The organism is Acinetobacter sp. WCHA39 (genome assembly GCF_002165385.1).
Taxonomy (GTDB): domain Bacteria; phylum Pseudomonadota; class Gammaproteobacteria; order Pseudomonadales; family Moraxellaceae; genus Acinetobacter.
The window spans coordinates 1-57,671 of the sequence record NZ_NHRP01000005.1; the positions used below are offsets into that span (position 1 = coordinate 1).

Sequence of the window (57,671 nt, forward strand, 5' to 3'; positions counted from 1 at the left end):
CTTGAACTGTGTTTCAGAAAGCTTCTTTGAATCGATGTATTTCATCCGCAGATTATGCATGAATGCCAAGAAATCTGAAGTGCAAATATCAACCAAAAAGAAGATCATTTTTTGATTTATGAAAGAGATCTATTAAGTTATCCTTTATATTAAGTACATCATTACACTTCTTGCAAAAATTGGGTTTCACAAGAAGCCTAATATTTACATCTCATTCATCAAACATCCAGCGCTCTCTTAAGGTCCGAATTTTTGCAGATGGATGAATAATAGAACGATCAGGATTAACCAATCGAACAGACCCTTGTGGTAAACCGTAATAAAGTTCTATTTTTCGTTGAATTGTTCTTACACGAGCATCGCTTCGGGTTGCACGTTGACGATTTGCACCAACTCGTAAATAACTTGCTTGTCCGCTTTCTTCATTATTTAAGTTTGAATCTTCACTATTTTCAACCAAAGTTTGCTCATTATGAATTTCTTCATCCACAATAATAGATTCATCATTTGGCAACTCAGTCGCTAAACTAGACAAATCTCTTTCTTCCAACTCCAACAAAATATCAAACTGATAATTATGCCCCTCTTCTCTCCAACTTCCAGAGAACATTTCATAGGAGTCGTCCTCAAAATTTCCTTCTAAAACATAATTTAAATCAAAATCTCCATGTTCATCATGATATTCTACAACCCCATGCACAACCTGAAATTCAGTTGTCATCTTTAAGACGATTCGTCCTGATTGAACTCGACCATATCCATTGATCTTGCCTTCAAATAAGACAAAAATTTCATTATCTTTTTTGCCAATCCGAGTTACCTTTGCTGGAAGAGCATTCCAATAAATTTCACCTAACATTATTTTCTCCTTCCATCATTTAAGATTTAAATGGCATACAAAATAAAAACCTCTTCTGGGAAAATATCGCCACAGTCTTTTACTCCAAATAAGGTATCACCCCAATGTTCATCAACTAACTTTTCCCCAACAATATTCATTACCTCAGTCATTTTCTCAAACTTTAAAGACTTTAAATTCATGTGAATAATAAATGAAGTATTATATTGAGAACGATCAAATTCTATTTCATCTAGAACTTCCATTTTTATAGAACTATATTCAATATTTAAATATTTCCCTTGCTTAAAAGATAAAGCTTTTTTTAGTTCCAAAAAATCTAAACTATAATCTCGATCAAATATAAATGAGATCAGACTAACCAATATTTCTTCAATCGAAATCTGATGTGATTCATTTTCCGTATATCTATAAACAATAGCATTATATAAATGAGCATTTATAGGCATCATAATTTTTTCTGGAACAATAAATATCAAAAAATTAAAATGATCCGCATTAATTTTGTCTAAAAAAACCTGATTTTCCGTCACAATAATTGTAACCGTATCTTTAGACTGAGTTGGCAATACATCAATCAATGAAACGGTAATACGCAAATTTCTATAATATAATCTGGTATGATCTAAACAGATCATCTTGTCGGCATCAGTATAGATAGAAATATCTTCACTCATGATCTGGCTCAACTAAATCCTGATCTATATCCTCGATTTCAGCATCCGACTCATCAGAAAATGAATCAAGATCACTTTCTTCTTTTTCATCATCTCGATATTCTGCTAAATCATCATAGTCCACGTCATAATAATTGCGTGCAGCCAAGACATGTACTTTAACTTTTTCAAATAACTCTTGTGGTTCAATCACTTGTATGGAATGTGATTTTTCAACTAACCAATTTAAAACACTGGTCGTAATAATAATTTTTACCTCAAGGATAAAATAATCTTCATCCTGATCAATAATATCCTGATATTCATCAATTGGATAAGATTCCAACTCATCTCTCAAATAACTTTCACAACGGAGCTTGATTGAAAGTTCTTCCCTCTCAAAATGAGCATTTTCATATTCTTTTTCTTCAACCAAATCATCTAAATCAAATGAATCAACATCCACACTAATACGCTGTTTAGCAAATTTGACATTATCAAAACGCTGCATATTAAATGTACGCAACTCACTATATTGATCAATAATCTTACTTGCCATAAGATATTGCTTATTTCCATATTGGATAATACCATGTGGTTTAAGCGTATATTCTGTTTGCTCAAATGAACCTTCTTTTCGATACAAACATTTGACCCATTCTTCATTATTTAATAAGGCAGTATAAATATTTTTAACTTTTTCCATATGAAAATCATCAACATTCGTATTATGGTAACCTGTGGGTACAAAACGAATCCTTTCTTGCCAATCTTGTAATTGAGTATTTTTTTCTAATTGTTTGGTAGCAGATTCAAAATGACCTTTAACATTATTATAAATCGTTTCAGGTAAGCATTGATGTAAATAACTATTTGCCATAACAAGCACTAGAGCCAATTCAGCATCCATTTCTTCGATTGCAGCATCTTCACTTAGATAATATTCACTCGGTTGATTGCCCTTTTTAGGAATACAATTTACTGTACCTGTCACTAAAATACTTTTAAGCTTATCCAAGTCCCGTTTAATGGCTTTACGCATGGATTGATCATCAATTTCATCGTTATACCAAGACCGTACTTTTAGCTGTAATTGATCCATTGGACAAGGTTGTTTAGGTAGACGTGGTAACTGATAATATAAATTCAATACTCTATTCAATTTATTGATTTCAATGTTTTGATGATACTGACGACGATTTAAATTTTTTGGAAAACCTTTTGGTTTTGTCATTTTCATGGCTTATTCCGACTTTAACTCTTGCTGTTAAAGTCATCATAGCAGCCTTGCCAGACATATAATGTCCGATAGAAAAATTTTTATTATTTATTCTAAGATATTGATTTTAATTATTTTTAATCCTTAGTTCAGCCAAATATTTGCCAAACTTGCGTGCAGTTTCTAAATCCCCTTCGGGCGGTGTAATTTCAACGCTAGCGTTATCGGACTGCGTCATTAAACCCAGAAAACTCGACATTCGGTTAATATCCAATGGACTTCTTCCTGTTGGCATAAATGGCAAACCAGCCCATAACATGCCATGTTGCATCGCAAATAAATTAATTTGCTGTAATACCGCCAATTTGTCTCCGCTGAGACCACCACCGTTAGTAAAACCAGCAGCCAATTTCCCCTGCCATGTACGTGCCAACCAACGTTTAGAGGAGTCCTCCATAAACTGTTTCAAAGCAGAAGTTAAGCTTCCCATATAGGTTGGACAACCCATCACGATCACATCGGCCTGATCCAATAAATCCCATTGCGGTGCAGCCACTGAAAGTAGATGCACTTCGGCTCCCGCTTGTTCAGCGCCTTGTGCGATATATTGTGCAACCTTAGCTGTGTGCCCATAAGGACTATGGTAAATCACACAAACTTTGATTTGGGGAGTAATTTGCTCAATAACAGACATGGAGAATTTAAAAACCAATGAATTGAATCAAGTTTAACATTTTTAACGAATACAAGGCGAATCAATAGTGCAAAGGATAGATTTATTGCATAAATACAAAGGTTGCCATTCGTCCAGTTTTTGCATCACGACGATAGGAAAAATAATCCTGTGACTGTAGATAGGAACATTGATCACCACCAAGCACGGTTTCCACACCTAAACGGTTTAAGATAAAGCGTGCAATCGCATAGAGATCCGCCTGATATTTACCTTCAGCCTGACCTGCCATAAAAGCACTTTCCAGTTCAGGATATTTTTCGCAGAAAGCCTTTGTTACTTCCACCCCGACCTCAAAACAAGGCTGGCTAATGGCAGCACCCAGCCATGCCCAAGTGGGTTGGGATTTCATTTCAGCAACCGTATTTTCGACAATTCCATTAGCCAAGCCACGCCAACCTGCGTGTAGATTGGCGACTTCTGTACCTTCGTTATTACCCAAAACAATAGGCAAACAATCAGCAGTCATCATCATTAAAACATGACCTGTGCGCTGTGTGACTAAGCCATCACCTTCAAGCGCAATAAATGGAATTTGCTCGTTAATTGTATGACAAATGCTGCTATGCGTTTGTGTCATCCAAGTGATTTTATCTACACCAAATGCAGACAACTCATTCAACAAGAGCATTCGATGTTGCTGAACACGTTGTGCATCATCATTCACGTGCAAAGCCAGATTAAATCCTGATAGATTTTCATTTTGAGTTGCAATCGTTTGAGGATGCTGAATACCTGTTTGCCCAACATATACCCCTTTGGGCAAACCTTGTACAAATTCCATAAAATCCGTCCTCTTACCAGGATATATCCCTTAGCTTTTGAACGGGAGAAGCTGAACACATCCCCCTTTATTTAAAGAGAATTTTTTAATACGCTTCATTCTCTTGGCGAAGTACTTCCACCAGTTGAGTGAAATCCTCTGGCCATGGTGCTTCAAACATCATTTCTTCGCCAGTACGTGGATGCACTAAACCTAATTTTGCTGCATGTAACGCTTGACGTTTAAAACTACGTAGCATGTCAATTAAGACTTCTGATGCGCCAGCAGGGAAACGTACACGATTGACATAAACAGGATCACCTACCAAACCATGTCCAAGATAACTAAAATGCACACGAATTTGATGGGTACGTCCTGTTTCAAGTTGCGCCTGAATACGCGTGAAGTCGCGGAAACGCTCTTTCACATTGTAATGTGTTACTGCATCACGCCCACCAGGTAAGATTGCCATTTTGACACGATCGACTGGGTGACGTTTAATTGGCTCATCAATCGTGCCACCCGCAATAATATTTCCATATGCAACTAAATCATAAACACGATAAACGGTTTTTTTCGCAAGTTGTTTACTGAGAGAAAACTGGGCTTCCAATGTTTTTGCAACAACCAATAGACCGCTGGTATCTTTATCAATACGATGTACTAAACCTGCACGTGAAAGCTCAGCCAGTTTCGGTGCATGATAAAGCAAGGCATTAACCAAAGTACCTGTAGGATTGCCAGCACCAGGATGAACCACCATCCCAACCTCTTTATTAATCACAATAATATCGTCGTCTTCATAGACAATATTGAGGGGAATATTTTCAGGTTGACTCGAGGTTTGGGCTTCTAATTCAACATTCAGCGTAAGCAATTCATTGCCTTCGCAACGATATTTAGGTTTTACAATGTTACCATTTACCAACAGATGCCCATCTTTCATCCATTGCTTGAGCTTTTCACGAGAAAACTCGCTCCAAACCAATGCAGCAACCTGATCAATACGCTGACCTAGATACTCTTCATCGAGTTGAATTTGCAACGATAAACGTGTTGCAGTTGTATCAGAATTATGATTATCTGCATCGACAGAATCTTCAAGTAAGAAATCTGTCTCAGAAAGGTTTGAATTGGAAGATTGTGTTGAAGTCATTTTGATGATCGATACAAAAATGGTTTAATAGCACCATTGTAGCTTATTGTCCCAAAAGCAGAGGAATTTTTATGTCGCTACCCCATTATAAAATTACCGTATTGGCTTTATCTTTAGGCGTAGCGTCTGTATTTGTTGGTTGTAGCAGTAATCCAAGCAAAAAAGAAGTGGTTGATAAAGGCCCACAGTCAAGTGAACAAGTCTATTTTGAAAAAGCACAAAAATCACTTGAACGTAATCAATATACGGATGCTGTTAAATCACTTGAAGCGATAGATACGTATTATCCAACTGGACAATACACTCAACAAGCACAACTTGAACTCCTCTACGCCAAATTTAAACAAAAAGATTATGAAGGTACGATTGCACTGGCAGATCGTTTCATTCGTTTAAATCCACAACATCCAAATGTTGATTACGCCTACTATGTTCGGGGTGTAGCCAACATGGAAATGAATTACGACAGTTTGATTCGTTATACGTCATTACAACAATCACATCGTGATGTGAGCTACGTTAAAGTCGCTTATCAAAACTTTGTAGACTTGATTCGTCGTTTCCCAAGTAGCCAATATTCAGTAGATGCTGCACAGCGTATGAAATTTATCGGTCAAGAATTAGCCGAAAGTGAAATGAATGCGGCACGGTTCAATATTCAACGTAAAGCATGGTTAGCTGCTGCTGAACGCGCACAATGGGTGATTGAACACTATCCTCAAACACCACAAACACCTGAAGCACTTGCAACATTAGCTTATAGCTACCAAAAATTAGGCGATCAGGCGACGTCTCAACAATATATTGATCTCTTAAAACTGAACTATCCAAATTTAGTTAAGGCAAATGGTGAAGTAAATCTTCGTGCTGCTCGTAAAGAAGGTAGTTGGGTCAATCGTGCCACTTTAGGCTTGCTTGGCCGTGAATCTAAAACGGTACAAGTCAAAGAACAAACCAATGGTGAAACTGAGCAACGCAGCTTAACAAATCGTTTGAGCCTTGGTTTATTAGATAAACCGACAACTGAAGAAATCGATTCTGCTCCTATTGAAGAACCAACTGATAAACCAAGTTGGATGAACCGTTTAAGCTTCGGGCTATTAGATAAGCCTGAGACCAAAGAAACTTCGGGGGCTGATGCTGCAAATTAATTTGCACTCATCAAAACCACAAAACAGGCAAGTCTACCCTTGCCTGTTTTTCATTTTATGCAACAATGAATTCTGACACACTGACTTCAACGAAGATGTTATCTCTCAGTCCCAAATGGTTAAATGTACATGGCAATTCCACAACATACGATTGATCAAATCTTAGATCGAACTGATATCGTCGATTTAATCGGTCAACGTGTGAAGTTAAAAAAGACTGGGCGTACTTACTCGGGCTGTTGTCCATTCCATCAGGAAAAATCTCCATCATTCCATGTGTATAGAGATAAGCAGTATTACCACTGCTTTGGGTGTCAAGCCAATGGAAATGCGATTCGCTTCCTCATGGACATTGATAGTCGTAACTTTGTCGATGTGATGAAAGACTTGTCTAATCAGACAGGCATCGAATTACCGAAAGATAATCACGACAATAAAAAACTTTCTTATAAACGTAGTCCTCAACAAATTGCAGCGGCTCAACCAACAAACACGTCAGTCGCTGAAAATCCAGCACCTATTTCTGTAGCAGACGAATTTATAGATGGGCATTTTGTCAATAGAGATCGTGTTATGGATGATCCTTTTGCTCAATTTGATCCATCCTTCTATATGGATGAACAAGTTCAAGAAGGTAATCTCTATGACTTATTGGAAAACGTTGCTCAGTTTTATGAACGTCAACTCCCATCAAGTCAAAAAGCACAAAATTATTTCAAACAGCGTGGCTTATCGGCACAAACGATTCAATTTTGGCGTTTAGGTTATGCACCAGAGGATTGGCAGCATTTAGAAAAAGCCTTTCCACAAGATATTGAAGGTTTGAAACAGCTGGGTCTGATTCGCTCTAGTGATAGTGGTCGAGATTTTGATTTATTACGTGAGCGGGTGATTTTTCCGATCCGTGATCATAAAGGCCGCGTGGTTGGTTTTGGTGGTCGTGCGCTCAATGATGAAATTAAACCTAAATATATTAACTCACCAGATTCAGAGGTATTCCACAAGAATCAATTGCTTTATGGTTTGTATGAGGGTCGTAAACTCAAAGCCAATGATTGGTTAATGGTCGAAGGCTATATGGACGTGATTGCATTGCAGCAATATGGTATCAATGGTGCTGTCGCAACCCTGGGAACAGCCAGTAATGCGGATCATTTAACCACTCTATTTAAACAAAATTCTCGTATTACCATTGCCTTTGATGGGGATGCTGCTGGACAGAAAGCAGCACGACGCACCTTAGAAATTGCGCTACCCTTACTTAATGATGGTCGTGAATTAAAATTCTTTGTGCTTCCGAATGAACATGATCCAGACTCATTAATTCGTCGTGAAGGCTTAGAAAACTTCCAAAAATTATTACAACAGGCACCGCTTTTATCTGACTTTGTGTTTGCCTATTTAACAGGGCAGCATGACGTTAGCACGCCAGAAGGTAAAAGTTTAGTCATGGGAGAACTACGTGAATTAACAGAGTTATTACCTAAACATGGCTCATTCCGTTATCTGCTGAGTCAGTCTTTCCGTGAGAAACTCGGTCTAGGCAAACGTTTTACCCCTCAAATCAGCCACGATGCCTCTTTATCTTTTAATATTCAAACCAAAGATGAAGATTTTGCAATCGCAATTTTAATGCATCACCCATTCCTCTATATTCATTTTGAAGAATTACTGGCAGTGATTGACCAAACTGAGCTGCTGGCTAAAGTTTTAGCAGTGCTCAATATTGTATTTGATGATTTACCTGATGATCAGGAATTAGCAACGTATTACGTACTCGGTGCATGTAGTCGTTATAGTCATGAGATTGCCGATGTTATGCAGAGAACCAATATTGAGTCATTAACTCAAGCACCTGAGATTGCTGATAAATTGGCTAAGGACTTTTCATTAAATCTACAAGAAAAATATTTAAAATTAAAACTGAGATCACCTATCTCACTCATTGAATCACGCAATTTACGTCAACAATTAAATGAATTAACAAAACAGATTAGCTTGAAGTTATTGTCCTAAGCTAAGTTACTGTCTCGGTTTACGCTCATGCTCAAACACATCCTGTAGATGTTGCTGTAACCATTCAAAATAATCTGGATTTTCAGCTTTAGCAGCTTCTCTTAATAAAATAGAAGTTGGGTGCATAAGTTTCTGTGATAGGCGATGAGCAAACTCCCGCATCACCTGTTCTGCGGCATGACCATGTTGCAATAACTCTAATGCATGTGCCAACTCTTTTTGGCTGACTTCTTCACTGTGCTGACGATAAGCTTGAATGGTGCTACTCGCCTCTTTCACTTTTTGTTGGGTCATCAATTGAGTAGCCAATTGATTCACCATAATTTCAGCCTCAACAGCCGCCTGACGACGTTGCGCTAAATTTTCATCAATCACACTTTGTAGATCATCCACACCATATAAATATACGTTATCTAATGATTCAACTTTCGGATCAATATCACGTGGAACAGCCAAATCGACCATCAACATTTGCTGATAGCGACGCTTTTTAAGTGCGGCTTTAACATCTGAATATTGAATAACTTGATGTAAACTTCCTGTACAGCTCGAGACAACATCTGCTCTATATAAATTCTGGGCAAGTTCAGCAAAAGGAATAATTTCAACCTCAACTTGGTGAGCAATTTCTTGTGCCAGTAAATCAGCACGCTCACGGCTACGGTTACAAATTAGAATTTTTGCCACACCCATTTCCGCTAAATGCTTAGCAACCAAACTATTCATTTCACCTGCGGCAACTACCATAACCGTTAACTTTTCAGGGCGGCTAAAGACTTGCAATGCTAACTGAGCAACTGCATAACCCATTGAAACAGCATGGCTACCTACAGAGGTTTCTGAACGAACACGTTTCGCTGCATAAAAAGCATATTCAAAAACACTATTTAGTTCAGGCGACACAGTTTGTGCGTCTTTAGATAAAGCCAAAGCACTTTTGACTTGCCCTAAAATTTGTGGCTCACCCAACATCAAAGAGTCTAAACCACTTGCAACACGCATTAAATGTGTAACAGCTTGGGCATTTTCGTAACGATAAACATGATGAATTAACTGTTTTACATCAATATTATTCACTTGGGCTAACCAAGTCAGAACACTATCAGCATCTTCTGTCATGGCATAAACTTCAGTGCGATTACAAGTTGATACAACAACTAAATCATTCAAAGGTGAATGTTTATTTTGTTCAAGCAATAGCGCAGCTAATCGCTCTGCGTTGAAAGCGATTTGTTCACGAAGTTCAACAGAAGCTGTTTGATGGTTGACACCCAATGCAAAGAAAGACATATCAGATCATCATTTCGCTAAATTTATGTTATTGTGCAACATCGGTGTCATAAAAAGCATTACTTTGGATCAATAAAAATTGCGTCAGCTATATCGCCGTACCCTTTTTAGCGGCAAGACGATTCGACGGTATTCTACCACAATCTTGTTGTTAGGTAGCATGAGCTCGTATGTCTCTGCACAAGCAATACACGACATGTATGCAGATAAAGGCTTTGACAACGCATTACAACAAAGTATGGTTGCTGAATTTTCTCTTGCTTATGATGATATTGCAACTGCATTACACAATTATACAGTGCTGGCAATTCGAAGTAATTCAACAACTATCAAACAGCGTGCCTTAGATGTCGCCTTAGAATATAACGATTTTCAATCTGCATTAGATATTGCAACACATTGGGTAGAACAAGAACCCAAAGATGTTCCTGCTTTATTTTACTTATCACATATTGCCCTGAAAACTCATGAATATGAATTGGCAGCTAAAACCTTAGATAAGATCTTAAATATTGACCCAACTGCTGATCTCGAACAAATTTTGGCAGGGATTGCACCCGAACAAGCACAAGATCGTGAAATTTTATTAAATGCTTTACGTACCAGTAAAGAACGTGAAAACCCATCTATCTTGGCTTTAATCGCTGGATTAGAAGCGCAAGATGGCTTATATGAGCAAGCATTAAATAATATCAATAAAGCCTTACGTAAACGTTCAAAATCGACCAGTTTCATTCTGATGAAAGCCAATCTATTAATGGCTTTACGCGACGATGCTGAAACACAAAAGTGGTTTGCACAAGCCAGTCGAAAAAATAAAAGCAATATTGATATACGATTAGCTGAAGCTCGCTATTACATTCAAATCAATCAACAACAGCAAGCATTAGATAAGCTTGAAAGTATTATCAAAGATTATCCAAAAACTGAAGAAGCCTTATTTATTGCCGGCTTAACCAGTATTGATTTAAAACAATACGAAAAAGCTGAACAATATTTAGTTGAATTGCGTTCTTCAGCAAAATATCAGAATGAAGCTTATTACTATCTTGCAATCAATGCACAGCGCAAACAACATTATGAAACCGCAAAAGCATATTATCGGCTCGTGGATGGCAGCTTATATATTGTGTCTCGACGCAATATGGTCACTATTTTCGAAAAGCAAGGGCAATTAAATGATGCTTTACGCTTTCTGACACAAGAACGGGTGAATTATCCACAACATGCAAGTTTCCTCTATCAAGCTCAAGCTGATATTTTAAAAAAGATGGATAATAAAAAAGCAGCTTTAGTATTGCTAGATGAAGCGATTAAGAGCTTACCCGATGATCCTGAACTGATTTATGCAGAAGTATTATTGCTGGATCCTTATACCGATCGGGATAAATTAGATAAAACTTTGAAGCAACTTTTAATTATTGAACCCAATAGCCCGACCTATTTAAACGCTTATGCCTATACCTTAGCATTGCAAAATCGTCGCCTAAAAGAAGCGCGCAAATATGCAGAACTAGCGCTCAACTTTGCACCTGAACAAGCCTCTATTCTTGATACATTGGGCTATATCGCTTTTCTACAAAATGATTTTGATACCGCAACCAAAGTCTTGGGACAAGCCTATTCAATTAGCCAAAATATCAATATTGGAGTTCGCTATGCTAAAGCGCTGTATATGCAAGGCGCACTCACACAATTTAGTGAGGTGTTACAGCAATTGAAACAAAAACATGCAAATGCCCCACAATTACAACAACTTGATAGCTTAATCTTACCTATCACTGTAAAAAAGAGTTAAATACATGCGCTTGTTTTCAAAATTATGTGTCGCGATATGTAGCAGTAGTGTCCTAGTATTAACAGGCTGCCAACATCTAAGCCAACCAAATAAGATAATTGCTTCACCACAAGTGCAAGATGAAAATAACTTTAGCTTACAAGGTAAAATAGGTGTACGTACACCACAACAGTCTGGCAGTGCTTTTTTTACATGGGTTCAACAACAAGATCAATTTGATATTGAACTGACTGGAATTTTAGGTGTTGGGAAAACCCAAATTGAAGGCAAATCAGGTCAAGTCACCTTAAATAGCGCCAAAACAGGTCTGATTACGGCAGCTACACCTGAAGAGTTATTAGAAAAAGCAACAGGTTGGCAGGCACCGATTATGCACCTTGCCTACTGGGTACAAGCGAAGCCTGCGACACAAAATGCTCAAGCGAGCAAAGACGAACAAAATCGCTTGAAACAGCTCATTGAAGATGGCTGGACTGTTGATTTCAGCTATAACGATAAGCAAATCCTTCCAAATAAACTTTTGTTGAAGCAAGCACTTGCTGACGATAAAGAAAACCGTATTACAATGGTGATTCAAAACCGATAGATTAGATTCTTTTATGATTAGAGTACCTTCCCCTGCTAAATTGAATTTATTTCTGCACATCACTGGTCGTAGAGACAATGGTTATCATGAATTACAAACTATTTTTCAACTGATTGATTTATATGATTGGATGACTTTTGAGCCAATTGCGGATGGAATGATTCATATTGAAGGCTTAAACGAGGTTGCTCTTGAAAAAAACTTAATCTATCGTGCAGCACAATTACTCAAACCCCATGCAAAAGAACCATGTGGGTTAAATATTCAAATCGAGAAAAATATTCCGATGGGTGCTGGTCTTGGCGGCGGTTCATCTAATGCAGCCACTACACTCATTGTACTCAATCAACTGTGGCAATGCGGTTTAAATGAACAGCAATTAGCTGATTATGGTGTGCAACTGGGTGCCGATGTGCCTATCTTTATTTTTGGTCGAAATGCATGGGCAGAAGGCATAGGTGAACATTTATCATTCATAGACTTAGCTCAAAAACAATTCATAATTTTAAAACCTGATTGTTTTATCAGCACTCAAGCACTTTTTTCACAAAAAATGTTGACAAGAGATTCTAAGATCACTACATTTTGCGCCTATCAGTTAGAACCTTCTAGCTTTGGAAATAACTTCGAACCTCTGGCTCGACAGTTATACCCTGAAGTTGAAGAAGCGATGCAATATTTAGATCAATTTGGTCTAGCAAAGCTTACAGGTACAGGTGCTTGTGTTTTTATTGAAGTAACAAGTGAAATGGATATAAAGAAAATTTTGCAAAACGCGCCTTGTAAAGCTTACTTGGTCAATAGTTTAGCAGAATCACCTTTAAGACATTTCAAAGTTACACGTTAGGGGCGTCGCCAAGTGGTAAGGCAGCGGGTTTTGATCTCGCCATCCGTTGGTTCGAATCCAGCCGCCCCTGCCAATTTTCACCTGTAGATGTATGTAATAGGGGCGTCGCCAAGTGGTAAGGCAGCGGGTTTTGATCTCGCCATCCGTTGGTTCGAATCCAGCCGCCCCTGCCATATCTTTAGACAGACTTGTTTTATATTGATACCTGTTCAATCATATTGACATTATCATGCAAAACGATTAAAGTTCTGCCGCATTAGGGGCGTCGCCAAGTGGTAAGGCAGCGGGTTTTGATCTCGCCATCCGTTGGTTCGAATCCAGCCGCCCCTGCCATCCAAATTCATTATAAGCCAACCGCCAAGGGTGCTTCATGCCCAATCTTGTCGTTTTTAGTGGAAGTGCTCATCCACATTTCGCCCAAAAAGTCGTAAGCCATTTACATATCCCTCTCGGTGCTGCTTCTGTAAGTAAGTTTTCTGATGGTGAAATTTCAGTTGAAATTACTGAAAATGTTCGTGGTAAAGACGTTTTTATCGTTCAATCTACTTGTGCGCCTACCAACGATAACCTGATGGAAATCTTGGTCATGGCTGATGCTTTGCGTCGTGCAAGTGCTGGTCGTATCACTGCAGTCATTCCGTATTTCGGTTATGCACGTCAAGATCGTCGTCCACGTTCTGCTCGTGTTCCAATTACTGCAAAAGTTGTTGCAGACATGCTGACAACTGTAGGTATTGACCGTGTGGTAATGATCGACTTACACGCAGACCAAATTCAAGGTTTCTTTGATATTCCTGTTGACAACATCTACGGAACGCCTGCGTTATTGGCAGACCTACGTCAACAACAACATGACAACCTTATGGTGGTTTCACCTGACGTTGGTGGTGTTGTTCGTGCACGTGCTGTTGCAAAACAGTTAGGTGATATCGATTTAGCTATCATTGATAAACGTCGCCAAAAAGCAAATGAGTCACAAGTGATGCATTTGATTGGTGATGTAAAAGATCGTGACTGTGTCATTGTTGATGACATGGTCGACACAGCAGGTACGCTTTGCAAAGCTGCGGATGCACTGAAACAATTTGGTGCTCGTCGAGTGATTGCTTATGCGACTCACCCTGTTTTATCAGGCAAAGCGATTGATAACCTTCGTAACTCTGTTATTGATGAACTCGTTGTTACTGACACGATTCCTCTTTCAGATGAAGCAGCAAACTTAGGTAAAATTCGCCAAGTTTCTGTTGCAAGCATGGTTGCTGAAACAATTCGTCGTATCAATAACGAAGAATCTATTAGCGCTATGTTCGATAGTTATCTATAATAGCCCAGCTTTTTTTCTTAAACCCTAGCTCGCTAGGGTTTTTCTATCACTAAACTGGTCGCAAGTTTAGTTACTCAAACTCAATGAGGATATGCCCATGGCAAACTTCGTATTAAACGCTCAAGTACGTGAAGTAGCACAACAAGGGAAAGGTTCGAGCCGCCGCCTTCGCCACGCTGCTCAAATCCCAGCAATCATCTATGGTGGTAGCGCTGAGCCTGTAGCTGTTACTTTAGAGCTTCGTGAAATCGTTAAAGCTTTAGAAAACAATGCTTTCTTCGAAGAAGTTATCGAAATCAAAATCGGTGATAAAGTTGAAAACGTTAAAATCCAAGCGTTACAACGTCACCCAGCTAAAAACACACCTATGCACGCTGACTTTAAACGCGCATAAGTGTTAAAGGCGTAAATTAGTGTCAAATATTTCGCTAATTGTTGGTTTGGGTAATCCTGGTAAGGAATATGCCCAAACCCGCCATAATGCAGGTTTCTGGTTCGTAGAACAGCTTGCAGATCGTTATGGTATTTCTTTAAAGGCTGATCCAAAATTTCATGGATACAGCGGTCGTGGTCAAATTGATGGTCATGACGTACGTTTACTCTTACCTACCACTTTCATGAACCGTTCTGGTCAAAGTGTCGTACCATTTGCCAAATTTTATCAAGTTGCACCTGAAGCAATTCTTGTTGCTCATGATGAACTCGATATGGATCCTGGTATTATTCGTTTAAAATCAGGTGGTGGACATGGCGGACATAATGGTCTTCGCGACATCGTTCCACATATTGGTGCTAATTTCAATCGCTTACGTATAGGAATTGGACATCCTGGTTCTAAAGAACGTGTTTCTGGTCATGTGCTTGGCAAAGCTCCTAGCAGTGAACAAGCTTTAATGGATGCTGCGATTGATCATGCTTTATCAAAAGTGAAAATGCTTGTCGATGGACAAGTTTCACAGGCAATGAATCAAATTAATGCATACAAACCCGCTTAAATTTAAACTGAATTGTTGATCAATCACGCTTGCCATATTGCATTTTTAAGCGCAAAATGCGCATCAAACCGCCTATCGCCAGCGGGAAACGTGACAAGTCAACCAATAAGATATTCATCTTAGGTCTTACTCAGGAGACGCTAGCCATGCTATCTCGTTTATTAAAATGTAAAATTCACCGTGCAGTTGTCACTCATGCAGAACTTCATTATGAAGGTTCTTGTGCAATTGATGGTGTATTAATGGACTTAGCAGGGATTCGTGAATACGAAGAAATCCACGTATGGAACGTAACCAACGGCAAACGCTTCACAACTTATGCAATTCGTGGTGAAGATGACTCAGGTATTATTTCAGTGAATGGTGGCGCAGCACACCAAGCTGATGTCGGTGATTTAGTCATTATTGCAACTTTTGGTGATTTCACTGAAGTAGAAGCCAACCTTCACAAACCACGTTTGGTTTATGCAAATCCGGACAATACAGTCAATCACACGGCAAACTGTATTCCTGTACAAATTGCATAAATATTTAAAAAATTTCTAAAAAGCCAGTCAATGTGAACTGGCTTTTTTTATGGCTAGGTCGATACTAAGTGCTGAATAGAACTCATCAAAACAATTCAAAAACAATGACTTCTCCACGACAAAACCGAAACTTCATTTGCTTAAATTCATATTTCAATAGAACGATCCATTTCATAAATAGTTCCCTTTCCTCTCAAAAAACTAGCTATAATCAAAGCACATCGCTTCAGGGCGGGGTGTAATTCCCCACCGGTGGTAAGTTGGGCCTTGCAATCAAGTGACCTAATCAGCCCACGAGCCTGTATATATTTATATACTCGCAGATTTGGTGAGAGACCAAAGCCGACGGTATAGTCCGGATGAAAGAAGACGAAACCACTGAAATACGCTTTTCGCGTTGTTTTGGTGTACGCTTATTTTTTACATCAGTCCTGAAATGTTCAACCGTATCCTATTTACGAGAGCGTTTCATTATGTCGAGTTTAATTCAACCCGAACTTTTCTTTTCAGCCCTTTCCCCTGCTGAACAACGTATTCAACAAGCTTTAGAAGATATCCGCCAAGGCAAACCAGTATTGGTAATGGATGATTTCGATCGTGAAAATGAAGCCGATCTTATTATTGCTGCTGAAACACTCACTGTCGAAACCATGGCACGAATGATTCGTGATGGTTCTGGTATTGTGTGCTTATGTCTGACAGAAGAGTTGGCCGATCATCTAGCACTCCCACCAATGGTGGTCGACAATTCTAGCCAATTTAAAACAGCATTCACGGTAACGATCGAAGCTGCACAAGGTGTGACCACTGGTGTTTCTGCTAAAGATCGCGTAACAACAATTTTAGCTGCCACTAAAGATGGTGCTATTGCAAGTGACCTCAGTCGACCAGGTCATGTGTTCCCATTACGTGCACGTAATGGTGGCGTATTAACTCGTAGAGGACATACTGAAGGAACAATAGATTTAGCCCGTTTGGCTGGTTTAAAACCATCTGGCGTATTATGTGAACTGACTAATCCTGATGGCTCTATGGCATCAGGTATTCAAGTTCTAGCTTATGCTCAAACACATGGCCTTACCGTGATTAGTATCGAAGAATTGGTTCAATATCGCTTAAAACATAATATTTAATGAAACAAAAAAGCCTCGATCATTCGAGGCTTTTTATTGCGTTCATGATTATGATACTTTTCGTTCTAAATTCAGTTGATTCACCGTATTAAGCAATTGGCTAAATTGTGAAATTTGAGCAATCGGTTGTACTTGAGCAAGTTCTTCTGCTGTGCCATAACCATAATTTACAGCAATGGTTTCAATACCATGGGCACGTGCACCAATCACATCATATTGTCGGTCTCCCACCATAATGCATTGCTGCGCATCCAATTGCTCTTTTTCAAGAATATAAGCTATTAGATCTACTTTATTGGTACGTTCACCTGTTAATTCACTGCCATACATTTCAGTAAAAAATTGATCCAAACCAAAATGGGCAAGGATACGTTTCGCATAAACTGTTGGCTTCGCCGTCGCTAAAAATAATCGATAACCTTGTAGTTGTAACTGTTGCAACGTTTGTACCACTGTTGCATAAACTTCATTTTCAAATAAACCAGTCACTGAAAAACGCTCACGATAAGCAAGTAACGCTTGTTCAGCAAAATCATCATCCTGAGTATTTAATAACTTTGCCAAAGAAGCTTTCAACGGAGGTCCAATCGTCCAATCTAAATCAACTCCATCCGCTAAAGGGTGGCCCAGTTTTTCTAAAGCATAACGAATTGAGCGATGAATACCCGCTTTAGGGTCAGTTAAAGTCCCATCTAAATCAATCAGAATATTTTTGATCGTCATTCGTTCAATCTCTTAAAGCCTTACATAACATAGTCGAGAGTTTCTCGAAACTCCCATATACTAGCTCAAATGAGAGAATAAAAGGAAATGGCTGTGCGTCCTACCGTACTATGTTTTTCAGGTTTAGATCCATCAGGTGGTGCTGGCTTACAAGCAGATATTGAGGCAATTGGGCAAAGTGGCGCACATGCAGCCATTGCCTGCACAGCATTGACCATTCAAAACTCGCAACAAGTGTTTGGTTTTGAAGCCACGTCAAAAGAGTTACTACTTGCTCAAGCAAATGCAGTAGTGGCTGATTTACCGATTAAATGTGTAAAATCAGGCATGCTGGGTACAACCGATAATATTGCTGCATTGGCTGAGTTTTTACGTCAACACCCAGATTATCAATATGTACTCGATCCAGTATTAGTCGCGAATAGTGGGGGTTCACTCGGTGATCAAGCAACATTAGTTAAAGCATTTGTTGAGTTAATCCCTTTAGCTACAGTCATTACCCCAAATACAGTTGAATTAAGAGCATTAACAGGTATTGATGATATTGAGCAAGCCACTCAAAAATTATTTGAGATGGGCGCAAAAGCTGTACTAGTGAAAGGTGGACATGAGGATACACCTGATCATATTCGCAATGTACTTTATGCTGACGGCAAAATGATTGCTGAAAGCCATTGCCCTCGTTTAGACGGACAATATCATGGTTCTGGCTGTTCTTTGGCAAGTTTCATTGCAGGGCGTTTAGCCTTAGGTGACTCACTCAAAACTGCTGTCCAACATGCTGAAACATGGTTATTTGGTGTTTTGAAAAATGCGGAATCGCCTGTGGTGAATGGGCAGAAGATTCCGAAACGGTTTTAAGTTGTTTTCAAATTGATAAATCTTCCAGAATTTATTAACAAAAAAGGCGCCGATGCGCCTTTTTTACAATCCATAAATTACTGGGGAATACGCAAAACTTGTCCAGGAAAAATATCATCCGCATTTTTGAGTAATGGTCTATTCGCTTCAAAAATTTTATTGTATTGGTTTGGATCACCATAATATTCTTTTGAAATCTTAGATAAATTATCACCTGATTTTACAGCATAGAATTTACTTTCTGGTTCAGGCACTTCAACCGTCATCTGATCATCGACTTGAGCAACATGATCAATATTACCAACGGCAAGAACTATCTTTTCTTTATCTGCTTGGCTTTTGACTCGCCCTTTAATAATGGCTGTATCGGTATTTCCATTATAGGTTACTGATAAACCATCAACACCAAGACCTAAACTTTTAATCAAACCTAATAATTTATTGGCAATTTCTTGAGCTGAAGGCTCAACAGGTGTGGCTGGAGCAGGCTGAGGTTCTGCTGGTGCTGTATTTTTTTTACCAATGCCTTTAACAAAATCAAAAATACCCATTTTTTATTTCCTCTGTAATTATTGATTAAGCATAGTCAAAACAGACTTACAATTAGTTATACCGAAAAAATAAAGCATGCGAGTTTCAATTTAACGAGGTCTTGTAAATATATGTATATGCAGTAAAACTGATTTTAAGATTTCACATTTATATATTTTTTAAATATAAAAAGCCACCTTACGGCGGCTTTCAATTCGTTCAAAACTTGAAGCAATTTAAGCATTTTCTCCCACAATATTGGTCATATAATCAATTGTAGATTGAACGGTAATAATTTTCTCAGCCTCTTCATAAGGAATTTGAGTACCAAACTCCCCCTCAAAAGCCATAATGAGCTCAACTACAGCCAATGAATCAGCGCCTAAATCATCTGTAAAGGATGCATTTGGTAAAACATCTTCTTCATTTACACGAAGTTGTTCAATAATGATCTCTTTAATACGGTTTGCTATATTCATAAAATTCCCTTTTGTTGTTATGGTTTAATACATTATTTTAAATAGCATAAACTTTATACACTTAAATAAATTATTTTCATATTTATAGTTTATTTTTTTTGTAAGATATTTTTACATTTATTCATATAAAAAGTTGAATATATAAAAAAGCCACCGAAAAAGGTGGCTTTTAATCATGCGATATGATTAACCAAGTTTCTTAGTTACATAATCAATTGCAGATTGAACAGTCGTGATTTCATTAGAATCTTCGTCTGGAATCGTGATATCAAAATCATTTTCGAAAGACATTACAAGTTCAACCAAATCTAAAGAGTCAGCACCTAAGTCATCCATGAAAGATGCTTCGTTTTTAATCTCTTCAGCACGCATACCTAATTGTTCAGCTACAGCTTGTTTGATGCGTTGTTCGATATCGCTCACAGGAATTCTCCTCATTGCTTGTGGCGTTTTAATTTGCCACTAGTTTAATTGAATATAAAAACTTTTAAAAGTTTATACATCGCCAGTTAGGCCATGTATAGACCACCATTTACGTGTAAAACTGTACCAGTAATGTAACTAGCCTTATCGCTAGCCAGGAAACTCACTGCATTAGCAATATCTTGAGGTTCACCTAGACGACTTAAAGCTACTTGATCAGTCATTTTTTTACGAATATCTTCGCTTAACTGATCAGTCATTTCAGTGGCAATGAAACCAGGTGCAACACTGTTCACTGTAATCTGACGGCTCCCCATCTCTTTGGCTAAGCTACGACTGAATGCTTCAATCCCTGCTTTTGCTGCTGAGTAGTTCGCTTGTCCAGGATTCGCAAAATGTGCAACCACTGAACTAATGTTAATAATGCGGCCAAAACGTGCTTTGGTCATACCTTTCAATACGCGCTTAGACAAGCGGTATACGGCTTTCAGATGTATATTGAGAATATCGTCCCAATCATCTTCCGACATACGAAGCAACAAGTTATCTTTGGTAATGCCTGCGTTGTTCACCAAGATCAGTACTGAACCATATTTTTGTTCAATATCTGATACAAGTGCATCAATCGCTGCACCATCACGAACATCGAGTACAGCACCTGCTCCATGTTCAGCAAAGCTTTCTGTCAGTTTTTGTGCACCTGATTCAGAAGTTGCGGTGCCTACCACAAAATAACCGTCTTGAATGAGTTGCTGTGCAATTGCTGCGCCAATACCACGGCTTGCTCCTGTCACTAACGCAACTTTTCGTTGTTGTGTCATGCAATTTTTCCTTCTGCCACTAACACTGCGTTTAGGGCATCTTCCATACGTGCTTTGCTATCAATCGCAAATGCTTTTTCTATGTTGGGTAATCGCTTGGCAAGATTGCTGAGTACTGTACCTGGTCCACATTCAACCACATACTGCACACCTTCATCTTGAAGATATTGCATGGTACGTGTCCATTGAACTGACTGATATAACTGAGCCGTTAATGCCTGACGTAATTGAGCAACATCTGTCGCGATTTCCGCGTTGACATTTTGTATTACAGGAAGGTGGGGTAGCTCAATGGCAGTTTGTTCCAAAGCTTCAGCAAACTTTTCTGCTGCTGGTTTCATCAAGGTACAATGTGACGGAACAGAAACAGGCAATGCAATCGCTTTACCAGATTGCTCTTTTGCTTCAGCCATGACTTGCTGAACCAAAGCTGTACTGCCTGCAATCACCACCTGACCTTGTGCATTATAATTCGCCGCTTCAACCGAACCTTGGCCTGCCGCAGATGCATTCACTTTTTGGCAAAGCTCGATCACTTTCTCATCAGCTAAACCAAGAATTGCAGCCATTGCGCCTGTACCTTGAGGAACAGCACTCTGCATCAATTTTCCCCGTAAATGGACTAATTTAACCGCATCAGCTAGAGTCATTGCCTCTGCTGCAACAAGCGCACTATATTCTCCCAAAGAATGTCCAGCCAAGTATTTCGGTGCTATACCACCTAACTCTAACCATACACGCCATAAAGCAATACTTGCTGTTAGCAACACTGGTTGAGTATTTTCAGTTTGATCTAAGCCCTCACCACTTTGGGCAATCTGCCAAAGATCAAAACCAAGTGCTGCTGATGCTTCTGCAAAGGTATCTCGAACGACACTAAACTGCTCTGCAAGCTCAGCTAGCATCCCTACTTTTTGTGAACCTTGACCAGGAAAAACAAATGCTGTTTTTGTTGCTTGAGCAGCCTGCTCAAGTCGCTTAGTCGACATATAAAAATCCTTAAAATGGTCTATCGCCAGTTTTATCAACACTCATGATTCTACATGAGAATGACAACAGACTCTTTTCCGATGCGGCAATTTACCATTGATTAAATCGTTTTTTAATTGCGAAAAACAACAAAAAAGGGAGCTTTCGCTCCCATTTTTTTATACTTTAAGCTAACGCTTAATGCATATAACTCAATTATTCAGCATCAGCTGCTTTAGCGAATAATTGACGACCACGGTAAATACCGTCTTTAGTCACGTGGTGACGACGATGAGTTTCACCAGTAGTTTGGTCTACAGATAATGCATTCTCGGTTAAAGCGTCATGTGAACGGCGCATGTCACGGCGAGAGCGACTTTTACGGTTTTGCTGAACGGCCATGATGGCTCCTTACAAAGATCGAAAAATGGATCAGAACAAATTCAGTTGTCTTAACTCAACATGATAACACAAATTGTGTTATGAGTTAAGTTTGCCTTTCAAACTTGCCAAAACATCAAACGGGTTATCCCGCTTTTCTTCGACAACATCCTGAACGACAGGTTGATGTTTATGCTCACAAACATCATGTTTGGGAGACAAAGGCATCAACAATAACAATTCATCTTCTAGTAATGCGAGTAAATCAATCGAAGCAGGTGTATCAATACTCCCTTTTTTCGACGATTCACTTTCACCTAAAACGATGAAATCAGCATCCTCATCCAATCGCTCTATCAGTGACTCATCATCAATTAAAGCTAAATGAAATTCTGAGACTAATTCAATTTCAACAGATCCCAAACAACGTTGGCATTCCATTGGAACTTTAGTATCAATATGTCCATCTAACCATACAATGCGATGATAGGCATCCATTGATAGCTTACAGTCTATGTTGATCAATTGATCATCAATTGAACCAACAGCTTCTCGAGCAATACGAGCAAAGCGAGACAATGGCAGTGTTCCTGACCATGTATAGCCCTGTTCAGCCCATTTAAATGGCTCGATTTGGCTTGGAAAAGTATTTGCTGACATAATTAAGGCGGCAATTCTACAAATTCATCGGTACTCTGTCAAAGATTAAGATACAATTTTGCACTTCTTTAGACAGAACTCGTGGTAACACAGCAATGCATCTGTTGCAGCCGCAACTTGAAGTAACAACTTCATCACTTGTTAGCCCCCATTCAATCACTGCTCCTATGTTAACACCAGATCAAGTGCAACGCTCATCTTGGAAAACGTTAACAACAGAACCAGAACAGGTTGATTGGCTTATTTTACACTTTAATCACTGGTTTTCCCACCATAATGTCACGCTTGTTAAAGGTGATTTTGAACCAGAATATTTCCCAGCCATAAATCAACAGCCTGCAAAAATCCAATTTGCACATGGTTTCTTTAACAGTGCCTTGCATGAAATTAGTCATTGGAGTATTTCAGGTGAAAAACGTCGCCTTTTACCTGATTTAGGTTATTGGTATGCACCCGATGGTCGTACTGCAGAACAGCAAGCTTTATTTGAACAAGTTGAAATTAAGCCTCAAGCCATTGAATGGTTATTTGCAACAGCCTTTGGTCGAAAGTTTCGTGTCTCTTTAGATAATCTAACGGGTGATAGCGGCAATGGAACACAATTTAAAGATAATGTTTTTGCTCAAGTACAACGTTATTTTTCAGGTGAAGCCACTTTGCCACGAGATGCTGCACTTTTTATTCACTATATCTGTGTTTGTACCCGTAATGGCTTACCATTACAACTAAATGAATTTAAACGTGAATTACTTGATTGAATGACAAAATTAACACATCTAAGACTTGCATCTTTACTAGAACAAGTTTCATACTTAATTCAGCCATAAAGATCAGGGAGTTACAATAATAATGTTACATTTACATATTCATCCTGAAAATCCACAGGCTCGCTTAATCACTCAGGCGGTTGAACGTATTCGTGCGGGTGATGTGGTGGTTTATCCAACTGATGCAGCCTATGCGATTGGTTGTCAGATTGGGAATAAAAGTGCGATGGAGCGAATAGCTCAGATTCGTGGCTTAGGTCCTAAACATCAATATGCAATTATGTGTTGTGATTTATCTGATATTGCAACTTATGCAAAAGTCGATAATGCGATGTACAGACTGTTAAAAGCCAATACCCCTGCTATTACCACATTTATTTTACCTGCTACCAGTGAAGTGCCAAAACGCTTAATGCACCCAAAGAAAAAAACAATTGGTCTGCGTATTCCAAGTAATCCTGTTGCACAAGCTCTATTACAAGAACTTGGCGAACCGTTACTCACCAGTACATTGATCTTGCCTGATCAAAAAGATCCGCTTGATGATCCTTATGATATTGAAAATCAGCTCGGTAAACGCATTGATGTGTTTATTGACAGCGGCTTCGGTACCTTGTCCACCACCAGTATCGTGGATTTATCTGGAGAAAATCCTGTGATTGTTCGCCGTGGCGTTGGCGATGTCAGTGCATTTGAATAAGCACTGATCCTTATTCAATCAAAAAAATCAGACAACTTCTGTTTCTGAATACCCTGCCAATCAAAATTGTCTGGGTTTAACCATTGCTGATAAGCATTTTTTAATTCCGACCACTCATCATCAACAATCGAAAACCATGCAGTATTTCGATTGTGCCCTTTTATGATCCGATCTTGGCGAAACAATCCCTGGTATTGAAACACCACCAAATTTTTTAATGAATCTTTTAGGCTTTGCTGGCTCTGTGGGGCAGAATATGGCAGATAGGTCCAGCATCGTTCATCAGGTTCTGTCGATACCGCTTCCCATAACTACCCTGGCGCCTGATCTGTTATGCCATCAGCTCCATCGACCAGCTTGACATATCGTCCCAATATATCGCCCTGAACAGTAAAAGCAGTCACATTTTCATCAAGTGAAGAACCAGTCATTTGCCCAAACTGATTCTGTTGTGTTTTTAAATAATTTCTCATTGGCTGTTATCGTTTAATTAAAGCCTTTTTGGAAACCCATTTAAACATAGCTTTAGTTCTGTTCAATGTGAAATTGCATCACAATAAAAAATACCCTGAGAACTTTAAGGTTTTTGTAAGTGAGTAATTTATTAAATTTGCTATTTCGATTAGAATAGCCAAGCTCTTGGTAGCATTGTGTCGTCCTTGCACACAAAATTATATCTTTCATGCTTTTGAAAATTCGCGTGGCTTATAACGGTAATGAATCAAACTCTCCCCTCAGTTCTGGAGCCTACTCCATCCATTCGCGTGCTTGACGAGTGGCAGGAGACTATACCCGAAGATTTGTACATTCCACCTGCGGCATTTGAAATTTTACTGGAGCAGTTTGAAGGGCCATTAGACTTTCTGATTTATTTGATTCAGAAAAATGGCTTTGATCTTTTACAGTTAGATATTTCACCAATTGCAACCCAGTATTTATCCTATATGGATAGTATGAAGTCTTTGAATATCGAATTAACTGCTGATTATATGGTGATGGCAGCATTACTCGCTGATTTGAAATCACGATTATTGCTTCCAAAACCAACTCTAGTTGATCAATTTGAAAAAGATCCTAAACAAGAATTGATTGATCGTTTAGAAACATACCTCCGTATTAAGCAAGCAGCTGAACGATTGGGACAAATGCCAATCTTTGAAAGAGATACTTTTAGTGCCAATGTAAGTCTTGGACATATTGCTCCAATTTATGAAGGTTATGATGTCGATGCCTTACGTGATGCACTATTTTGTGTGTTTAATCGTCCAGAACCGATCACACATATTGTTGCGCAGGAACCAGTGCTGCTCGAAGAACGTATAGCATTTATTGAAGGTCAACTTGCATCAGGTGAAGCATTAAGTTTTATGGAATTATTAAATCCTATGCAAGGTCGTATGGGCATGGTGGTGACTTTTATGGCAGTGCTTGAACTCACGCGCCAGCAAAAAATTCAAATCATCCATACAGGTATTGAAGCTCCTTTAACAGTTCAAGGCATTGCAGCATGAGTTTAGATCCATTTGACACCAATGAAGGAATGTCACTTGAAGATATTCATCACGATGTCTTATTACAGATTGAAGCAATTTTGTTCGCTAGTGACTCACCAGTTTCACTTGCTCGACTAAAAGAAGCATTTCAAAACCAATATAATAAACAACAATTACGTCATTTTTTACAGCAACTTGCGATGTTGCAACATGGCCGTTCAATTGAGTTAATTGAGACAGCTCAAGGGTTCCGCTTTCAGGTACGAGCAAAGTATCGCAATATTATTGCGCAGGTTTGGCCAGAACGCCCAACCAAATTATCGCCCTCGCTACTCGAAACAGTCGCAGTGATTGCATACCATCAGCCTGTTACACGTGCTGATATTGAACAGATTCGTGGTGTATCGAATAATAGTCAGATCTTGAGAAACTTATTTGACTGGAACTGGATCAAAGAATCTGGTTTTAGAGATTTACCTGGAAGACCTGCGTTGTTAGTCACAACGCCCCAATTTTTAAATGCATTTGGTTTAGCCTCGCTAGGTCAATTGCCTCCCCTGCAGAACGCCAAGGAAGCATTCATGACACTCGATGCACATGCACCGAAGTCTTGAGAGGTGAACTGTTGATCATTATGTCTAAGGTTGTGCTGTCATGAGTGAAAAATTACAAAAGGTGTTAGCGAGAGTCGGGTTAGGCTCACGTCGCTATATGGAGGAAGTCATTGCTGCTGGTCGCGTCAGTATCAATGGAAAAATTGCTCAAGTGGGTGAACGTATTGAACCTACAGATGAACTCCGTATCGATGGTCGTAAAGTTCAGTTTCAGGTAGAAGATGAAATTCGCCGCCGTGTTCTCATTTATTATAAACCAGAGGGTGAAATTTGCTCACGCAATGATCCTGAGAAACGTCCAACTGTATTTGATCATTTGCCACAAATCGCAAATGACCGTTGGGTAATGGTAGGGCGTCTGGATATTAACAGTACTGGTTTATTGTTATTCACGAATGATGGTGAACTTGCGAATCGTTTGATGCATCCTTCAAACGAAGTTGAGCGTGAATATGCGGTACGTGTGATGGGTGAAGTCACGCCACAAATTCGCAATAACATGCTGAAAGGTGTTGAACTTGAAGATGGTCCAGCCAAATTCGAATCATTCTCTGAAATTGGCGGTGAAGGTATCAACCGTTGGTATCAAGTTGTGGTGAAAGAAGGTCGTAATCGCGAAGTACGTCGTATCTTTGAATCACAAAGCTTAAAAGTAAGTCGCTTGTTACGTACCCGTTATGGCACTGTCATTTTGCCACGTGAATTACGTACAGGTCGTTGGATGGAATTAGATAAAACTGATATCGACAACTTAGCGAAATCAGTGGAATTAAAACCACGTCAAGGTACTGGCTTATTCGGTATGGCGAAACGTCGTACTGAAAAAATGGCAGAAAAACCATTGGCTGCACGTCGTGGTGGTTATTTACGTCAACAGCGCCGTGATGATGAACAACAGGACCAGCAACGTTCTAGTAATAACGGTAATAATAGCAACAATGGTCGTAAAACCATTGGTTTTAATAAAGGCTTTAAGAAGTTCTAATTCTTGGCTTTAAAATGAAAAAACGCTCTGATTAGAGCGTTTTTTATGCTTGAATTTTAATGATGATGGTTTACCCCCTGCGGAATGGCATTCAGCAGTTTCTTGGTATATTCATGTTGTGGATGTAAATACAACTCATCCGAATTGGCAATTTCAACCAACTCACCATGATTCATCACCATTACTTGGTCTGAAATATATTTCACTACAGATAAATCATGCGAAATAAAGATATAACTCAAACCAAATTCATCCTGTAGGTCCTGCAATAAATTCAATACTTGCGCCTGCACTGAAACATCTAAAGCAGAAACAGATTCATCACAGATCAAAATCTCAGGTTTTAAAGTCAGACAGCGTGCGATGGCAATCCGTTGCCGCTGCCCACCTGAAAACTCATGCGGATAACGATCATAGGCTTGCGCAGGCAAACTGACTCGTTCTAACAGTTCCAATGCCATCTTTTTACGTTCGGCATCATTCTGACCTATGCCATGAATCCGCATCGGTTCTAATAAAATCTGCCCGATGGTAAAGCGTGGATTGAGTGAAGCATAAGGGTTCTGGAAAATAATTTGAATCTTACGTTGATACCGTGAAAATTCTTTCTCAGTCATGGCAAAAATATCTTTTCCGCCAATCATAACCTGCCCACCTGTCGCCTCATGCAAACGCATTAACAATAGACCAATGGTGGTTTTCCCAGAACCAGACTCTCCAACCAAACCTAAAGTCTTGCCTTTAGCCAGTTGGAAGGACACGCCTTTTACGGCCTGAAATTCCTCTCGCCCCCATAAACCTTTACGGCTATAAAACGACTTTTTCAGATCTTTAACATCAAGCACAATCGGTTCATCACCAGACAAACCACGGACACGCTGTTTCAGATTTAATTCGGACAAATTGGTTGCTTCAATCAATTGTCCATTTTCGTCCTGCTTCATAAAATCACTGGTCACAGGTAAACGGTATGGTCGGGTTGAAAGTTGTGGTCGGCAGTGCAACAAAGCACGGGTGTATACATCTTTCGGTTGTTCTAACACTTGCTCAACAGCGCCACATTCACGGATTTCACCGTGGCGCATTACGATCACTTCATCAGCAATTTCGCCAACCAGTGCTAAATCATGTGTGATGAAAAGCATCGACATTTGATGGCGTTGTCGTAATGATTCCAACAAATCAATGATTTGCTTTTGAATAGTGACATCTAAAGCCGTGGTTGGTTCATCCGCAATCAATAATTTTGGTTCACAGGCGATTGCCATCGCAATCATCACCCGTTGCTGCTGACCACCAGAAAGCTGACTTGGATACGCATCTATTTTTGTTTCAGGTGCAGGGATACCGACTTCTCGAAGTAACTCAAGCACTCGTACTCTGGCCTGCTTGCGTCCCATGCCTAAATGAATGCATAGCACTTCGGCAATCTGATCACCCACGGTAAATACAGGATTCAATGAAGACATCGGCTCTTGGAAAATCATGGCAATTTCCTTACCACAGATTTTCCGAATTTCTTTTGCAGATAAATTCAGTAAATCCTTACCCTCAAAAGTAATACGACTTTGCGCTGCAATTTGACTTTGTCCTTTCGGTAATAGACCCATCACCGCTAGGGAAGTAACCGATTTACCACTGCCCGACTCTCCGACCAAAGCCACGGTTTTATTTTTAGGAATTGAAAATGAAATTCCTTTAACCGTTTCGATCCATTGTTTATTTTCACCTTTAAAGCTGACCCGAAGATCGTCTACCTGTAATAGCGGTGTTTCATTTTGAGGTTGCATATTTTTTCTCCGCTATTTCAACTTAGGATCTAAAGCATCACGCAATGCATCGGTAAACATGGAGAATGCAGTAACCAACACCGCCATTGCGATAGATGCCGCTGCCAATTGCCACCATTTCCCCAAGATCAATTCACTTTGTGCTTCATTGAGCATACTGCCCCATGACACCACCCCCACAGGCACCCCAAAACCAAGGAAGCTCAGAATCACTTCAGATTTAATGAATGACACCACCAGAATCGAAATTTGAACCAACGCGATATGACTGACATTCGGGAAAATATGCACAAACATACGGCGTAAATGACTCACTCCAATGGCTTTGGCGGCAAGCACATATTCACGCGATTTGTGCTTCATATATTCAGCACGAACCAAACGAAATACCCCAGTCCAACCCGTTAGACCTAAAATCAAAACAATTGACAAAATTCCTTTTTGTTGGAGTACCGCAGCGATCGCGAGCACTAATAGCAGATAAGGAATCGAAGTGAAAATGTTATAGAACCAGTTCAGTACATCATCAATCCAACCGCCAAAATAACCTGCAATCGCGCCAAGAAAAGTACCAATCACCACCGCCAATAAAGCAGATAACAAACCGACCAGAATTGAGGTTTCAGCACCTTTAATAGTTTTGAGCAGCACATCTTGCCCCCACTTATCTGCCCCAAAAGGCAACGTGGTTTTTAACTCTTGTTTTTGATCAAGTAGACGCCCACCAAGCTGTTGATCAATTTGCAGCATATCCTCTGCTAAAGGATCAACCACACCATAATTATCAATGACTGAGCTACCTTGTTGTTCAGCCTGAATTTCGGCATTGAGCTGTTGAATCACATCTTTCAATGGATCAACTGGATTTTCAGGTAATGCCTCTATCTTCTGGCTACTGTCTTTCATTTGATCTGACTCAGTATCCGCCCCTAAAAATGTCGGTGGCGCGTAGCTGACGGCGACTTCTTTATTCCAATTGGAAGCAATCACGCCTGTCATGGATAAGCCTAACAAGATGAAATAAAACAGCACCACCAAGAAAGAAACCACGGCGATCCGATCTGATTTCAGCCGATTCAATGCCAACTGCCAGAGCCCCGTTGAAGCCGATGATTCATTTGAGGAGGTTTTGCCTTTAAAAATTGTACTTAGCATCATCGTTCCCCTACTTCAACTGTACGCGAGGATCGAGGAGCTTATAAATCAGATCGGCGATCAAGTTAAAAATCATGGTCACAACAGCGATATATACGGTAATCGCTTTAATTACAGGGAAATCACTACGCTCAACCGCAATAATAATTTCACGCCCGATGCCCGGAATACCAAAGAATCGCTCAATCAGGAAAGCACCAATCAGTAAGGCAGGCAGACTAGCCATCACTTCAGTGACAATTGGAATCGATGCATTACGCAAAACATGTACACTCAGTACCCGAGACTCCCCCACACCTTTGGCACGCGCAGTCCGCACATAATCTTGGTTAATTTCATCTAGGACGAAGCTTCGATATAAACGTAGTGTTGGGGCAATGCTCACCACCAACATGATTAAGATAGGTAGCAAAGAATATTGGAATAAGTTTTGACTAAACTGATCACTCCAGCCTTGTACGGGGAACCAACTGAGTTGATATGCCAAGACATACTGGAACACGATGATATAAACCAAAATACTAATCGACATGCCAATAGTACAGAGCATCATCACCATACGATCTGTGAGCGATCCACGAACTGAAGCAACCGCTAAAGCCAGAATAATTGAGATTACCGTTTGTAAAATCGTGAGCGGAATCAATAAAGTTAGTGATGGTCCTAAGCGCGTCAGAATAATTTGTGATACAGATTCTCCCGTACTCCAACTCGCACCATAATCGAAAGTCAGAATCTGTTTAATAAAAATCCACAGCTGCACATAATAGGGCTGATCAACGCCCAATTGTTTACGGATGTTTTCGATTTGCTCTGGGCTAGACATTTTGCCTGCCAAAATATATGCAGGGTCTCCCCCTACCCAGTTAAAAAGAAAGAAAATGAGCAAAATGACACCCAACAAGGTTGGGATCATTTGCCATAGTCTGCGTACGACATAAGCAAGCATAATGGCAAATCCTTATTTGACCCGTTGACCTGTAATTTCACTAAAAAAGGCTTTGTTATCTGGCTCTCTGCCTAAGAAGTCTTTAACCAGTTGTGCAGCATTCTTTTGGCTGCCTTGTGACAAAATGGTTTGACGGTAGCGTTGTCCCACCTCTAGATTGTTTAAATTATCACCAAAAGCAGACAACATATCGAGTGCCAAGACTTCTGACCACATATAGCCATAATAGCCTGCTTGATACCCCATCAAATGCCCAAACTGACCAGGGAATTCAGTATTCGGCACATAGCCCAGAGCGGTTGCCGATTCCATTTTTTTCCACACATCCATTGGCTGTACACTTAGTGCATCAGCGACATGCAATGCCATATCATATTGTGCATAAAGCGTTTGGCGTGCATACCCCAATCCACGCCCATAATTATGCACAGCTTTTAAACGTGCAATCAGTGCATCATCCACTCTCGGACAAGCAGGATCACAATAGTCAGCGACTTTAGATAAAGTTTCTTTACGGCGCGCCCACTCTTCATACATTTGCGATGGTGCTTCAACAAAATCACGCTCTACAGATGTTCCTGACTGACCCGAATAGCGGGTTTTTGACAAAATGCCATGTAAAGCATGCCCAAACTCATGCACAAAAGTTTCAAGCTCATTGCTGTTTAAACCTTTACGATTAAAGTTAGTGACCAAGACTGAAATTGGCTTGCGCTTGCTTAAAGTACTGCCCCCATATACGCCCCATACTGCTGCATGACCATATTTACCTTCACGTGGGAACTTATCCATATATAAGCTACCCAATATCTCACCTGTTTTTTGGTCTACAACATCGTAATATTCGACTTCTTGTTGCCACGTATCCACTTTAGCGGCTTTAAACTGAATACCATACAAATTTTCGGAAATTGCAAATAACCATTTCTGTGCGGCGAGTGTTGGGAAATAATCACGCAGTTTTTCTTGGTCAATCTGATATTTGTCCTTGCGTAGTTTTTCGCTCCAATACCCCACATTCCAACGGTTAATTTCAGCTTTTTCCAAAGAAGTATTTAGGGTTTTAGCTTTAAATGCACGTAACTCCTGCACCTCTTTTTGCTCTAAAGGTGCCACGACTTTATGAACATCTGCTAAGAAGTTATTCACTGTTTTTGGTGTTTCCGCCATGCGATTCTTTAATGCCCAGTCTGCATAACTTGGCTGACCAAATAGCTGTGCTAATTCATAACGTAAGTCGACAATCTGTTTAAGCAGGACTAAATTCTTTTCTGTACCACGACGTGTAAATGCCGTTTGATAACGTTTTCTTGCATCATCACTGTCTGAAAGTTCCATAAATGGTTGATATTCAGGATATTCAAAACCCAATAAATAATTGCCTTTATCATTTTTCTTTAAGCCTGAAATATAACTTTCAGGTAGTCCCTTTAATTCGGCTGGCGTGAATTCTAATTTCTCTGGATTATCACGGACATTACGAGAGAACTCTTGCGAAAGTTTGGTGAGTTCATCCAATATATGTTTTAAACGTGCTCGTTTTTCAGGTGCAAGCTGCACGCCTGTATCTTCAAATTGATCAAGAATATCTTGACGATATTTACGATCAATTGGATCTGTTGTTTTGGTATTTTTAATTCGTTGATACAATTTTGGGTTCTGATAAATTTCAGTCTGCAACTGATTGATTTTTACTTCACAATCATCAGCAGCCTTACGAAATTTCGCATCGGGATGCACATTGCTATATAAGCTAATTGGCCCAGAAAAATCCTCAAAGCTTGCCATCAATTGATCCCATTCAGCTAGAACAGGTGCAGCTGTCGATTGCGGTTGAATGGATTGTTGTTCTAGTTGAGAAATACGCTGTTGTAACTTGTGTAAATTCGCATCGCACCATTCTGCACTGTCATTCAGTTTAAAAATAGGTAAAACAGCAGATGTGCTTTCTGCCCACACGCCTTGACTCATCCCTGTCATCGCCATAGATAACAGACATAGTGTCAATCGTTTCAACATTTTTTTCGCCATTATTCTCTCCAATTTAATTCATCAATCATTTGGGTTTCTTGCGAACCCTTTTATAGGACTAAGGTTGCTTATCTTGCATATCAATGTACATCCATTCTGCGGGCAGAATCGGATGCTTTTTATAGCCAATCACTCGAGGTTGAGCCACGACAGTACGGTAACGGGTCGACATGAATTGTACAGGCGCATAAAACTCTAACAACCGTGACATTTTGCGATATAACAAATTCCGTTCAGGACCATCAGCAAGTTTCAATGACTGTTCATATAAACGATCATATTCTGGCAATTTAAAACAAGTATGGTTGGTGGCATGAATATTATTGCCATAAAACAACTGCACAAAGTTGTCTGCATCAGGATAGTCTGCAATCCAAGCGGAAGCTTTAAACATGGTTTTACATTGTTTTTCAGCCTTTAAACCTTCTGCAAAAGGCACAGGTTTAGAAACCATATTGACTTTAATATTGGCTAATTCTTTCTTTAGGAGTTCTGCCATCTGCATACTGCGTGCACTGCTACTGGATGGCATAAACTCAATCACCAGTGGCTTGCCATTCGGCGACATCCGCCAACCATCTTTGCCCACTTTGTAGTTATAACGATCTAGTAATAAATTTGCTGCTTTGACGGAATACGGAATGCTGCTTCTATAATTGGGATCATGCCCCGCGATACCATAAGGAATCGGCGATTCTAAATTTTTGGCGTTCCCTTTGGCTAAAATGTTGATAAATTTCTCTTTAGAGGTTGCCATCGCCATTGCACGGCGTAAAGCAATTTTCTCTTTACTCACTCCACCGACCACAGGGTTTTGTATATTCCAATACAAATAATCAATCGAAGGGTCAGCAATACGTGAAAGTTGAATCCCTTTTTTTGCCAACTCTGGCTTTAACTGACCATCTTTTAAAGCTTGTGCAGGTAATTCACCATCTAAAGTAAATATATCTAGCCCATCTTTTTGGAAAGATAACCATCCTGACTGTGATTCTTCAATCACTTGAATATCGACCACACCAATCTGCGGCATTTTTTTGCCTTGCATTTGCTGTACGATTTTCTGATCTTCAGGATGGGTCGCTTTAAAATTCCATGTGTAACCGCGATAATCAGGATTGGCTTTCAAAATAATACGCGAGCCTGGTGTCCATTGTGCGAGAACATAAGGCCCTGTCCCTACAGGATGTCCCATCGCATAGCCTGCTTTATCACGATAATGTTCAATCACTTCACGCGCGACTGCACCCGTTGGTTGATGTGCAAGTAACATTGGAAAATTATAATTTGGCTCTTTTAATCGAATCACCAAAGTATAACGATCTGGTGTTTGTAGCCCTGCAATCGGCTGATCGTAATTAAATTTTCCATTTTTCGCTGCTTGCTGGATAGCACTATCTATTCCTGAGATACGTCCATCAAACAACCAACTGTTGGGTGAATGTAGATTTGGATCGAGCAAACGTTTAAAAGAATAGGCATAGTCTGCTGCAGTTAATTCTCTCGCTTTGCCTTTAAATACAGGATCAGGGGTGAAATAAATTCCTTTTTTTATTCGAATGGTATAGGTCAAACCATCGGTACTCACTTCTGGCAAAGCCACCGCCGTATTTGGAACGAGTTTTGCGGGTAAAGCTAAATAATCATAGGTATATAATGTTTCAAACACTGAATACAAAATATGTGCTGAATATAAATCTTGTACAGCAACAGGATCAAATCCAGTCTCAGCCACGGGAAAAGCATAACGTAACACTTTATTTGGATCGGCAGGGCTTTTCGCTTCTGTAATCGTTACCCCTAGACTTAATGTTGTCCCCAATAACAGCAACAGACTAGTCCGTTGCATCGAAAGTTTAAAATTTTGCTTCATCATAAACACATCACTTATTTTTGATTGGGTGAAACAATATCTAAGTATTGCCAGTTGGTATTCATAATTGGATGAGCTTTAAATCCCTGCACATCAGGTTGAATCAACCAGTTCCGAATCCGTGTATCTTGTAAAATCCACGTTCCATCTGCTTCAATTTGGCGACTCATTTTTTCATAGAATGGCATACGTTTTTCAGGGGCTTGCTGCATCGCCTGTTTATATAAATTGTCATAAGCAGCTGACTGATAACAGGATTGATTACCACGACCAACATTCGGACCATAAAGCAATTGCGTGAAATTTTCACCCTCTGGATAATCCGCATGCCATGCTCCACTCCACATCATGTATTGACACTGGGTTGCGGCTTTTAAGTTATCGGCAAAATTACTGACTTTAAAGTCTGCCCGAATCCCGATTGCATCTAAATTTTTCTTCCACAATTCAGAATACATCACGGAAGCTGTACCACTCTCGGTATTTATTTTTAAGGTTAAAGGCTTCCCATTGGGCAAATTACGATAGCCATCTGGGCCTTTTTTATAGCCAAAATGATCAAGTAATTTATTGGCTAAAACAGGGTTATAACCAATACTACTGCGATAATTCGGGTTATGACCATTAATGCCTGCAGGTACCAGCATTTCAGCCTTAACCGCCTGACCTTTTCTTAAGATACGAATATATTCATTGACATTAAAAGACATGGCGATGGCACGTCTTAACGCAATTTTATCTAGGCTATTCCCTCCAACAACAGGATCACGCATATTCAACATTGAATAGGTGATCTCTGCCTCTTTATTGGCATACAAACGTATACCCTGCTTTTGCATTTCTGCTTTTAACTGATTATTTTGATCAAGCACTTTAGGAATTGCACTTGAAGTGACCTTATCAAAATCCAGTTGTTTGGACTGAAAAGCCAGCCAACGTGATTGTTCTTCTTCGATAATGCTGATATTGACTTTGCCAATTTGTGGCATACGCTTGCCACTCATTTGCTTGACGAGTTGATTATCCCACGCTGTTCCCGTGGACTTAAAATTCCAAACAAAGCCGCGATAATCTGGATTGGCAATCAGTTCAATCTTGCTACGTGGGACATATCGACTCAACATATAAGGCCCTGTTCCCACAGGATGCATGCCTAATTGATCTTTATAATATTCAACCACTTCTCTAGCCGTCGCTCCAAATGTGCTATAGGCAAGAATATAAGGAAAATTATAATCAGGTTGCGTCAAGGTAAATTGAATCGTATATTTATCCAGTGCTTTAACGCCGTCAATCTTGGCATCATAGTTAAATGTGCCCGTTTTTTTTGCTTGGTCCACCAGTGCATTTGCACCAACTAATTTGTTATCAATAAAAGAAAAAGAAGGCGCATGATTTTTAGGGTCTAAAATGCGTTTAATCGAGTAAACATAATCTTCTGCAACCAACTCTCTGCGTTTACTTTTAAATGCAGGATCATCGGTAAAATAAATCCCTGGCTTTATTTTAAATATATAAACCTGACCATTTTTTTCAATCACAGGTAGGCTTTCTGCTGTAGATGGAACCAATTTTACTGGGTTAGCGAGATAATCGTATTGAAGCAATCTTTCAAAAATTACATCGGCGACATTTCCGCTGTAAAAATTAAAAGTTTTAACCATATCAAAACCATCATCTGGGGCTTCAAAAGCAACACGGAGTACTTTATCTGCCTGAGCAGGTGTTTTTGCATACCCCATCGGCATAAATACAATAACGGTTGATAATACAGTGACCGTAAAAAAAGTTGACTTCAAATCAGTGCTCACATCATCGTTTTTTAATAAATACTAAACTTTTAGATTGTATTCAACTTTATAAATAAACTTACTTTAACTATTTAATAATTCAGTATTTTTATCAAATCATTATCTCTTATAAAAAATTTAACAAGCAATCAAAACATACTCTTGTTTATCTATTTTATTTCATTAATCACAATTGGAATCAATTTACTACTCACCTTATAGCCTTGTGGTTTGTTATTACAAGCATTTCCTGTCACCGTTGTTTTCACAACGTAAGGTGAATAAGGCATCACATTTAAATAACCCGAATTGTCTCGGCCAGTACGGCAATCTTCTGCGCCCAGTTTTTCATCGTAGCGACCGTCATAAGAAGATTCCTCCACTGCGTGAAATAAACTAAGCTTTTACTCGACTCGACTGTGCCCTGCCCTGAACCAGCACTTTCAATTTCGATCAGTTGAATCGGTTTGCCTTTATAAACGGTTGAATGCACTTTAAAGCTATTTGATTGGCCACCAAACTCTTTTAAGATTCGAGCCTGTTTTAATTTTGGACGGGTTAATACATAACCAGCCCAAAAATTACGTCCTGCATTGTCAAAACTCACACCTGATAAATAGGCCTCTTCCCCTGAAACCAGTTTCACTTTTTCAGTATGGTCAATCAGAATCGCTTGCGGTGGATTGGCATTTGAATCTTGTAAGTTGGTGATCCAACTGATGATGGTTTTATCTGTGGGTACAGCAGCATGAGTTGTCGAGATTAAACCTGACAGGCAGAGGGTTATATAAATAAAATTCTTTTTATTCATTATGATTTCCTTAGAAACTAAACCTGAAAATAATCTTAGCTGAGTCTTCTCGATCTATCATCTAATTACAGGAATATCATCTTACTTTTCAAAGATAAAAAGTAACAAAAATCTTTTGTTAGACTGACAGTACGTCCTGAGCAATTTCAAAGCAAGGCTTTGAAAGCAGCGCAAAGCACTCTAACTTGGCGGCATCCTTGCCGCCCTCCACGATCACAGATATTTACTAGACAATAAATATCTAAAGTTAGTTAAATTTTTCCAACTCAATCCATTCTGCTTCTGGAAAATGCTTTGTCAAATAAGCTTTTAAATAATCTGCGGTATCTTTTGAAATAAGTGGATCTTTTGACTCATCCTTTAAGTTATACACCAAAGCATGCAAATTCAAATCACGCTGCTTTAATGCCTCTAAACTCAATAAAGTATGATTGATACTGCCCAAACGTCCTGAAGTCACTAAAATCACAGGAAATTGATGTTGAGCAATATAATCAATGGTCAACAACTCTGTGGTTAAAGGCACCATCAATCCACCAGCACCTTCTAATAGCACCACATCAAAACGCTGAGCAAGCTCTTTAGTTGCAGCTTCGATCTTTGCAAAATCTAAATCACGCCCATCCAAACGCGTGGCTAAATGTGGCGAAGCTGGATAAGTAAAAATTTCAGGCATAGTCAATTTTTCATGATCTTCCTGAAACCAACCACTGCCCATAATTTCACGATGTTTTTCAATGTCTTCAGACACATCGACATTACCAGTTTGCACCAACTTCTGGGTGATAACACGCTGCCCTTGTTCGGTCCAAAGTTTGGCAAGATAACCTGTGGCATAAGTTTTACCAATTTCAGTATCAATACCGCTGACAAAATAAATTGCTGCACTCATGCTATTCTCCGCGCAATCACATAGATCGGGTGATAAGTCAGGCTAAAACCCTGCTCACCATAAAACTGTTGATAATCTAAATAAAACTGCTGCAAGGATTGCTTAGTCCAACGATGCGATTTTGCTGTTGCGGTCACGCCTGTCGCTTTTAAATGCTGCAATACCGATTTTGGATGATCAAAATAAATCTGCTTCACTTCTTGCTCAATGAACAGCACTTCAAAGTTTTGCTGTTCAAGCTGTCGTTTTAAAAACTCTAAGCTAATATAATTTAAGCCTTGCCCTGTCAAGTGCTTAATTTCAGTGAGATTATCTGACCCAAAAGTGGAAAAACCGAAATATGCATTGGGTTTTAAAGCATCATGAATTCGGTGCAATAACGTAGGTAGATCAGTCATCCATTGCAAAGCTGAACTTGAAATCATCGCATCCAATTCTGATGGTAATTCAAGCTGCTCAATATCTCCGATCAACCAAGCTATATTTTCAATCGTTGAAAAATGCTGATCTACATCCTCATAAAGATCATTTAAAAATAGTTGATCAGCTTGAAAATAAGAATGAAATAAGTGAGTTAAATTACCCGAACCGCAGCCAATCTCAAGCACAGAGGCTAAGTTCTGCGGACAATACACTTTAAGGTATTTAAATAATTGTGCACTAATCTGTTTCTGTACCACAGCATGCTCGACATAGCTTTGCCCTGCTTTGGCAAAACGTTGGGCAACCAGTGCTTTATTAATACTCACAAACACTCCACTAGTTGTTGCAATTCATTTTTTTGCACCAAAGAGGTTAATGAAATTCGCAGGCGTGAACTATTTTGTGGCACTGTTGGTGGGCGTACTGGCATAGCATAAAAACCTTGTTGTTGTACATAGCGTGCTTTTTCAATGGCCGCTTGGCTTTCACCTACGATAACTGGAATGATATGACTGCTCGATGGGCTTGAAAAACCTTTTGCAATTACCGCTTGCTGTAAATACTGACTGATCTCGGCCAAGTGCTGACGCTGTTGCTGCATGCTCAATACTTTATTAAAAATAAAATCTGACCATGCCATTGAGATCGGTGGCAATGCGGTACTAAAAATCAATGGACGCATTTTATTGATCAGATAATCACGGATAATCGAATCACAAATGATATAACCGCCCACTGAGGCAATTGCTTTGCCAAAGGTTCCCACCAAGAAATCAATCTGATCCAATACGTCATATTGTTCAGCACAACCCAAACCTTGCTCTCCCCTAACCCCAATCGCATGTGCTTCATCGACATACAACATGGTTTTGGCAAAGCGCTGCTTTAACTGCGCCAATGCAGCTAAATCCGTTTCGTCGCCATCCATACTAAAAATACTTTCAGTCACCACAATAATGCGTTCAACTTGTTCATCTTGATGATACTTTTGCAATAACTGTTCCAGATGCTGCAAATCATTATGGCGATAACGCACATATTGAGCATTCGATAGACGAATACCATCAATCATACTGGCATGTACCAGTTTATCGGCTAGAATCACGGTTTTGCTATCACATAAGGCTGGCAAAATACCGATATTCATGTGGTAGCCGCTATTGAAAAGTAAAGCTGCACGACCAAAGGCTATGCTTAGGCTATTTTCAAATAGTTCATATTCTGCAAAATTACCCGTCAGTAAGCGTGAAGAAGATGAACTAAAGAGCGCTCGTTCAATTTTCAGCGTACCAAGAAATTCTTCTCTTAAATTTAAGTCAGCGGCCAAGCCTAAATAATCATTGGATGCCAGATTCAACATGGTTCGATCTTGAATCGTGATCCATTTTCCCTGCTGTTGATTTACAGTAAATTGACGGAAATTACCTTGCTGTTTAAGGTTGTCAAGCTGCTCAGCATAATGATCAAGCAAGGACATTGGCATTTGCTCCTTGCATATTTTTGACCACTTCACTCATCTGTGCTAATAAATAATGGAGTTCGTCATCTGTGATCACATACGGCGGCATTACATAGACCAATTTTCCAAATGGTCGTACCCAAATACCCCGTTCAACAAACTGTTGCTGCAAGGTTTTCATATCGAGATTGCTGGTTAATTCAACCACACCAATCGCCCCTAAAACCCGTACATCCGCAACATGATCGAGCTGAGCTAAATCCGTTAATTGTTCAGCAAGAATCTTTTCAATTCGTTGAATATTGGCTTGCCAATCTTGCTCAACCAATAGTTGGGTACTTCTTAATGCTACTGCACAGGCCAGCGGATTCGCCATAAAGGTTGGGCCGTGCATAAACACACCCGCTTCACCACGACTAATGCTTTCAGCCACTTGCTTGCTGGTCAAGGTCGCAGACAGCGTCATATAACCGCCCGTTAAACCTTTGCCAATACACATAATATCTGGTTCCACTTGGGCATGTTCCCAAGCAAACATTTTGCCTGTGCGCCCAAAACCCGTGGCAATCTCATCGAAAATTAACAATAAATTGTATTGTTCACATAAAGCCTTGGCTTGGCGTAAATACTCAGGATGATAAAAACGCATGCCACCTGCACCTTGTACAATCGGCTCGATAATCAGTGCTGCAATAGTGTGATGATGCTGTTCAATCTGCTGTTTGAGTTGCTGAATATCGTGTGGATTCCATTCACCATCAAAGCGACTTTGTGGTGCGGGTACAAAAATTCGATTCGGTAAACTTGTACCAAAAATCTGATGCATCCCCGTGACTGGATCACATACCGACATCGCATTCCATGTATCGCCATGATAGCCAGAACGGGTGGTAATAAAATTGGTTTTCGCGGGTTGATTCAACGCAGCCCAATATTGCACGGCCATTTTTAAGGCCACTTCTACAGCAACTGAACCTGAATCTGCATAGAAAATTTTATCTAAACTCGGCGGCGTAATTTTTAATAAGAGTTTACCCAATTCAATTGCAGGTTCATGGGTCAAACCACCAAACATGATATGCGCCATGTTTTGCAATTGGTCAGCAACTGCCTTGTTTAGTTCTGGATGGTTATAGCCATGAATCGCACACCACCATGACGACATGCCATCAACCAAAGTTCGCCCATCTTCTAGTTCGATGGTCGCACCATAGGCACGTTTCACTTTAAAAGTTGGCAGTGGATTTAACATCGAAGTATAGGGATGCCATATATGCTCTAAATCAAATGGGTCTGTCATCCTTTACCTCTGTAAATTCAATATTTAACGATGTGCTGTACAGTGTCATTCCGAGTACTCACCCAATTTCAGGCTAAGCCTTCAGCTGTACTTACTTTTCAAAGATGAAAAGTAAGCAAAAATCTTTTGTTAGGCTGATGGCACATCCTTGATGCCACAGCCTAACGGCGACATCCATGTCGCCTCCACGATAGCGAATATTAAAAGTAAATTTCAATAATGATTAGAACGTTCAATAAATCTCAACAGCTTTTTATCTTAAACTTGTCAAAATCTAAAATAAATTGCGAGAACTCTCAATTCAAGCAAGATTAAACCGTCTATTGAATAAAATCTTCAATTATTTGCACAGTCTGCTCTACCATAAAGCATGGAAAGCCATGTGAAACACCTTCAACAGAAACGATAGATGAATTATTTGCAGCTAAATCTTTAGTTTTTTGCATAACTTGGTAAGGAACTAAAGCATCATACTCGGCAAAGACATGCAACTGCCTACCTTGATAATTTTCATACAACTTAACCAAGTTTAATTGCTCTAGCAACTGTAACCCGTCCCTAAGCAATGCAATCGGTTGTGGACGAATCAATTTCTGCATAGCTATGAAATCTTTCTTTGCAGAACTTGCACCCTGACACACCAATAAACCAAACCGTTTTAGCGTGGTAATGGCATCCTGTTCAAATGATTGTTTAAATTGCATAAAGCTTTCAACAGGCATGGCAGTCATCCAATCTGCTTGAGCAACAAAACATGGATTCGACGCTAAAGTGATTAAAACTTTCTGTTCAGCATATTGTTGTTGTATTTGATTGACCAAGATTGTTGCCAGTTGTCCGCCAAGCGACCATCCAATAATCACATCAAACTTCACGGCAAGTTCGACATGCTGTTGTAAAACGTCATCATTCAAGAGATTAAAAATATTAATCCGCTCAACACTATATCCCTTTTGTTCTAAAGCCTCATGTAATGGCTTTAATAATTCTGCTCCACCGCCCCATCCTGTGATGAGTAGAATCCTATAAGTCACGCACTTGCTCAATTCCAAAAAGTTGAATGCAGTATACTCTCCGATTTATACGAGTCATTATTTTCCTAATCAATTCCTTTCATAATGCTTTGCTCAAAAGACACCATAAAACGGATCAAAATTCTTTAAAGAATTTTCTAACCCATATGATTTCGAAATTTGCTAAAGTAGAGTCTATTACACTTTGAGATCAACATGATGAATACGATAAAGTCCAAAGTTATTATTTTATGCAGTTTGTTTTTTTTACTTGGTATCCCTAGCCTTAGTACAGCGCAAACTTCTATTTTTTCTAAGCAAAATACAGCTCAAAAAGAATGGGTTGGACAGTCTGCACCAGATTTTAAACTACAAGATCAAAGTGGCAAATGGCACACTTTAAACCAATATAAAGGCAAGTGGATTGTACTTTATTTCTACCCTAAAGATGACACTGCGGGATGTACTCAAGAAGCGAATCAATTTAAATCACTTTATCCCCAATTCTTAAAGTCGAATGCAGTAGTTTTGGGTGTTAGCTTAGACGATGTTGCATCACATCAAAAGTTTTCACAAAAGCTCGGTTTACCTTTCCCAATTTTGGCAGATGAAAAAGGCGAACTTGCTGGAAAATTTGGTATTGTCAGAAACCTCGGGATTACAAAAATTGCCAAACGTGAGAGTTTCTTGATTAATCCTCAAAGTGCAATTATGTATCACTACACAAGTGTGAATACGCAAACGCATGCTGATCAAGTATTAAAAGATTTAAAAGAAGCCCAAACTAAAAAATAATTCATAAATAAAAAACTCAGCTTGGTTAGCTGAGTTTTTTATGACAAATAAAGTTTAAATTTGCGATTGAATATAATTTTGCAAACCAATTAATTCAATTAAACGCAATTGTTTTTCTAACCAATACGTATGATCTTCTTCTGTGTCAGAAAGCTGCTGACGCAACATATCACGACTAATGTAATCACCTTTATCTTCACAAAGCTTAATGCCTGTCGCTAGTTTTTCACGCACATGATATTCAAGTGCTAAATCAGCTTTTAAACAACTTACGACATCTGTACCCACATTGATGTCTTCACGATTCATATTCGGTTGAGCACCCAAAAATAAGACACGGCGAATGATTGCATCAGCATGTGAAGCTTCTTCTTGCATTTCATGATCAATACGCTCGTAAATTTTACTTAAGCCCCAATCTTCATACATTCTTGAATGAATTAAATATTGATCACGAGCAGCCAATTCACCGCCAATGAGCATATTTAAATAGTCGATGACTTCTGGATTGCCACGCATAATATTTACTCCTATCGAATAATAATATTATGGTGAACTTAAATCATATTTGCAAAATTAAATTGTGTAAGTTTATGATTTTTATCAAATTAAAATGAGAAACATACGCATTTACAGTTTTAATTCGCCTAATTTATCTAAATAAAAGAAGCATTTGCATATCATTTTAACCTTTTAAAATAGATAATTTTATTGAAAATCATTTGTTTGATTTTTTGTAACGATTCGCAATGCTTCTTATTCCACTGCAATTTTGATCAAGAAAGATTAAAAAATGACTGCTCGGCTGTTGTTTGTTTATACAAAATTCGGTAAATAACATCAATCACAAAAACACAATGCGGAAATAAAATGGATAAAAGTAAGCCAATTCTGGTCACGGGTGCAACGGGTTATATTGCGAGCTGGATTATCGAACGCCTGTTGAATCAGGGTTATAGCGTTCATGCCACGGTTCGAGATCCATCTAAGAAAAATAAAATTCAGCACCTGTATGATCTAGCAGATAAATCATCAGGACAAATCCAGTTTTACCAAGCAGATTTACTCGAACCAAATTCCTTTGATGAAGCTATGCAAGGTTGTGAAGTTGTTATTCATACTGCATCACCTTTTGTAGTCACTAACTATAAAGATGCCGTCAAAGACATTATTGAACCTGCAGTTAAAGGCACAGAAAATGTCTTAGATAGTGTAAATCGTACAGAATCAGTCAAACGTGTGGTTCTCACTTCAAGCATTGCCTCAACCTATGGCGATGCGATTGAGATTCAAAATACCGCGAATAATGAGTTTGATGAAAGCCACTGGAACAATACGAGTAGTGAAACGCACCAACCCTATCCATATTCAAAAGTCGCGGCTGAACGCAAAGCTTGGGAAATGGCCGAGCAACAAAATCGTTGGAGTCTAGTCTGTATTAACCCTGCACTGGTGATGGGGCCATCACTCACTGATGCTAGTCAATCAGGCAGTATCGAAGTATTACAACAATTCGGGAATGGTACGACCTTATTTGGTGTGCCGCCAATGTGGAATGGAATCGTAGATGTTCGTGACGTTGCCGATGCACATGTGGCTGCGGCACTCAATCCAGCAGCAAAAGGGCGCTATATCGTGTGTGGTGGAACTTTAAGCTTACTCGAAATGGGTAAGGCATTAACGCAAAAATTTGGCTACAGATACCCTTTCCCACATTTTACCGTGCCTAAAGCAGCTTTTTCCTTGATCGCACCAGTATTTGGTCATTCACGCCAATTTGTAAAACTCAATATGGGATATCCAATCTACTTTAATTCAAAGCGTAGTGTGAATGAGCTTGGTATTCAATATCGTGATATTCGGGAAAGTGTCTGTGAGCATTTCCAGCAGTTACTTGATGATGGCATTGTTAAAAAATATATTTAACACATTAAAAGGCGGCATCAATATGCCGCCTTTTTCTTCTCAAGGATCAACTTTAAATTAACTTGAGAAGAAAGAAATTAATTTTCATACTGCGCTAAAAATGCCAAAAATTCTTGTTCATTCATCACCCGAATGTCCAGTTTCTGTGCTTTATCTAGCTTACTTCCTGCTTTCTCGCCAGCAACGACACATTTGGTTTTACTGGAAACACTACCACTGACACGTGCACCCAAAGCTTGTAACTTTTGTGTCGCCTCATCACGTCCCATGGTTTCCAGTGTACCCGTCACCACCCAACTCTCACCATTCAATGGTTGACGTGTTGGTGCAGTTGGTGCATCCCAATGAATACCTGCTGCCAATAAACGATCGAGTACTTCAATGTTATGTGGTGCTTGGAAAAAGTCTGCAATCCACTCTGCTGTAATATCACCGACATCTGGCGTTTTCTTAAGTGCTTCAACATCGGCTACTTTCAAAGCATCCAAAGTTTGGAAAGTATTGGCTAACATGCGTGCTGTAGTTTCACCGACACCACGAATACCTAAGCCATAAATAAAACGTGCCAAGGTAGTTTTCTTACTTGCTTCGATTGCATCAATCAGATTTTGAACGGATTTTTCACCCATTTTCTCGATGGTCAATAAGGTGTCACGATGTTCATGCAAATGATAAATATCAGCGACATCTTTGAGTAAATCGAGATGTAATAACGACTCTACCCAACGATCCCCCAAGCCCTCGATATCCAGCGCTTTACGGGATACAAAGTGACGAATGGCTTCAATCCGTTGTGCTGCACAATACAGGCCACCTGAACAACGTGCCAATGCCTCACCTTCTGGCATCACTACAGGTGAATCACAGACTGGACAATTGGTCGGAAGATGAACCATCTCTGCATCGGCAGGTCGAAACTCAGCCCAAACTTTTTCAACTTTTGGAATCACATCGCCAGTACGATAGACGCTGACAGTATCGCCTACACGTACATCTAAACGATGGATTTCACCAATATTGTGTAAAGTCACATTGGATACGGTAACGCCTCCCACAAATACAGGGGCTAAACGCGCAACTGGGGTAAGTGTTCCAGTACGTCCCACTTGCCAGTCAATATTCTCAACTTTGGTTAAAGCGGCTTGTGCTGGGAATTTATAAGCTGTTGCCCAACGAGGTTCACGACTCAGGAAGCCGAGTTGTTGTTGTTGTTTAAGGCTGTCCACCTTAATCACCATACCATCAATTTCGACTTTAAGATCTGGGCGCTCTTGTTGGATTTGTTCATAACGCTGTTGAACTTCTTCAATCGAAGCACACAAGAATTGACGTTCAGCAATTTCAAAACCAAATTTGGTCAGCCAATGCAAACTATCGTGCATCGTAGCCAAACCATGATTTGGGACACACTGCGCAATCCCATAAGCATAGAACGCCAATGGACGTGAGGCTGCGATATTTGGATCAAGCTGCCTTAGACTTCCTGCTGCGGCATTCCGTGGATTCGCAAAAGTCTTCTCGCCTTTCGCTTCTTGATCGGCATTGAGTTTTTCAAAGCCTTGCTTTGGCATCAGCACTTCACCACGCACCTCAAGAAACTCTGGAATGGTTTGATGCTGACTGGATAATACTTTGGGCAGGTTACGAATGGTTTTAACATTTTGAGTAATGTCTTCACCTGTCTCACCATCGCCACGAGTGACCCCACGAACCAATACACCATTTTCATACCACAAGGAAATCGCCAAACCGTCAAGCTTGAGTTCAACTTCATATTGAACTTTTTGATTAGGTAAACGCTCATCAATACGGCGAGCAAAAGCAAACAAGTCTTCCTGATTAAAGACATTACCTAAAGACAGCATCGGCACTGCATGAGTCACGCTTTCAAATTTTGACAACGCTTGACCACCGACTTTATTGGTCGGGGTATCTGCCTGAATACATTCTGGATGTTGTTGTTCTAAGGCTTTCAGTTGATGAAATAAATGGTCATATTCACTATCAGAAATGGAAGGTTGATCCATCACATAATAAGCATGATTATGTTTTGCAATCAGTTGAATTAACTGACGCATTTGCTCAATAACCGAGTTGTGTTCCATTTAAATTTCACCATATAAAAGGGCGGAAAAACCGCCCTATAATTTTTACTAAATTTATTATAAAAGATTCATTAGACGGTTGCTTGATTTGGACGATAATCAATCACATGATGACGCCAATGTTCTTTCAACTGCGGCGTGAATTCAAGATTGTTTTCATCGTAAACTTTACCATCAATCTCACGCGCAATTAAGCCTGCGATACTGGTCATCATGTCATAGCCTGTCACGGCCTTGCTATTTGGCAAGGCAAGGAAGAAAGCTAATCCCTGTACTTGTTCTCCCGACAAACTTTCCAAATCAAAACCAGCAGGTCCATGATCCGTCACACGCAATACCGAAAACATGAGGGCACTTGGCTCATCGGTATTTTCATAACGATGGAAGCAAGACATCTCTCCAAAACGCAGACCGTATTTCAACAATACTTTGAGAGCTTTATCACCAGACAAAGCACGGCGTGGGTTTGGATAAACATTAAGGGCAATGATCTGTTCAGCAGTCGCCAATGCACTTTCATCATCACAGCGTTGCTGCTCATGCAGATGCACATCCAGAATATTGCTTTCACCATCAAATTCTTCAATTTCAACAGTTGCAATATTTGGGTTTAAGCTAAGCTCTGTTTCAGCTTTCTCATCCTCAGCTTTTTCTGGCGTTGCTAAAAGTGCTTCAACTTCATCTTGAGACTGCGATTCAGGAATTGTCTCTTGTTTATTTGCACTCCTAGTGAACTCAACGACTGGCTCAGGTTCAATCACAACATCAGTTTCACTCGCTTTTACAATATTTTTTGCAGCAGTTGTTTCAACTGGCGCTTTTGCTTCAATCGGTGCCGTGTTAAAACTTGGTTCAACGCGTTCAACTGTAGCGGCGACATTGCTTTGTAGGAGTTGATCTCGCACATGACGAGGAATCACAGGTTGCTGACTTTCAGGGTTAACATGAAGATCTGCTTCTAATGAAGGCTCAACTGGTTTTGGTTTTCTTAAAATCATGATCAAACCAACGAGCATAATCACAACGGCGATAACAATGCCTATTATTGTATTCATTTCCATATTAGGACTCCGCAACTAACCCGTATTCTTTTGCCTGTTCTAAATCGACAGTCACTAATTTTGATGTGCCCGGCTCTGGCATGGTCACTCCCAGTAAATCAGTTGCCATTGTCATCGCCAATTTGTTATGTGTAATGTAAATGAATTGCACTTGTTCAGAAAGCTCTTTTACCAAATTACAATACCGCTGTACGTTGGCATCATCAAGTGGTGCATCAACTTCATCTAATACACAGAAAGGTGCTGGATTTAACCTAAAGATCGCAAATACTAAAGCCAGAGCAGTTAAGGTCTTTTCACCACCTGACAATAATGCCAGAGAACTGTTACGTTTACCTGGCGGACGTGCCATCAGTTTTACCCCAGACTGCCAATCATCTTCAAGGCTTAAAGTCGCTTCACCACCACCAAATACCTTTGGAAATAGCAGTTGTAACTCTTGATTAACCTGATCAAAAGTGGTCATAAACAACTTACGCGTTTCCTGATCAATACTTTTCATCGCATCTTTAAGCTGATCAACCGTATTTTGTAGATCCTGCATCTGATGACTCAGCTCATCAAAACGCTGTGACACTTCTTCGTATTCTTGTGAAGCCGCTAAATTCACAGCACCGATTTTCTCGAATTGCTGCTGCGCTTTTTCCAGTTTTTGCTGATGATCTTTCATTTCTATCGACAGATCAGATAAAGCTTCCGCATTTAATTCTTTCAGCTGTTCCAGATAATGTTCACGATCTGATTTAGCAGCTTGCCAAGCCAAACGCTTTTGCTCTAACTGCTCACGCACCTGCTCGTCTTTCTGTTGAGCTTGATGACGTTGTTCCGTGAGTTGTTGCTGTTTCTCTTGGACTTGATTGAGTTCAAGTTGCCACTCATTCCAATTTTTTTGCAGCTTTTCTGTTTGCTGAAATTGCTCGTGAAATTCAGACTCCAAGTTCGGCAGCTCAAGCTGAATCGGATCAACAAACTTCTTGGCCTGCTCAATTTGTTCGATGATTTGACGATATTGTGTTTTCAGGAACGAGATATCTTTTTCCAATAGCTCAATTTGCTGATTGGCTTGCGAGGTCTGGCGGCGTAAAGCTTCACGCTGCTGTTGTTGTTGAGTCAACTGCTGTTGTTGCTCATCCAACTGCTCATTCAAGTTTTCCACCTGAAACTGCAAGGTTTTATAATTTGGCAATACTGCTTCGAGTTTGAGTGCCAATGCATGTAAGTCAATTTCCAGATCATCACGCTGCATGGCATCTTCTTCAAGCTGCACATCCAGTTGTTTAAGTTGCTCTGTCAGTTGCTGCTGTTGCAGCACAAAAGCCTGTGCGGTACTTTGTAGCTTGGCAATCTGCACATCCAGTTGCTGCAACTCTTTTTGCTTTTGTTTCACACTTTGCTGCTGTTGCTGCAAGATTTGTTGTTGCTGTTGCAGGCTTTGCTGTTGTTGGAAAAACTGGTTTTCCAAATCAAGCAACTGGGGTTGTTTCTGCGCCAGCTGCTGTTGAATTTCCTCTAAACGCACCTGATGACTGAGCATCCCCTGCGCAGTTTGACTGTCTTCATCATAGTGCAGTGCAATCACCCAGTCTGAGCCGACATGATAACCATCAAGCGTCAGAATAGATTGTGCTTGCTGGAGATCCGCTTGATATCGCAAAGCTGTAGCTAAATCTTCTGCAACGGCGACATTTGTCCATAAAGAAGATTGTGGTGCCTCGATCCATTCACTCAAACAAGTCAGCTCTGCAACTTGAATAGGCTGCTGTCGTGATGATTTTAACTGCCGTGCGATACCCTCTTGGAAGGCTTGCTCATTCCCAATCAACTGCGCTTGCAGCCACTTAGCTAAGAACTTCTCAATAATGCTAGCATGCGCTTTAGCTTGAGCGCTTAAACGTAGGCTTTGCATCAATCGAACTGCATGTTGATCCTGCTTCGGGCTTTGCTTTGCGACAAACTGATTCAGGTTTTTTTGTTCAGCCAATAAAACCTGAATTTCAGTTTTCAGGCTTTGCAGATCTATTTTGTTCGACTGTTGTTGATCTTGCTTAGTCTGAACATCCTGCTGTAATTGTTCAATCGTAGTTTCTAACGCAATAATTTCCTGTTGCAGTTGCTGTTGCAATTGTTCTAACTGCGCCTGTTCATCATCCTGAACCTGAGCACGAATCTGAGTGGTTTGTGTTTGCAAAGTCTGCTTTTGCTGCTCAATCCGTAGCACATTCTTACCCAACTGCTCAATTTGCGCTGCCATCTGCAATTTTTTTTGTTGTTGCTGATCGACTTGGATTTTCAGTTGTTCAAATTGCTGTTGTGCTTGCTTATGTTGTGCTTGAACATCGCTAAAATTTTGCTCAGCCGTTTGTGTCTGCTGTTCTAAAGCAAGTAAGCTTTCGTTTTGCTCATCAAATTGAGTTGTTAAAGTTTCGACCTGTAACTCTGATAATTGTAAACGCTCTTTGGTTTGTAATTTTTGCTGTTCAAGTTGAACCAAACTACTGCTGTTTTGCTGGAATAAACTCTGTTTTTGTTCCAAGGTCATTTTTAATTCAGACAGTTTTTTCTCAGCCTGTTGCCATTCATGCTGTAAAGGCGAAGACTGCTGAATTAAACGCTGGAATAAAGCACTGGTGGCTTCAAGATCATGTTCAATGGTTTGAGATTCAGAACGAACCAGTTTAAAATTTTCGCCCAGTGCAGTCATTTCAACCGTATATTCTTGCTGTAATTTCTGACTTTGATTCGCTTGGAACGAAAGGATTTCAATTTTTAAAGTTCGAATTTGCTCTTCTAAGGTCTTATATTGAATTGCGGCTTCAGACTGGCGCTTTAAACTTCTAAGTTGGGATTTTAATTCAGCAGCTATATCTTCTAAACGCGCTAAGTTTTGCTCAGTATGTTCTAAATGCTGCAAAGTCTCACGACGACGTGCTTGATAGCGAGATACGCCAGCAGCTTCTTCAATAAACACTCGCATTTCTTCAGGTTTAGCATCAACCAAACGATTGATCATACCCTGTTCAATGACTGCATAAGAACGTGGTCCTAGACCCGTTCCTAGAAAAATATCGGTGATATCACGACGACGACAACGCGTGCCATTTAAGAAATATTCAGACTTACCTTCACGTGTAACTTGGCGACGGACGGCCAGCTCGCTATAAGCATTATAAGCACCGCCTAATTTACCATAAGTATTATCAAAACGAAGTTCGACACTGGCAACCCCGACAGGTTTACGTTTGGCTGTTCCGGTAAAAATGACATCCTGCATACTACCGCCGCGCAACTGACGTGCATTGGATTCACCCATCACCCAACGAATAGCATCGATGACATTTGATTTACCGCAACCGTTCGGTCCAACCACCGCAGTACGGTTTGCTTTGAAATGTAATGTAGTACTATCGGCAAAAGATTTAAAGCCTGAAAGTTTTAAACTGCTTAAACGCATACTGCCCTAACTAGCGGCGTGAGCGTCTAGCCCAAGCCAATTCAATCTGTTTCATACGTGTCAGAGATTCCAACACAAGGTTACGTAAGTGTCGACAAAAATCTTCCATAAATAAAGCGGCTTGTTGTGATTTTCGGATCAAAATAGCATCAATCACTAACTTAAACAGAGTAAAAGATTCCTGTAATTCACGACGTGAAGTATTTAAGGTTAAAAAGTAGCTACGACGTAACGAAGGCAACAGTTCTTTATAAAATTGCATTAAATAGGGATTGGCCACCATATCATGCTGATCTGCTAAATATTTAAAAATCGAATCGTAGAATTTTTCAATGTCCCCAGCACGTACAAATTCAACCAGTTGATCTAATAAGGTCTGTAGCTGTTCAGCCTCGTTAACTCTCCAAGTCTCACTAATTCGTTGCACAATATGCCCAAGTACCATGACATTGGTATCAAACAAAGCTTTAACTTGTTGAGCTGACATTTCAGAAACAATTGCACCACGTCTTGGGAAAATTTCAATTAAATAAGTACGTTCTAGTAGTAGTAAAGCTTCACGAACAGAACCTCGACTCACATCTAATTCTTTCGCAATACGTAGCTCTTGAATACGCTCTCCCTCAACCAGCTCACCACTAATAATTTGTTCACTAATATATTTTGCAATCTGTTCAGAAAGACTATCAGCCTCTTCGAGATTCATGATCCCCTCGCTATCGTTGTTATACGCATATTCCAATGCTATTTGCGCTTTTTTGTTTTAACTGATCTCACTGCATAAATTCTATATCATTGTCTAACAATTTTATTGCTTTTTAAGTCAATCGAAAGATAAAAACAATATTTTAAGGAAATATTTGGTTAAAAATTTAAATTTCTTATGTTTAAGATCAATGAGTTAAGCTTACGAAATTGAGCTAACCGAATATCTGAAAATTAATTTATTTATCAAAAATTTATTGATATTAATCACATAAAATAATATATTCCACAAATAAAAGCACGTTTTTATTAATTTTACTGAATTGCTCAGCAATTATGAGTAGCATTATGGGTCTTGATCAAGCTGTTAATATCGCAATTTTTGGGCTCAGTCTCAGAACATTGAATGAATTAAAAGAACATATACAAAATGCTATTCCTAGTCATATCCAAGTCAATTGGAGCAATATTGCTGAACCACATCTCGATATTTTGATGATCAATCATATCTTTTTTGATTCACCGAATATCACAAGCTTAATCCAAAATAACCATATTAATGTTCTACAAATTGCCAATAATCCTGATAAAAATAGTTCAATCGAAGATGACACTCTATATCTACCATTGAATCATCTTCACTCACTACATCAATGGCTAAATGAGCGCTTAGCTAAAAATGCTGCGATAGAGAAAGTATCCCCACCTCAAGCAACGAATACTACAATTCATCGGAAACAAATCGGGGAAGTTCTACAACAAATCCTCAATCCTAAAAATGGCAAAATTCAGTTGTTTGATCACAATGGTTTAATTGCAATTGCAGACCCTCGTAACGAATGGGTTTGGCAAAATCCGATGCTACAAACATTACATACAGATCCAAGCTTAAATTACACCTACGCCACACAAAATGACCAACTTTGGATCACAGAGACTCCACAACAAGATTTAAAACAATGGTTATGGAATTTACTTTGGGCATCAAAAGATTTTAATGAACTTTGCCCCCCCTCTGCATCAAGTTTCTATTTAGAGATTTGGCCACAACCAATAAATAAAATTGAGCGCCAAGATATTTTACGTATGGCTGCTTGTTTTGCTAAAGGGGCTGAAATTTCAGTTGTAGCCAGCCAATTAAAATTACCTGAACAGCGTGTCAAACAATTTGTTGCAGCAAGTTTAGGTGCAAATTACGGCAAAATTATCAAAGATCATCAAGCCAACTATCATCCGCAAAATAATCAAAATATGACTGAACAAAATTTCATGAAAAAATTGTTTGGTCGATTACGTAACCGTTTAGGCTTCTAACCTAGGATAACTCTATGATTATACAACAATATAAAATTGTCTTTGGTGGAACTATGGGGTCAGGTAAATCCAGTGCGATAAAGGCCCTCTCGGAAATTGATGTACTCAGCACCGAGGCTTTAAATACTGATCTTGAATCGCATGAAAAAATGCTCACCACTGTCGGTATCGATTATGGTGAGATTACTTTAGATGATGGCGTCAAAGTCGGGTTATACGGGACGCCTGGACAAGAACGTTTTGAGTTTATTTGGGCTGTAATTTGCAAAGGTGCAATTGGTACGATTGTCATGATTGACCACGCCACAGAAAATCCACTACTCGATCTAGCTCAGTATGTAGAAGCGTTCAAACCATTTGGCGATAATATTGTGATTGCGATTACTCATATTGATCAAAAACCAGAAAGAACGCTTTCGATGTACCGAGATTGGCTTGCAACACAAGGCGTTAATTATCCTCTGTTTTTCATCGATGCACGGCAACAGGATGATGTTTTGCTATTGGTAGAGACGCTGATCGCAAATATTGAAGTACATTATGGGCTGATAACTTAAATTAAACCTTTATAAATAAAGTAGCAGCCAACAACAACTAATAAGCCTGCAAAAGATTTTTTTAACATCGCAGATGATAAGCGATGTGCTACTTTTGCTCCCAGTTTAGCGGTAATAAAGCTCATTGAGCTAATACCAAGAAAAGCATAAATATGAACATAACCAATCGTATTTGGCACATTAATTTGTTCTTTTGCACCAAACCACATAAATCCGATTGCACCAGCAATCGCAATCGGCAATCCACACGCCGCTGAAGTTGCCACCGCCTTTTGCATCACCACACCATGACGGTTCAAATAAGGTACCGTTAGGCTACCACCACCGATCCCAAATATCGCAGATGCCACCCCAATTCCACCACCAGCAATAAACTGTAATGGTGCAGATGGTAAGTGGCGATTTGGATCAATAACAGCATGCGCTCCGCTAAACATTTTATAAGACATCCACACTGCAAATACACCAATAATTAACTGTAAATGCTGCCCAGAGAGTAAATCCGCCACACCTGCACCGAAGAAAGACCCCAAAACCAAACCTGGTGCTAAATTACGAAATACATTCCACAAGACAGCGCCTTTTTTATGGTGAGCAGTCACAGAACTAATTGATGTTACAATAATTGTAGCTAGAGATGTCCCCACAGCTATATGCATGATCACATTCGGGTCATAATGCATTTGAGTAAAGACAATATATAAAATTGGTACAATAATTAATCCACCGCCAACACCAAACAAACCTGCAGTAAATCCAGCAATTGCGCCAATCAGCAAATATATGATTAACTCCATAAACACATGACCACTCTACTTATAAAACAATGGAAGATTTAGCAACTCGCCAGCTTCAGCAATTACTTAATGCAAAAAATCAATTTCCTGAAATAGTCTTGCTCAAAACGACGACAACATCGACAAATGATGATATGCGTGAAATTGCACAAAAAGGCATTAGCTCAGGATTAGTTTGCAGTGCACTGCAAACACAAGGTCGAGGTCAGCACCAACGGCAATGGTCTTCTCCTGAAGGTAATATTTATTTAAGCACACTGATTCAAAGCAAGACAGCGCTAGATGGTCGTCTTGCACTGGAAGTTGCTTTAAATATCCTACAAATGACAAGCCTACAAGGTCTAAGTTTACAAATTAAATGGCCAAATGATTTATATAGTGCTCAAGGAAAATGGGGAGGTATTCTGGTTGAACCGCTCTCCCCTCATCAAGCGATTGTTGGCGTAGGCATTAACTTGAACACACCCCCTGTAGAAAATGCGGATCAGCCAATTACCTCTCTGACGATGCTCGGTTTAGCTCATACTGATCGTTTAACACTGATTGCTGAACTGTACACTGCGATTCAACAGGCTTCTCAATGGTTTGAACATGGCAGTTATAATTTAGCTGAACGCTTTAACCATCATGCAATATGGCTCAATCAACAAGTTGAGTTTGAACATGCGCAAGGTAAGCTTCAAGGGCGTTTTCAAGGCATCTCCAATGATGGTGCTGTACTCATTAAAACCGATCATGTTCAAGCCTTCTATCAAGGCCGTTTACGCCTCGCACCCATTTAAGGAGTGATCATTTTATGAAAAGTCTATGGTTGGATATTGGTAATACCCGTTTAAAGTATTGGATTACCGAAAATGATCAAGTGCTTGAACATGCTGCCGAATTACACTTACAGTCACCTGCCGATTTACTCTTAGGTTTAATTCAACATTTTAGACATCAAAATTTAAGTCAGGTTGGAATTTCATCTGTTTTAGATACAGAAAATAATCAACGTATTCAAATGATCCTCGATATTTTGGAAATTCCAATTATCTTCGCTCAGGTACATGCTAATTATGCAGGACTTCGTTGTGGTTATGATGTTCCAAGTCAACTCGGGATTGATCGTTGGTTACAGGTCTTAGCAATTTCAAAACCTGATCAAAACTTTTGTGTGATTGGCTGTGGTACAGCGCTGACCATTGATTTAGTAGAAGGGTTACAACATTTAGGCGGTTATATTCTGCCAAATTTATATTTGCAACGAGATTCACTGATTCAAAATACCAAAGGTATTAAAATTCCTGATTCTGCATTCGATAATCTGAAACCAGGACACAACACGGTTGATGCTGTGCATCACGGTATCTTGCTAGGTCTAATTAGTACCATTGATCAAATTATGCAACAGTCACCTAAACACCTGATTTTAACAGGCGGAGATGCTGAGATATTTGCCAAATTTCTGCAACACCATCGACCTTTGATTGAATCTGATCTCTTACTTAAAGGACTAAAAAATTACGTTCAACTTAAGTCAGCATTAACCAATGTTTGAAGTATCTGGAACAACTGAGGAAACATTGAATATCCATCTTTAGTGCGAAAATGCCCTGCATGAACAGCTTCAATCAGTTGGGCATTCAGTAAAAAGGCGCAATTTGCGCCTTTTCTAGAGAGCTTTAGGTTATTTTTTTGGTTCATTACTACCAAATAAAGGTCCCATGTTACCGCCACCAAATTGTTTTTGCATATTACCTAATGACTTCAACATTTTGCTCATTCCTGACGGATTCGCAAATTTCTTCATCATTTTCGCCATTTGAGCTTGTTGCTTAATTAATTTATTCACTTCAGCAACGTCCATACCACAACCCGCAGCAATACGTTTTTTACGGCTTGGATTCATCAAATCTGGGTTACGGCGCTCTTTAATGGTCATCGATTGAATAATCGCTTCCATTTTTTTCACTTGCTTTTCAGGATTTGCTTGTGCAATCGCATCTTGAATACCAGAGTTACTCATGCCAGG

The 57,671-nt window shown here is 39.6% G+C and carries 55 protein-coding genes, 3 tRNA genes, 3 pseudogenes and 1 riboswitch (1 of these 62 running past the window's edge); of the genes and pseudogenes, 25 read left to right on the plus strand and 36 right to left on the minus strand.

Translation table 11 applies throughout. The annotated features are described in order from the left end of the window. Window positions 1-211: 211 nt before the first annotated feature. The 6 genes from CDG56_RS03680 to rluD form a co-directional block, all read right to left on the minus strand. Entirely contained in the window at window positions 212-859 is a 648-nt protein-coding gene (locus CDG56_RS03680) for a hypothetical protein (RefSeq protein WP_087546963.1), read from the minus strand. A 26-nt stretch (window positions 860-885) separates the two neighbouring features. Continuing rightward, complete coding sequence (locus CDG56_RS03685) at window positions 886-1,536, minus strand: hypothetical protein (RefSeq protein ID WP_087546964.1); 651 nt, start codon at window positions 1,534-1,536, stop codon at window positions 886-888. Next, the gene (locus CDG56_RS03690; RefSeq protein WP_087546965.1) at window positions 1,529-2,755 is read right to left on the minus strand and encodes a helix-turn-helix transcriptional regulator; all 1,227 of its coding nucleotides are present in this window, start codon (window positions 2,753-2,755) and stop codon (window positions 1,529-1,531) included. Before CDG56_RS03690 ends, CDG56_RS03685 begins: the two co-directional genes overlap by 8 nt. 106 nt (window positions 2,756-2,861) lie before the next feature. Further along, the gene (locus CDG56_RS03695; RefSeq protein ID WP_087546966.1) at window positions 2,862-3,428 is read right to left on the minus strand and encodes a flavodoxin family protein; all 567 of its coding nucleotides are present in this window, start codon (window positions 3,426-3,428) and stop codon (window positions 2,862-2,864) included. 82 nt (window positions 3,429-3,510) lie between these two features. After that, a complete protein-coding gene (gene pgeF / locus CDG56_RS03700) occupies window positions 3,511-4,251 on the minus strand; it encodes a peptidoglycan editing factor PgeF (RefSeq protein WP_087546967.1) in 741 nt (246 codons plus the stop codon). Between the two features lie 85 nt (window positions 4,252-4,336). Beyond that, on the minus strand, window positions 4,337-5,386 hold the full coding sequence (rluD, locus tag CDG56_RS03705) for a 23S rRNA pseudouridine(1911/1915/1917) synthase RluD (protein ID WP_087546968.1): 1,050 nt from the start codon (window positions 5,384-5,386) through the stop codon (window positions 4,337-4,339). Window positions 5,387-5,457: 71 nt separating this feature from the next. On the opposite strand from rluD, the gene CDG56_RS03710 reads away from it, so the two are divergent. Both CDG56_RS03710 and CDG56_RS03715 read left to right on the plus strand, forming a co-directional pair. Further along, the gene (locus tag CDG56_RS03710; protein ID WP_087546969.1) at window positions 5,458-6,537 is read left to right on the plus strand and encodes an outer membrane protein assembly factor BamD; all 1,080 of its coding nucleotides are present in this window, start codon (window positions 5,458-5,460) and stop codon (window positions 6,535-6,537) included. Between the two features lie 129 nt (window positions 6,538-6,666). After that, window positions 6,667-8,553 carry a DNA primase gene (locus CDG56_RS03715; protein ID WP_087546970.1) on the plus strand — a complete coding sequence of 629 codons (1,887 nt, stop codon included), beginning with the start codon at window positions 6,667-6,669 and terminating at the stop codon, window positions 8,551-8,553. Between the two features lie 6 nt (window positions 8,554-8,559). On the opposite strand, the gene hemA is transcribed toward CDG56_RS03715, so the two are convergent. After that, on the minus strand, window positions 8,560-9,843 hold the full coding sequence (hemA, locus tag CDG56_RS03720) for a glutamyl-tRNA reductase (protein WP_087544708.1): 1,284 nt from the start codon (window positions 9,841-9,843) through the stop codon (window positions 8,560-8,562). Window positions 9,844-9,922: 79 nt separating this feature from the next. Here hemA and CDG56_RS03725 point away from each other — a divergent pair, with 79 nt between their 5' ends. The 11 genes from CDG56_RS03725 (at window position 9,923) to ribB (ending at window position 17,053) form a co-directional block, all read left to right on the plus strand. Continuing rightward, entirely contained in the window at window positions 9,923-11,641 is a 1,719-nt protein-coding gene (locus CDG56_RS03725) for a tetratricopeptide repeat protein (protein ID WP_087546971.1), read from the plus strand. Between the two features lie 4 nt (window positions 11,642-11,645). Continuing rightward, complete coding sequence (gene lolB / locus CDG56_RS03730) at window positions 11,646-12,227, plus strand: lipoprotein insertase outer membrane protein LolB (protein WP_087546972.1); 582 nt, start codon at window positions 11,646-11,648, stop codon at window positions 12,225-12,227. 13 nt (window positions 12,228-12,240) lie between these two features. Beyond that, entirely contained in the window at window positions 12,241-13,074 is an 834-nt protein-coding gene (ispE, locus tag CDG56_RS03735) for a 4-(cytidine 5'-diphospho)-2-C-methyl-D-erythritol kinase (RefSeq protein ID WP_087546973.1), read from the plus strand. Beyond that, window positions 13,073-13,147 (plus strand) — tRNA-Gln (locus CDG56_RS03740). Before ispE ends, CDG56_RS03740 begins: the two co-directional genes overlap by 2 nt. Window positions 13,148-13,172: 25 nt before the next feature. Next, window positions 13,173-13,247: transfer RNA gene (locus tag CDG56_RS03745), tRNA-Gln, on the plus strand. An 85-nt stretch (window positions 13,248-13,332) separates the two neighbouring features. After that, a tRNA-Gln gene (locus CDG56_RS03750) sits at window positions 13,333-13,407 on the plus strand. Between the two features lie 37 nt (window positions 13,408-13,444). Further along, window positions 13,445-14,398 carry a ribose-phosphate pyrophosphokinase gene (locus tag CDG56_RS03755; protein WP_004663520.1) on the plus strand — a complete coding sequence of 318 codons (954 nt, stop codon included), beginning with the start codon at window positions 13,445-13,447 and terminating at the stop codon, window positions 14,396-14,398. A 97-nt stretch (window positions 14,399-14,495) separates the two neighbouring features. Next, window positions 14,496-14,792 (plus strand): 50S ribosomal protein L25, encoded by a 297-nt coding sequence (gene rplY / locus CDG56_RS03760; protein WP_087546974.1) that lies wholly within the window; start codon window positions 14,496-14,498, stop codon window positions 14,790-14,792. Window positions 14,793-14,811: 19 nt separating this feature from the next. Then, a complete protein-coding gene (gene pth / locus CDG56_RS03765; RefSeq protein WP_087546975.1) occupies window positions 14,812-15,393 on the plus strand; it encodes an aminoacyl-tRNA hydrolase in 582 nt (193 codons plus the stop codon). Window positions 15,394-15,539: 146 nt separating this feature from the next. Continuing rightward, window positions 15,540-15,920, plus strand: a complete 381-nt coding sequence (gene panD / locus CDG56_RS03770) for an aspartate 1-decarboxylase (RefSeq protein WP_004655255.1) — start codon at window positions 15,540-15,542, stop codon at window positions 15,918-15,920. Between the two features lie 219 nt (window positions 15,921-16,139). After that, window positions 16,140-16,295: riboswitch (FMN riboswitch) on the plus strand. A gap of 98 nt (window positions 16,296-16,393) precedes the next feature. Then, window positions 16,394-17,053 (plus strand): 3,4-dihydroxy-2-butanone-4-phosphate synthase, encoded by a 660-nt coding sequence (gene ribB, locus CDG56_RS03775; RefSeq protein WP_087536789.1) that lies wholly within the window; start codon window positions 16,394-16,396, stop codon window positions 17,051-17,053. 48 nt (window positions 17,054-17,101) lie between these two features. On the opposite strand, the gene CDG56_RS03780 is transcribed toward ribB, so the two are convergent. Next, window positions 17,102-17,776: an HAD-IA family hydrolase gene (locus CDG56_RS03780; RefSeq protein ID WP_087544719.1), complete on the minus strand. Its 675-nt coding sequence runs from the start codon at window positions 17,774-17,776 to the stop codon at window positions 17,102-17,104. A gap of 93 nt (window positions 17,777-17,869) precedes the next feature. Here CDG56_RS03780 and CDG56_RS03785 point away from each other — a divergent pair, with 93 nt between their 5' ends. Beyond that, complete coding sequence (locus tag CDG56_RS03785) at window positions 17,870-18,637, plus strand: hydroxymethylpyrimidine/phosphomethylpyrimidine kinase (protein WP_087547039.1); 768 nt, start codon at window positions 17,870-17,872, stop codon at window positions 18,635-18,637. Between the two features lie 77 nt (window positions 18,638-18,714). On the opposite strand, the gene lysM is transcribed toward CDG56_RS03785, so the two are convergent. From lysM to CDG56_RS03820, 7 genes are all read right to left on the minus strand, one after another. Continuing rightward, entirely contained in the window at window positions 18,715-19,188 is a 474-nt protein-coding gene (gene lysM, locus CDG56_RS03790) for a peptidoglycan-binding protein LysM (RefSeq protein WP_087546976.1), read from the minus strand. A 216-nt stretch (window positions 19,189-19,404) separates the two neighbouring features. Then, window positions 19,405-19,647, minus strand: coding sequence for an acyl carrier protein (gene acpP / locus CDG56_RS03795; protein WP_087546977.1), 243 nt, complete (start codon window positions 19,645-19,647; stop codon window positions 19,405-19,407). Window positions 19,648-19,833: 186 nt separating this feature from the next. Then, on the minus strand, window positions 19,834-20,070 hold the full coding sequence (gene acpP / locus CDG56_RS03800) for an acyl carrier protein (protein WP_004655272.1): 237 nt from the start codon (window positions 20,068-20,070) through the stop codon (window positions 19,834-19,836). Window positions 20,071-20,156: 86 nt separating this feature from the next. Continuing rightward, window positions 20,157-20,891, minus strand: a complete 735-nt coding sequence (gene fabG, locus CDG56_RS03805) for a 3-oxoacyl-ACP reductase FabG (protein WP_087546978.1) — start codon at window positions 20,889-20,891, stop codon at window positions 20,157-20,159. Then, on the minus strand, window positions 20,888-21,880 hold the full coding sequence (gene fabD / locus CDG56_RS03810) for an ACP S-malonyltransferase (RefSeq protein ID WP_087546979.1): 993 nt from the start codon (window positions 21,878-21,880) through the stop codon (window positions 20,888-20,890). Before fabD ends, fabG begins: the two co-directional genes overlap by 4 nt. Before the next feature lie 196 nt (window positions 21,881-22,076). Continuing rightward, window positions 22,077-22,262 (minus strand): 50S ribosomal protein L32, encoded by a 186-nt coding sequence (gene rpmF, locus CDG56_RS03815; protein ID WP_004638135.1) that lies wholly within the window; start codon window positions 22,260-22,262, stop codon window positions 22,077-22,079. Between the two features lie 78 nt (window positions 22,263-22,340). Then, window positions 22,341-22,901 (minus strand): YceD family protein, encoded by a 561-nt coding sequence (locus CDG56_RS03820; RefSeq protein ID WP_004663562.1) that lies wholly within the window; start codon window positions 22,899-22,901, stop codon window positions 22,341-22,343. A gap of 95 nt (window positions 22,902-22,996) precedes the next feature. On the opposite strand from CDG56_RS03820, the gene CDG56_RS03825 reads away from it, so the two are divergent. Together CDG56_RS03825 and CDG56_RS03830 are read left to right on the plus strand one after the other, a co-directional pair. Further along, complete coding sequence (locus tag CDG56_RS03825; protein ID WP_087546980.1) at window positions 22,997-23,659, plus strand: elongation factor P hydroxylase; 663 nt, start codon at window positions 22,997-22,999, stop codon at window positions 23,657-23,659. A gap of 91 nt (window positions 23,660-23,750) precedes the next feature. Continuing rightward, window positions 23,751-24,368: an L-threonylcarbamoyladenylate synthase gene (locus CDG56_RS03830; RefSeq protein WP_087544727.1), complete on the plus strand. Its 618-nt coding sequence runs from the start codon at window positions 23,751-23,753 to the stop codon at window positions 24,366-24,368. 14 nt (window positions 24,369-24,382) lie between these two features. On the opposite strand, the pseudogene CDG56_RS16860 reads toward CDG56_RS03830, so the two are convergent. After that, window positions 24,383-24,841 (minus strand): annotated as a pseudogene (locus CDG56_RS16860) (hypothetical protein). 243 nt (window positions 24,842-25,084) lie between these two features. Here CDG56_RS16860 and CDG56_RS03840 point away from each other — a divergent pair. The 3 genes from CDG56_RS03840 to rluB are packed head-to-tail and all read left to right on the plus strand — an operon-like array spanning window position 25,085 to window position 27,460. Further along, entirely contained in the window at window positions 25,085-25,879 is a 795-nt protein-coding gene (locus CDG56_RS03840) for a segregation and condensation protein A (protein WP_087546982.1), read from the plus strand. Further along, window positions 25,876-26,475 (plus strand): SMC-Scp complex subunit ScpB, encoded by a 600-nt coding sequence (gene scpB, locus CDG56_RS03845; RefSeq protein ID WP_004663573.1) that lies wholly within the window; start codon window positions 25,876-25,878, stop codon window positions 26,473-26,475. The genes CDG56_RS03840 and scpB overlap by 4 nt, the downstream gene beginning before the upstream one ends. A 40-nt stretch (window positions 26,476-26,515) precedes the next feature. Continuing rightward, complete coding sequence (rluB, locus tag CDG56_RS03850) at window positions 26,516-27,460, plus strand: 23S rRNA pseudouridine(2605) synthase RluB (protein WP_087546983.1); 945 nt, start codon at window positions 26,516-26,518, stop codon at window positions 27,458-27,460. A gap of 56 nt (window positions 27,461-27,516) precedes the next feature. Here the strand turns inward: rluB and CDG56_RS03855 are convergent, their stop codons facing one another. From CDG56_RS03855 to CDG56_RS03910, 12 genes and pseudogenes are all read right to left on the minus strand, one after another. Continuing rightward, the gene (locus CDG56_RS03855; RefSeq protein ID WP_087546984.1) at window positions 27,517-29,250 is read right to left on the minus strand and encodes an ABC transporter ATP-binding protein; all 1,734 of its coding nucleotides are present in this window, start codon (window positions 29,248-29,250) and stop codon (window positions 27,517-27,519) included. Window positions 29,251-29,262: 12 nt separating this feature from the next. Next, the gene (locus tag CDG56_RS03860) at window positions 29,263-30,405 is read right to left on the minus strand and encodes an ABC transporter permease (protein ID WP_087546985.1); all 1,143 of its coding nucleotides are present in this window, start codon (window positions 30,403-30,405) and stop codon (window positions 29,263-29,265) included. A gap of 10 nt (window positions 30,406-30,415) precedes the next feature. Next, window positions 30,416-31,354, minus strand: a complete 939-nt coding sequence (locus tag CDG56_RS03865; RefSeq protein WP_087546986.1) for an ABC transporter permease — start codon at window positions 31,352-31,354, stop codon at window positions 30,416-30,418. A gap of 12 nt (window positions 31,355-31,366) precedes the next feature. Next, window positions 31,367-33,385, minus strand: a complete 2,019-nt coding sequence (locus CDG56_RS03870) for a M3 family metallopeptidase (protein ID WP_087546987.1) — start codon at window positions 33,383-33,385, stop codon at window positions 31,367-31,369. Window positions 33,386-33,443: 58 nt separating this feature from the next. Further along, a complete protein-coding gene (locus CDG56_RS03875) occupies window positions 33,444-35,258 on the minus strand; it encodes an ABC transporter substrate-binding protein (protein WP_087546988.1) in 1,815 nt (604 codons plus the stop codon). A 14-nt stretch (window positions 35,259-35,272) separates the two neighbouring features. Further along, on the minus strand, window positions 35,273-37,057 hold the full coding sequence (locus tag CDG56_RS03880; protein WP_087547040.1) for an ABC transporter substrate-binding protein: 1,785 nt from the start codon (window positions 37,055-37,057) through the stop codon (window positions 35,273-35,275). 161 nt (window positions 37,058-37,218) lie between these two features. Continuing rightward, a pseudogene (locus CDG56_RS03885) lies at window positions 37,219-37,859 on the minus strand (hypothetical protein). 247 nt (window positions 37,860-38,106) lie between these two features. Further along, window positions 38,107-38,751, minus strand: a complete 645-nt coding sequence (gene bioD, locus CDG56_RS03890; protein WP_087546989.1) for a dethiobiotin synthase — start codon at window positions 38,749-38,751, stop codon at window positions 38,107-38,109. After that, window positions 38,748-39,500 (minus strand): malonyl-ACP O-methyltransferase BioC, encoded by a 753-nt coding sequence (gene bioC / locus CDG56_RS03895; protein WP_087546990.1) that lies wholly within the window; start codon window positions 39,498-39,500, stop codon window positions 38,748-38,750. The genes bioD and bioC overlap by 4 nt, the downstream gene beginning before the upstream one ends. Next, complete coding sequence (locus tag CDG56_RS03900) at window positions 39,497-40,651, minus strand: 8-amino-7-oxononanoate synthase (protein WP_087546991.1); 1,155 nt, start codon at window positions 40,649-40,651, stop codon at window positions 39,497-39,499. The genes bioC and CDG56_RS03900 overlap by 4 nt, the downstream gene beginning before the upstream one ends. Beyond that, window positions 40,638-41,933 (minus strand): adenosylmethionine--8-amino-7-oxononanoate transaminase, encoded by a 1,296-nt coding sequence (bioA, locus tag CDG56_RS03905; RefSeq protein ID WP_087546992.1) that lies wholly within the window; start codon window positions 41,931-41,933, stop codon window positions 40,638-40,640. The genes CDG56_RS03900 and bioA overlap by 14 nt, the downstream gene beginning before the upstream one ends. A 320-nt stretch (window positions 41,934-42,253) precedes the next feature. Next, entirely contained in the window at window positions 42,254-42,967 is a 714-nt protein-coding gene (locus CDG56_RS03910) for a hydrolase (RefSeq protein ID WP_087546993.1), read from the minus strand. A gap of 195 nt (window positions 42,968-43,162) precedes the next feature. Here CDG56_RS03910 and CDG56_RS03915 point away from each other — a divergent pair, with 195 nt between their 5' ends. Beyond that, on the plus strand, window positions 43,163-43,741 hold the full coding sequence (locus CDG56_RS03915; RefSeq protein ID WP_087546994.1) for a peroxiredoxin: 579 nt from the start codon (window positions 43,163-43,165) through the stop codon (window positions 43,739-43,741). A gap of 54 nt (window positions 43,742-43,795) precedes the next feature. Here the strand turns inward: CDG56_RS03915 and ftn are convergent, their stop codons facing one another. Then, a complete protein-coding gene (ftn, locus tag CDG56_RS03920) occupies window positions 43,796-44,260 on the minus strand; it encodes a heteropolymeric bacterioferritin subunit Ftn (protein ID WP_005158484.1) in 465 nt (154 codons plus the stop codon). A gap of 351 nt (window positions 44,261-44,611) precedes the next feature. On the opposite strand from ftn, the gene CDG56_RS03925 reads away from it, so the two are divergent. Then, window positions 44,612-45,667 (plus strand): SDR family oxidoreductase, encoded by a 1,056-nt coding sequence (locus CDG56_RS03925; RefSeq protein ID WP_087546995.1) that lies wholly within the window; start codon window positions 44,612-44,614, stop codon window positions 45,665-45,667. A gap of 77 nt (window positions 45,668-45,744) precedes the next feature. On the opposite strand, the gene ligA is transcribed toward CDG56_RS03925, so the two are convergent. The 4 genes from ligA to CDG56_RS03945 form a co-directional block, all read right to left on the minus strand. After that, a complete protein-coding gene (ligA, locus tag CDG56_RS03930) occupies window positions 45,745-47,772 on the minus strand; it encodes an NAD-dependent DNA ligase LigA (RefSeq protein WP_087546996.1) in 2,028 nt (675 codons plus the stop codon). A gap of 71 nt (window positions 47,773-47,843) precedes the next feature. After that, window positions 47,844-48,833, minus strand: a complete 990-nt coding sequence (locus tag CDG56_RS03935) for a cell division protein ZipA C-terminal FtsZ-binding domain-containing protein (RefSeq protein ID WP_087546997.1) — start codon at window positions 48,831-48,833, stop codon at window positions 47,844-47,846. Between the two features lies 1 nt (window position 48,834). Further along, window positions 48,835-52,284 (minus strand): chromosome segregation protein SMC, encoded by a 3,450-nt coding sequence (gene smc / locus CDG56_RS03940; RefSeq protein WP_087546998.1) that lies wholly within the window; start codon window positions 52,282-52,284, stop codon window positions 48,835-48,837. A 10-nt stretch (window positions 52,285-52,294) separates the two neighbouring features. Continuing rightward, entirely contained in the window at window positions 52,295-52,990 is a 696-nt protein-coding gene (locus tag CDG56_RS03945; RefSeq protein WP_004663651.1) for a GntR family transcriptional regulator, read from the minus strand. Window positions 52,991-53,337: 347 nt separating this feature from the next. Between CDG56_RS03945 and CDG56_RS03950 the strand changes: the two genes are divergently transcribed. Both CDG56_RS03950 and CDG56_RS03955 read left to right on the plus strand, forming a co-directional pair. Continuing rightward, window positions 53,338-54,303: a hypothetical protein gene (locus tag CDG56_RS03950; RefSeq protein WP_087546999.1), complete on the plus strand. Its 966-nt coding sequence runs from the start codon at window positions 53,338-53,340 to the stop codon at window positions 54,301-54,303. A 14-nt stretch (window positions 54,304-54,317) separates the two neighbouring features. Beyond that, window positions 54,318-54,860 carry a GTP-binding protein gene (locus tag CDG56_RS03955; protein ID WP_087547000.1) on the plus strand — a complete coding sequence of 181 codons (543 nt, stop codon included), beginning with the start codon at window positions 54,318-54,320 and terminating at the stop codon, window positions 54,858-54,860. Here the strand turns inward: CDG56_RS03955 and CDG56_RS03960 are convergent. Continuing rightward, complete coding sequence (locus tag CDG56_RS03960; protein WP_087547001.1) at window positions 54,857-55,657, minus strand: sulfite exporter TauE/SafE family protein; 801 nt, start codon at window positions 55,655-55,657, stop codon at window positions 54,857-54,859. The genes CDG56_RS03955 and CDG56_RS03960 overlap by 4 nt on opposite strands. A gap of 29 nt (window positions 55,658-55,686) precedes the next feature. Between CDG56_RS03960 and CDG56_RS03965 the strand changes: the two genes are divergently transcribed. Continuing rightward, the gene (locus tag CDG56_RS03965) at window positions 55,687-56,439 is read left to right on the plus strand and encodes a biotin--[acetyl-CoA-carboxylase] ligase (protein ID WP_087547002.1); all 753 of its coding nucleotides are present in this window, start codon (window positions 55,687-55,689) and stop codon (window positions 56,437-56,439) included. Window positions 56,440-56,453: 14 nt separating this feature from the next. Beyond that, window positions 56,454-57,197: a pantothenate kinase gene (locus CDG56_RS03970; protein ID WP_005158532.1), complete on the plus strand. Its 744-nt coding sequence runs from the start codon at window positions 56,454-56,456 to the stop codon at window positions 57,195-57,197. Here the strand turns inward: CDG56_RS03970 and CDG56_RS17560 are convergent. Next, a pseudogene (locus tag CDG56_RS17560) lies at window positions 57,167-57,289 on the minus strand (serine hydrolase family protein); the annotation flags it as partial. The gene CDG56_RS03970 and the pseudogene CDG56_RS17560 overlap by 31 nt on opposite strands. A gap of 37 nt (window positions 57,290-57,326) precedes the next feature. Further along, a protein-coding gene (gene ffh / locus CDG56_RS03975; RefSeq protein WP_016652919.1) for a signal recognition particle protein crosses the window boundary here: on the minus strand, window positions 57,327-57,671 show its 3' portion. It continues 1,062 nt past the right edge of the window; the window shows 345 of its 1,407 coding nt (coding positions 1,063-1,407); its start codon lies off the right edge, out of view; its stop codon occupies window positions 57,327-57,329.

Excerpts from the sequence above, each read along its gene's own strand:
- ligA (WP_087546996.1), bottom strand. The coding sequence starts at position 47,772 with ATGGAACACAACTCGGTTATTGAGCAAATGCGTCAGTTAATTCAACTG.
- CDG56_RS03945 (WP_004663651.1), bottom strand. The coding sequence starts at position 52,990 with ATGAATCTCGAAGAGGCTGATAGTCTTTCTGAACAGATTGCAAAATAT.
- lysM (WP_087546976.1), bottom strand. The coding sequence starts at position 19,188 with ATGGGTATTTTTGATTTTGTTAAAGGCATTGGTAAAAAAAATACAGCA.
- panD (WP_004655255.1), top strand. The coding sequence starts at position 15,540 with ATGCTATCTCGTTTATTAAAATGTAAAATTCACCGTGCAGTTGTCACT.
- CDG56_RS03900 (WP_087546991.1), bottom strand. The coding sequence starts at position 40,651 with ATGTCCTTGCTTGATCATTATGCTGAGCAGCTTGACAACCTTAAACAG.
- rpmF (WP_004638135.1), bottom strand. The coding sequence starts at position 22,262 with ATGGCCGTTCAGCAAAACCGTAAAAGTCGCTCTCGCCGTGACATGCGC.
- fabD (WP_087546979.1), bottom strand. The coding sequence starts at position 21,880 with ATGTCGACTAAGCGACTTGAGCAGGCTGCTCAAGCAACAAAAACAGCA.
- CDG56_RS03830 (WP_087544727.1), top strand. The coding sequence starts at position 23,751 with ATGTTACATTTACATATTCATCCTGAAAATCCACAGGCTCGCTTAATC.
- rplY (WP_087546974.1), top strand. The coding sequence starts at position 14,496 with ATGGCAAACTTCGTATTAAACGCTCAAGTACGTGAAGTAGCACAACAA.
- CDG56_RS03860 (WP_087546985.1), bottom strand. The coding sequence starts at position 30,405 with ATGCTAAGTACAATTTTTAAAGGCAAAACCTCCTCAAATGAATCATCG.
- hemA (WP_087544708.1), bottom strand. The coding sequence starts at position 9,843 with ATGTCTTTCTTTGCATTGGGTGTCAACCATCAAACAGCTTCTGTTGAA.
- CDG56_RS03690 (WP_087546965.1), bottom strand. The coding sequence starts at position 2,755 with ATGAAAATGACAAAACCAAAAGGTTTTCCAAAAAATTTAAATCGTCGT.
- lolB (WP_087546972.1), top strand. The coding sequence starts at position 11,646 with ATGCGCTTGTTTTCAAAATTATGTGTCGCGATATGTAGCAGTAGTGTC.
- smc (WP_087546998.1), bottom strand. The coding sequence starts at position 52,284 with ATGCGTTTAAGCAGTTTAAAACTTTCAGGCTTTAAATCTTTTGCCGAT.
- CDG56_RS03870 (WP_087546987.1), bottom strand. The coding sequence starts at position 33,385 with ATGGCGAAAAAAATGTTGAAACGATTGACACTATGTCTGTTATCTATG.
- fabG (WP_087546978.1), bottom strand. The coding sequence starts at position 20,891 with ATGACACAACAACGAAAAGTTGCGTTAGTGACAGGAGCAAGCCGTGGT.
- CDG56_RS03715 (WP_087546970.1), top strand. The coding sequence starts at position 6,667 with ATGGCAATTCCACAACATACGATTGATCAAATCTTAGATCGAACTGAT.
- ispE (WP_087546973.1), top strand. The coding sequence starts at position 12,241 with ATGATTAGAGTACCTTCCCCTGCTAAATTGAATTTATTTCTGCACATC.
- CDG56_RS03680 (WP_087546963.1), bottom strand. The coding sequence starts at position 859 with ATGTTAGGTGAAATTTATTGGAATGCTCTTCCAGCAAAGGTAACTCGG.
- CDG56_RS03915 (WP_087546994.1), top strand. The coding sequence starts at position 43,163 with ATGATGAATACGATAAAGTCCAAAGTTATTATTTTATGCAGTTTGTTT.
- CDG56_RS03970 (WP_005158532.1), top strand. The coding sequence starts at position 56,454 with ATGAAAAGTCTATGGTTGGATATTGGTAATACCCGTTTAAAGTATTGG.
- CDG56_RS03780 (WP_087544719.1), bottom strand. The coding sequence starts at position 17,776 with ATGACGATCAAAAATATTCTGATTGATTTAGATGGGACTTTAACTGAC.
- pgeF (WP_087546967.1), bottom strand. The coding sequence starts at position 4,251 with ATGGAATTTGTACAAGGTTTGCCCAAAGGGGTATATGTTGGGCAAACA.
- ftn (WP_005158484.1), bottom strand. The coding sequence starts at position 44,260 with ATGCGTGGCAATCCAGAAGTCATCGACTATTTAAATATGCTCATTGGC.
- CDG56_RS03865 (WP_087546986.1), bottom strand. The coding sequence starts at position 31,354 with ATGCTTGCTTATGTCGTACGCAGACTATGGCAAATGATCCCAACCTTG.
- acpP (WP_087546977.1), bottom strand. The coding sequence starts at position 19,647 with ATGAATATAGCAAACCGTATTAAAGAGATCATTATTGAACAACTTCGT.
- CDG56_RS03840 (WP_087546982.1), top strand. The coding sequence starts at position 25,085 with ATGAATCAAACTCTCCCCTCAGTTCTGGAGCCTACTCCATCCATTCGC.
- CDG56_RS03965 (WP_087547002.1), top strand. The coding sequence starts at position 55,687 with ATGGAAGATTTAGCAACTCGCCAGCTTCAGCAATTACTTAATGCAAAA.
- rluD (WP_087546968.1), bottom strand. The coding sequence starts at position 5,386 with ATGACTTCAACACAATCTTCCAATTCAAACCTTTCTGAGACAGATTTC.
- scpB (WP_004663573.1), top strand. The coding sequence starts at position 25,876 with ATGAGTTTAGATCCATTTGACACCAATGAAGGAATGTCACTTGAAGAT.
- bioA (WP_087546992.1), bottom strand. The coding sequence starts at position 41,933 with ATGACAGACCCATTTGATTTAGAGCATATATGGCATCCCTATACTTCG.
- CDG56_RS03960 (WP_087547001.1), bottom strand. The coding sequence starts at position 55,657 with ATGGAGTTAATCATATATTTGCTGATTGGCGCAATTGCTGGATTTACT.
- CDG56_RS03875 (WP_087546988.1), bottom strand. The coding sequence starts at position 35,258 with ATGAAGCAAAATTTTAAACTTTCGATGCAACGGACTAGTCTGTTGCTG.
- CDG56_RS03820 (WP_004663562.1), bottom strand. The coding sequence starts at position 22,901 with ATGTCAGCAAATACTTTTCCAAGCCAAATCGAGCCATTTAAATGGGCT.
- rluB (WP_087546983.1), top strand. The coding sequence starts at position 26,516 with ATGAGTGAAAAATTACAAAAGGTGTTAGCGAGAGTCGGGTTAGGCTCA.
- CDG56_RS03685 (WP_087546964.1), bottom strand. The coding sequence starts at position 1,536 with ATGAGTGAAGATATTTCTATCTATACTGATGCCGACAAGATGATCTGT.
- CDG56_RS03825 (WP_087546980.1), top strand. The coding sequence starts at position 22,997 with ATGCATCTGTTGCAGCCGCAACTTGAAGTAACAACTTCATCACTTGTT.
- CDG56_RS03950 (WP_087546999.1), top strand. The coding sequence starts at position 53,338 with ATGGGTCTTGATCAAGCTGTTAATATCGCAATTTTTGGGCTCAGTCTC.
- CDG56_RS03855 (WP_087546984.1), bottom strand. The coding sequence starts at position 29,250 with ATGCAACCTCAAAATGAAACACCGCTATTACAGGTAGACGATCTTCGG.
- CDG56_RS03925 (WP_087546995.1), top strand. The coding sequence starts at position 44,612 with ATGGATAAAAGTAAGCCAATTCTGGTCACGGGTGCAACGGGTTATATT.
- ribB (WP_087536789.1), top strand. The coding sequence starts at position 16,394 with ATGTCGAGTTTAATTCAACCCGAACTTTTCTTTTCAGCCCTTTCCCCT.
- CDG56_RS03755 (WP_004663520.1), top strand. The coding sequence starts at position 13,445 with ATGCCCAATCTTGTCGTTTTTAGTGGAAGTGCTCATCCACATTTCGCC.
- bioD (WP_087546989.1), bottom strand. The coding sequence starts at position 38,751 with ATGAGTGCAGCAATTTATTTTGTCAGCGGTATTGATACTGAAATTGGT.
- CDG56_RS03935 (WP_087546997.1), bottom strand. The coding sequence starts at position 48,833 with ATGGAAATGAATACAATAATAGGCATTGTTATCGCCGTTGTGATTATG.
- CDG56_RS03955 (WP_087547000.1), top strand. The coding sequence starts at position 54,318 with ATGATTATACAACAATATAAAATTGTCTTTGGTGGAACTATGGGGTCA.
- CDG56_RS03710 (WP_087546969.1), top strand. The coding sequence starts at position 5,458 with ATGTCGCTACCCCATTATAAAATTACCGTATTGGCTTTATCTTTAGGC.
- CDG56_RS03695 (WP_087546966.1), bottom strand. The coding sequence starts at position 3,428 with ATGTCTGTTATTGAGCAAATTACTCCCCAAATCAAAGTTTGTGTGATT.